The sequence below is a fragment of the Streptomyces sp. CNS606 genome (assembly GCF_000426325.1).
Genome location: NZ_AUFD01000017.1, coordinates 57672 through 114988 on the forward strand (window position 1 = coordinate 57672; position 57317 = coordinate 114988).

General features: G+C 73.8%; 50 protein-coding genes (2 of these 50 cut by a window edge). 18 read left to right on the plus strand and 32 right to left on the minus strand.

Annotation, left to right across the window (positions count from 1 at the left end; all coding sequences use genetic code 11):
- A protein-coding gene (locus K304_RS28930; RefSeq protein ID WP_037790363.1) for a protein kinase domain-containing protein crosses the window boundary here: on the plus strand, window positions 1–1810 show its 3' portion. 113 nt of this gene lie to the left of the window's left edge; the window shows 1810 of its 1923 coding nt (coding positions 114–1923); the start codon falls outside the window, past its left edge; it ends in the stop codon at window positions 1808–1810.
- 35 nt (window positions 1811–1845) lie between these two features.
- Here the strand turns inward: K304_RS28930 and K304_RS33360 are convergent, their stop codons facing one another.
- The gene (locus K304_RS33360) at window positions 1846–2523 is read right to left on the minus strand and encodes a class F sortase (RefSeq protein WP_051308428.1); all 678 of its coding nucleotides are present in this window, start codon (window positions 2521–2523) and stop codon (window positions 1846–1848) included.
- Window positions 2524–2527: 4 nt separating this feature from the next.
- Window positions 2528–3094: a hypothetical protein gene (locus K304_RS0113725; RefSeq protein WP_027764210.1), complete on the minus strand. Its 567-nt coding sequence runs from the start codon at window positions 3092–3094 to the stop codon at window positions 2528–2530.
- 287 nt (window positions 3095–3381) lie between these two features.
- Between K304_RS0113725 and K304_RS34020 the strand changes: the two genes are divergently transcribed.
- The gene (locus K304_RS34020; RefSeq protein ID WP_027764211.1) at window positions 3382–3774 is read left to right on the plus strand and encodes a GNAT family N-acetyltransferase; all 393 of its coding nucleotides are present in this window, start codon (window positions 3382–3384) and stop codon (window positions 3772–3774) included.
- A 21-nt stretch (window positions 3775–3795) separates the two neighbouring features.
- Here K304_RS34020 and K304_RS0113735 read toward each other — a convergent pair whose 3' ends face one another.
- Both K304_RS0113735 and K304_RS28940 read right to left on the minus strand, forming a co-directional pair.
- Window positions 3796–5454 carry an ABC transporter permease gene (locus tag K304_RS0113735; RefSeq protein WP_486591655.1) on the minus strand — a complete coding sequence of 553 codons (1659 nt, stop codon included), beginning with the start codon at window positions 5452–5454 and terminating at the stop codon, window positions 3796–3798.
- On the minus strand, window positions 5451–6395 hold the full coding sequence (locus K304_RS28940; RefSeq protein ID WP_051308429.1) for an ABC transporter ATP-binding protein: 945 nt from the start codon (window positions 6393–6395) through the stop codon (window positions 5451–5453). The genes K304_RS0113735 and K304_RS28940 overlap by 4 nt, the downstream gene beginning before the upstream one ends.
- A gap of 92 nt (window positions 6396–6487) precedes the next feature.
- Between K304_RS28940 and K304_RS0113745 the strand changes: the two genes are divergently transcribed.
- Window positions 6488–6976: a MarR family transcriptional regulator gene (locus K304_RS0113745; RefSeq protein WP_051308430.1), complete on the plus strand. Its 489-nt coding sequence runs from the start codon at window positions 6488–6490 to the stop codon at window positions 6974–6976.
- Between the two features lie 60 nt (window positions 6977–7036).
- Here the strand turns inward: K304_RS0113745 and K304_RS32930 are convergent, their stop codons facing one another.
- Window positions 7037–8476, minus strand: a complete 1440-nt coding sequence (locus K304_RS32930; protein WP_158687342.1) for a transcriptional regulator — start codon at window positions 8474–8476, stop codon at window positions 7037–7039.
- A 190-nt stretch (window positions 8477–8666) separates the two neighbouring features.
- On the opposite strand from K304_RS32930, the gene K304_RS0113755 reads away from it, so the two are divergent.
- The gene (locus tag K304_RS0113755) at window positions 8667–9329 is read left to right on the plus strand and encodes a hypothetical protein (protein WP_027764214.1); all 663 of its coding nucleotides are present in this window, start codon (window positions 8667–8669) and stop codon (window positions 9327–9329) included.
- 112 nt (window positions 9330–9441) lie between these two features.
- Here K304_RS0113755 and K304_RS28950 read toward each other — a convergent pair whose 3' ends face one another.
- A complete protein-coding gene (locus K304_RS28950; RefSeq protein ID WP_078529057.1) occupies window positions 9442–10632 on the minus strand; it encodes a hypothetical protein in 1191 nt (396 codons plus the stop codon).
- A gap of 247 nt (window positions 10633–10879) precedes the next feature.
- Between K304_RS28950 and K304_RS0113765 the strand changes: the two genes are divergently transcribed.
- The 6 genes from K304_RS0113765 to K304_RS28955 all read left to right on the plus strand — a co-directional run bounded on the left by K304_RS0113765 (window position 10880) and on the right by K304_RS28955 (window position 14771).
- On the plus strand, window positions 10880–12163 hold the full coding sequence (locus K304_RS0113765) for an adenylosuccinate synthase (protein ID WP_027764215.1): 1284 nt from the start codon (window positions 10880–10882) through the stop codon (window positions 12161–12163).
- Between the two features lie 244 nt (window positions 12164–12407).
- Complete coding sequence (locus K304_RS0113770; RefSeq protein WP_027764216.1) at window positions 12408–12599, plus strand: DUF6381 family protein; 192 nt, start codon at window positions 12408–12410, stop codon at window positions 12597–12599.
- A 367-nt stretch (window positions 12600–12966) separates the two neighbouring features.
- A complete protein-coding gene (locus K304_RS0113775; protein ID WP_027764217.1) occupies window positions 12967–13827 on the plus strand; it encodes a Scr1 family TA system antitoxin-like transcriptional regulator in 861 nt (286 codons plus the stop codon).
- A gap of 13 nt (window positions 13828–13840) precedes the next feature.
- Window positions 13841–14020: a DUF397 domain-containing protein gene (locus K304_RS0113780; protein WP_027764218.1), complete on the plus strand. Its 180-nt coding sequence runs from the start codon at window positions 13841–13843 to the stop codon at window positions 14018–14020.
- A 167-nt stretch (window positions 14021–14187) separates the two neighbouring features.
- A complete protein-coding gene (locus tag K304_RS0113785; protein ID WP_158687343.1) occupies window positions 14188–14496 on the plus strand; it encodes a hypothetical protein in 309 nt (102 codons plus the stop codon).
- Window positions 14496–14771 carry a hypothetical protein gene (locus K304_RS28955; protein WP_051308432.1) on the plus strand — a complete coding sequence of 92 codons (276 nt, stop codon included), beginning with the start codon at window positions 14496–14498 and terminating at the stop codon, window positions 14769–14771. Before K304_RS0113785 ends, K304_RS28955 begins: the two co-directional genes overlap by 1 nt.
- Here K304_RS28955 and K304_RS0113795 read toward each other — a convergent pair.
- The 13 genes from K304_RS0113795 to K304_RS33620 form a co-directional block, all read right to left on the minus strand.
- Entirely contained in the window at window positions 14758–15195 is a 438-nt protein-coding gene (locus K304_RS0113795) for a hypothetical protein (RefSeq protein ID WP_027764220.1), read from the minus strand. The two genes, K304_RS28955 and K304_RS0113795, sit on opposite strands and share 14 nt — an antisense overlap.
- A gap of 56 nt (window positions 15196–15251) precedes the next feature.
- The gene (locus tag K304_RS0113800; protein ID WP_027764221.1) at window positions 15252–16214 is read right to left on the minus strand and encodes a D-2-hydroxyacid dehydrogenase family protein; all 963 of its coding nucleotides are present in this window, start codon (window positions 16212–16214) and stop codon (window positions 15252–15254) included.
- 178 nt (window positions 16215–16392) lie between these two features.
- On the minus strand, window positions 16393–17130 hold the full coding sequence (locus tag K304_RS0113805; RefSeq protein ID WP_037790366.1) for an alpha/beta hydrolase: 738 nt from the start codon (window positions 17128–17130) through the stop codon (window positions 16393–16395).
- Entirely contained in the window at window positions 17127–18383 is a 1257-nt protein-coding gene (kynU, locus tag K304_RS0113810; RefSeq protein ID WP_027764223.1) for a kynureninase, read from the minus strand. The genes K304_RS0113805 and kynU overlap by 4 nt, the downstream gene beginning before the upstream one ends.
- Entirely contained in the window at window positions 18376–19266 is an 891-nt protein-coding gene (locus K304_RS0113815) for a tryptophan 2,3-dioxygenase family protein (protein ID WP_027764224.1), read from the minus strand. The genes kynU and K304_RS0113815 overlap by 8 nt, the downstream gene beginning before the upstream one ends.
- Window positions 19267–19516: 250 nt before the next feature.
- Window positions 19517–19930 carry a DUF3151 domain-containing protein gene (locus tag K304_RS0113820; RefSeq protein ID WP_027764225.1) on the minus strand — a complete coding sequence of 138 codons (414 nt, stop codon included), beginning with the start codon at window positions 19928–19930 and terminating at the stop codon, window positions 19517–19519.
- Between the two features lie 120 nt (window positions 19931–20050).
- Window positions 20051–21073 carry a class II fructose-bisphosphate aldolase gene (fbaA, locus tag K304_RS0113825; protein WP_027764226.1) on the minus strand — a complete coding sequence of 341 codons (1023 nt, stop codon included), beginning with the start codon at window positions 21071–21073 and terminating at the stop codon, window positions 20051–20053.
- Between the two features lie 249 nt (window positions 21074–21322).
- Entirely contained in the window at window positions 21323–21862 is a 540-nt protein-coding gene (pyrE, locus tag K304_RS0113830; RefSeq protein WP_027764227.1) for an orotate phosphoribosyltransferase, read from the minus strand.
- 39 nt (window positions 21863–21901) lie between these two features.
- On the minus strand, window positions 21902–22738 hold the full coding sequence (locus K304_RS0113835) for an aldose epimerase family protein (protein ID WP_027764228.1): 837 nt from the start codon (window positions 22736–22738) through the stop codon (window positions 21902–21904).
- A gap of 117 nt (window positions 22739–22855) precedes the next feature.
- Window positions 22856–23818 carry a hypothetical protein gene (locus tag K304_RS0113840; protein WP_027764229.1) on the minus strand — a complete coding sequence of 321 codons (963 nt, stop codon included), beginning with the start codon at window positions 23816–23818 and terminating at the stop codon, window positions 22856–22858.
- 148 nt (window positions 23819–23966) lie between these two features.
- Window positions 23967–25622 carry a polyamine aminopropyltransferase gene (locus tag K304_RS0113845; protein WP_027764230.1) on the minus strand — a complete coding sequence of 552 codons (1656 nt, stop codon included), beginning with the start codon at window positions 25620–25622 and terminating at the stop codon, window positions 23967–23969.
- Window positions 25623–25738: 116 nt separating this feature from the next.
- The gene (locus K304_RS28960) at window positions 25739–26344 is read right to left on the minus strand and encodes a DUF2617 family protein (RefSeq protein WP_078529059.1); all 606 of its coding nucleotides are present in this window, start codon (window positions 26342–26344) and stop codon (window positions 25739–25741) included.
- A 319-nt stretch (window positions 26345–26663) separates the two neighbouring features.
- Entirely contained in the window at window positions 26664–26897 is a 234-nt protein-coding gene (locus K304_RS33620; protein WP_051308433.1) for a hypothetical protein, read from the minus strand.
- Between the two features lie 169 nt (window positions 26898–27066).
- Between K304_RS33620 and K304_RS0113860 the strand changes: the two genes are divergently transcribed.
- The 4 genes from K304_RS0113860 to K304_RS0113875 all read left to right on the plus strand — a co-directional run bounded on the left by K304_RS0113860 (window position 27067) and on the right by K304_RS0113875 (window position 33751).
- On the plus strand, window positions 27067–28263 hold the full coding sequence (locus K304_RS0113860; RefSeq protein WP_027764232.1) for a pyridoxal phosphate-dependent aminotransferase: 1197 nt from the start codon (window positions 27067–27069) through the stop codon (window positions 28261–28263).
- Between the two features lie 550 nt (window positions 28264–28813).
- Complete coding sequence (locus tag K304_RS0113865) at window positions 28814–30412, plus strand: M4 family metallopeptidase (RefSeq protein ID WP_027764233.1); 1599 nt, start codon at window positions 28814–28816, stop codon at window positions 30410–30412.
- A 105-nt stretch (window positions 30413–30517) separates the two neighbouring features.
- The gene (locus tag K304_RS0113870; protein ID WP_027764234.1) at window positions 30518–31462 is read left to right on the plus strand and encodes a M28 family metallopeptidase; all 945 of its coding nucleotides are present in this window, start codon (window positions 30518–30520) and stop codon (window positions 31460–31462) included.
- A 198-nt stretch (window positions 31463–31660) separates the two neighbouring features.
- Window positions 31661–33751, plus strand: a complete 2091-nt coding sequence (locus K304_RS0113875; RefSeq protein ID WP_027764235.1) for a SpoIIE family protein phosphatase — start codon at window positions 31661–31663, stop codon at window positions 33749–33751.
- 23 nt (window positions 33752–33774) lie between these two features.
- On the opposite strand, the gene K304_RS0113880 is transcribed toward K304_RS0113875, so the two are convergent.
- From K304_RS0113880 to clpB, 3 genes are all read right to left on the minus strand, one after another.
- Window positions 33775–35868: an SGNH hydrolase domain-containing protein gene (locus K304_RS0113880; protein WP_051308434.1), complete on the minus strand. Its 2094-nt coding sequence runs from the start codon at window positions 35866–35868 to the stop codon at window positions 33775–33777.
- Between the two features lie 250 nt (window positions 35869–36118).
- Window positions 36119–36658, minus strand: a complete 540-nt coding sequence (locus K304_RS0113885; RefSeq protein ID WP_027764237.1) for a type III secretion system chaperone family protein — start codon at window positions 36656–36658, stop codon at window positions 36119–36121.
- Window positions 36659–36868: 210 nt separating this feature from the next.
- Complete coding sequence (gene clpB, locus K304_RS0113890) at window positions 36869–39484, minus strand: ATP-dependent chaperone ClpB (RefSeq protein ID WP_027764238.1); 2616 nt, start codon at window positions 39482–39484, stop codon at window positions 36869–36871.
- A gap of 168 nt (window positions 39485–39652) precedes the next feature.
- On the opposite strand from clpB, the gene K304_RS0113895 reads away from it, so the two are divergent.
- From K304_RS0113895 to K304_RS0113905, 3 genes are all read left to right on the plus strand, one after another.
- Complete coding sequence (locus tag K304_RS0113895) at window positions 39653–40048, plus strand: TIGR03618 family F420-dependent PPOX class oxidoreductase (RefSeq protein ID WP_027764239.1); 396 nt, start codon at window positions 39653–39655, stop codon at window positions 40046–40048.
- A gap of 474 nt (window positions 40049–40522) precedes the next feature.
- Complete coding sequence (locus K304_RS0113900) at window positions 40523–41590, plus strand: zinc metalloprotease (protein WP_051308442.1); 1068 nt, start codon at window positions 40523–40525, stop codon at window positions 41588–41590.
- A gap of 367 nt (window positions 41591–41957) precedes the next feature.
- Window positions 41958–42935, plus strand: coding sequence for a helix-turn-helix transcriptional regulator (locus K304_RS0113905; protein ID WP_037790409.1), 978 nt, complete (start codon window positions 41958–41960; stop codon window positions 42933–42935).
- A 60-nt stretch (window positions 42936–42995) separates the two neighbouring features.
- Here the strand turns inward: K304_RS0113905 and K304_RS0113910 are convergent, their stop codons facing one another.
- The gene (locus K304_RS0113910) at window positions 42996–43277 is read right to left on the minus strand and encodes a hypothetical protein (RefSeq protein WP_051308435.1); all 282 of its coding nucleotides are present in this window, start codon (window positions 43275–43277) and stop codon (window positions 42996–42998) included.
- A complete protein-coding gene (locus tag K304_RS0113915; protein WP_078529061.1) occupies window positions 43274–44647 on the minus strand; it encodes an amidohydrolase in 1374 nt (457 codons plus the stop codon). The genes K304_RS0113910 and K304_RS0113915 overlap by 4 nt, the downstream gene beginning before the upstream one ends.
- 194 nt (window positions 44648–44841) lie before the next feature.
- On the opposite strand from K304_RS0113915, the gene K304_RS0113920 reads away from it, so the two are divergent.
- Window positions 44842–45018 carry a thiazolylpeptide-type bacteriocin gene (locus tag K304_RS0113920; protein WP_023529351.1) on the plus strand — a complete coding sequence of 59 codons (177 nt, stop codon included), beginning with the start codon at window positions 44842–44844 and terminating at the stop codon, window positions 45016–45018.
- Between the two features lie 168 nt (window positions 45019–45186).
- Here K304_RS0113920 and K304_RS0113925 read toward each other — a convergent pair whose 3' ends face one another.
- The 8 genes from K304_RS0113925 to K304_RS0113960 all read right to left on the minus strand — a co-directional run.
- Complete coding sequence (locus K304_RS0113925) at window positions 45187–47235, minus strand: TOMM precursor leader peptide-binding protein (protein ID WP_027764244.1); 2049 nt, start codon at window positions 47233–47235, stop codon at window positions 45187–45189.
- On the minus strand, window positions 47232–47987 hold the full coding sequence (locus K304_RS0113930; RefSeq protein WP_027764245.1) for an ABC transporter permease: 756 nt from the start codon (window positions 47985–47987) through the stop codon (window positions 47232–47234). Before K304_RS0113930 ends, K304_RS0113925 begins: the two co-directional genes overlap by 4 nt.
- 62 nt (window positions 47988–48049) lie before the next feature.
- On the minus strand, window positions 48050–48931 hold the full coding sequence (locus tag K304_RS0113935; protein ID WP_037790413.1) for an ABC transporter ATP-binding protein: 882 nt from the start codon (window positions 48929–48931) through the stop codon (window positions 48050–48052).
- A 113-nt stretch (window positions 48932–49044) separates the two neighbouring features.
- Complete coding sequence (locus K304_RS28965) at window positions 49045–50094, minus strand: M50 family metallopeptidase (protein WP_051308443.1); 1050 nt, start codon at window positions 50092–50094, stop codon at window positions 49045–49047.
- A gap of 116 nt (window positions 50095–50210) precedes the next feature.
- Entirely contained in the window at window positions 50211–51320 is a 1110-nt protein-coding gene (locus K304_RS0113945; protein ID WP_486591656.1) for a lantibiotic dehydratase C-terminal domain-containing protein, read from the minus strand.
- Window positions 51317–54109 (minus strand): lantibiotic dehydratase, encoded by a 2793-nt coding sequence (locus tag K304_RS0113950; RefSeq protein ID WP_078529065.1) that lies wholly within the window; start codon window positions 54107–54109, stop codon window positions 51317–51319. Before K304_RS0113950 ends, K304_RS0113945 begins: the two co-directional genes overlap by 4 nt.
- A 7-nt stretch (window positions 54110–54116) precedes the next feature.
- Window positions 54117–55763 carry a nitroreductase family protein gene (locus K304_RS0113955; RefSeq protein WP_027764248.1) on the minus strand — a complete coding sequence of 549 codons (1647 nt, stop codon included), beginning with the start codon at window positions 55761–55763 and terminating at the stop codon, window positions 54117–54119.
- A gap of 56 nt (window positions 55764–55819) precedes the next feature.
- Window positions 55820–57317: the 3' portion of a TOMM precursor leader peptide-binding protein gene (locus K304_RS0113960; RefSeq protein WP_078529079.1), read on the minus strand. It continues 518 nt past the right edge of the window; only the last 1498 of its 2016 coding nucleotides appear in the window; its start codon lies beyond the right edge, outside the window; the stop codon is at window positions 55820–55822.

The following is a 57317-nucleotide window of genomic DNA, read 5'->3' on the forward strand; positions in this document are numbered from 1 at the left end:
GACGGTGGCGGTGAAGGCCGTCAAGGCGGAACTCGCCCGGCAGCCGGACTTCCGCCGCCGCTTCGCCCTGGAGATCGCCGCCGCCCGGCGGGTCGGCGGCGAGTGGACCGCGCCGGTGCTGGACGCCGACACCGAGGCCGCCGAGCCCTGGGTCGCCACCGGCTACATCGCCGGTCCCTCCCTCGCCCAGGTGGTGGACCACGACTACGGCCCGCTCCCCGAGCCGTCCGCCCTCGCGCTGGCCTCCGGCCTGATCCGGGCGCTGACCGCCATCCACGCCGCCGGCCTGGTGCACCGCGACCTCAAACCGTCCAACGTCCTCATCACCTTCGACGGCCCGCGCGTCATCGACTTCGGCATCGCCCGCGCCGTCGACGCCGCGCTCCAGTCCTCCGACGGTCTCACCAGCACCGGCGCGGTGATCGGCTCTCCCGGGTTCATGTCCCCGGAGCAGGTGCGCGGCACGCCCGTCACGGCCGCCTGCGACGTGTTCTGCCTCGGTGCGGTACTGGCGTACGCGGCGACCGGCCGGATGCCGTTCGGTACCGCCGATTCCGGCATCCACGCACTGATGTTCCGCATCGCCGAGGAGGAGGCGGACCTCACCGGCATCGAGGGCCGCCTGCGCGACCTTGTCACGGCCTGCCTGGCCAAGGACCCGGCGCAGCGCCCCAGCCTCGAGACGCTGGCCGGCTGGGCGGGCGACGAACTCTCCGGCACCTGGCTGCCGGGCGAGGTCCTCGCCCAGCTCGGGCGTCACGCCGTGCAGTTGCTGGACAGCGAGGACCCGGAGGCGGCTGCGGCGGTCCGCGCCCCGGCGTCGTCCGCGGGAACGGCGACGGGCGCGGGTGCGGGTGCGGGCGCCGGTACGGGCACTCCGCCCCCGGGCACCCCGCCACCGGGCCCCTACCGGCCGGGTCCGTCCGCCTACGGCGTGCCGGGCACGCCGCCCGGGCCGGCCGCATCGGCGACGCCGGGACCGTACGGCTACCCGCAGCCCCGGCCGTGGAGCCCCGGGCCGACGCCCCCTCCCGGCCCGCACCACACCGGCTACCGCACCACCTCCCCGTACGGTCCGGGACCGGTCGGGCCCGGACCCCGGCCCGCGGCCGGGCAGCAGCGCGCCGGCGCGGCGCCGCCCGGACCTCCGCGCTCCCCGCGCGGCCTGGCCACGGCCACCTGGAGCCTGCTCGCCGCCGTGCTGGCCTGGACGGTGTTCGACCTGCTGTTCAACTTCGCCGCCTACGGCACCTTCAGCGACTACGCCGACTCCTGGGAGCCGACCCTCGTCCCCGACTACGACAGCCTCAAGGCGTGGTCCGTCACGCTGGACGTCCTCGCGTTCCTCGTCGCCCTCCCGCTGATCACCCTGTGGCTGATGTGGTTCTGGCGGGTGCGGCTGAACGCCGAGGCGTTCCGCCCCGGCGGCATGCGGTACGGCCCCGGCATGGCGATCGGCGGCTGGTTCCTCCCCGTCGCCAACCTGTGGATCCCCAAGCAGATCGCCGACGACATCTGGTCCGCCGGCGCTCCGCCCACGCCGGGCCGGCCCGCCTGGAACGGCGCCGCGCCGCGCCGTACGGGGCTGCTCAACGGCTGGTGGACGATGTGGCTGACCAGCTCCCTCATCGGCTCCCTGCTCGGCTGGCAGGAGTGGCACGACGCGAGCACCGCGCTGGAGGCGCGCGGCTGGCTGGTCTGGGGCATCGTCACCGACCTGCTGCTGGTGCCCGCGACGATCCTCGCCATCCTCGTCGTCCTCCGCCTCACCCGCGCGCAGGAGACCCGTATGTCCCGCACGCACCGCTGACCCCGCCGCCACGCCACGCCGGCCGGGCGGCGTGCTCAGCGGGCGTGGGCGAACGCGACGACGCTCGTGTCGTCGACGACGGGTTCCGTCCAGGCGCCGCCGACCGCGACCAGGCGGAGCAGCCCACCGGAGTCCTCGGGCACGTCGGCGAGTGCGCCCGGCGGCCCGGCCGCCCCGTACCGCTGCACGGCGTGCACCTCGTACCGCACCGTCCGGTCGTCCGCCCGCAGCACCCTGATCTGCGCGCCCGCGCGCAACCCGCCGAGGCCGGCGAACGCCGCCGGACCGGTCTCGGAGTCGAGGTGCCCGACCAGCACGGCCGCGCCCTTCTCACCGGGCGCCGGAAGTCCAGCCGCCCAGGCCACCTGCATCGGGTCGTCGGGCGGTGCGACCGGGATGCCGTCCCCGGCGCGCGCCTCGACCGGCACGATCCTCGCGTCCACGCCGGTCCCGCGGACGGCGACCCGTACGGGCGCCGCACGCGCCGGACGTCCTGACACCTCCCCGCCCCCGGTGTCCGCCACAGGCGCCCGGTCGCCGCCCGCCCGGCCGGACTCCGCGGCGCCGGCGTCCGCAGCCAGGACCGCGGCGTTCGCCGCGGGCAGTCCGGGAACGAACCGGCACGTCACCACGGTGAAGACCACGGCCGCGACCACCGAGACCACCTCGAGGCGGCGGCTGCGCGAGGACAGCCGCTCGTACCGGGTCGTCACCGGTTCACCGCCGCCCCGCGCGGGCCCGGCGCCGGGACGCGGCCCGGCGGGCGGTGAGCAGGTAACCCGCGAGCGCCGCCCCGGCCAGCCCGCCGCCGAAGGCGAGGGCGACGCCGTCGACCTGGTTCGCCTCCTCCCCGCTCCCCCCACGGGCCAGGTGGCGGTGCGAGCGCCCCTCGGACGTGACGAAGGTGGTGGTCAGCGACTCGGCGGCGCTGCAGTTCGCGGTGACGACGTACGAACGGCCGGGCGGCAGACCCGACTTCACCCGGGCCTCGGCGACGAGACCGCCCCCGTCGGCAGCGGGCCGCAACGCCGACGCGTCCGCGAACGCCGTGGAGAACACGCCTCCGTGGTCCACGTCCCCGTCGCACCGCGCCCGGACGGTCACCGTGCTGCCGGGGTCGCCGGCCGCCGGTGTGAGCGTGACCGCGTCCCGGGGACGGCTGGTGTCCGGCGTTCCGGGGGCTCCGCCCCCTTCGCTCGCGGCGGCGGGCGGCACGGCGAGCGCGACGACCGCGGCGCATGCCGCGACCGCTGCGGCGAGGTGGGGACGGGCGCGCGGAGTCATACGGCCATCCGACCAGCACGGCAGACCCGCTGCACCCGGTGCGCGCCTCTTCGGGTGCCCCCCACGGGGGTGAGCCTGCACGGGCCACCCGTACGTGCGTCCGATCGCGGCCACGGACGGAGCGGGGACCGGAGAATTCGGTTGCCGCGTCGGCGCTGCGGTCGCATGCTTCGGGGCGTGCCGCCCCCGGACGCCTCCACCGAACCCACCGTCACCCGCCCGCACCGCGGGGAGCGGACGCCGGCTCGCGCGGACCGACGGTCGGCACCGGAGGCGTGGAGGTGCCGGTGACGACGTTCGCGTGGCGGGGCGGGTTCGACGACGGCGCGCTCCGCGCCCTGCACGCCGAGGGCTTCGGGGGGCCTCCCGGCGCCACCGCATGGGGTGCCCGCGTGCGGCGGCACAGTCTGGGCTGGGTCTGCGCGTGGGAGGGCGACACGCTGGTCGGTTTCGTCAACGTCGCCTGGGACGGCGGGACTCACGCCTTCCTGCTGGACACGGTGGTGGCCGCGCACCGCCGTTCCCGGGGTGTCGGCGCGGAGTTGGTCGCGACGGCGGCGCGGGGTGCCCGCGCCGCCGGGTGCCGGTGGCTGCACGTCGACTTCGAGGAGCACCTGCGGGGGTTCTACCTCGAGACCTGCGGCTTCCGGCCGACGGCCGCAGGTCTCGTCGCGCTGTAGCGGCTGCTGCGTGAGCCGCCGCTACTTCGTCTCCAGGTCCCGTCGGCGGAATCCGGCGATCCCGAAGGCGACCAGGGCCGCCGCCACCGCCGTGAGCCCGGCCGCCGCTCCCCAGTCCATGCTCTCCGCCGGCACCCGCGGCACGTGGCCGAAGGGTGACAACTCGGCGAGCCAGCCGGGGAGGTCCAGGATCGGGCCCAGGTAGCCGACCACGAACGCGTACACCGGCACGATCCACACTGCGGCCGTGGCGCGCGGCGCCCAGCCGAAGAGGGCGACGCCGACCCCGGCGGTGACCCAGAGCGCGGGCGCGTAGGCCAGTGCCGCGCCCAGCAGGTCCGGCACCACGTCCGCGTCGCCCGTGCTCGCGGCCCCCAGCAGGCCGAAGCCCAGCCCGGCGGCCAGCAGCACGACGACACCTCCCGCGGTCGCCACCGCGACGTGGCTGCCGACCCAGCGTGCCCGGGACAGGCCGGTGGCCAGCAGGGGTTCGGCACGCCCGGCGGTCTCCTCGGCACGCGGCCGCAGCGCCGCCATCACCCCGTGCACGGAGGCGACGACCGCCACCACGATCATCACCGTCGCGGCGAACGACTCGGCGAGCGAGGCGTCGCCGACCTGCCGCACGACCTCCCTCAGCTCGGCGAGGTCCTCGATCATCTCCTCGGCCTGGCCGAGGATCGAGCCGTACATGGCGCCGAGGACGAACAGGCCCGCCGCGAAGCCGTACAGCAGCCCGCGCTGCTGCCGCAGCGCGAACCCGACGGGACGCGTCAACAGGCCGGACGCGGAGCCGCGGCCGGTCCGCGCGGCCCGGAGCCCGGCGCCGAGGTCGCGCCGGGTGCTGAGCACGTATCCGGCGGCGGCCGCACCGGCGGCGAGCAGCAGGCAGAGCAGCAGCGGCCACCAGCGGTCGTCGACGAAGACGTAGGTGCGCTGCGCCCATCCGATCGGCGACAGCCACGACAGCGCGCCGCCGCCCACGTCGCCGGCGGCCCGCAGCGCGTACGCGGCGCCGATGGCGGCCAGGGCCATCCCGGAGGCGCCCCGGGAGTGCTGCGTGACCTGCACCGTCACCGCGGCGACGCCGGCGAAGACGATGCCGACGGCCGCGTGTGCCGCCCCGTACAGCAGGGAGCCGTGCCACCCGACGCCCTCGGCGCCGCTCGCGCCCAGGCCCGCCGCGAGCAGGCCGCCGAGCGCCAGGGAGGCCAGCGCCGCGGTGCCGAGAGCCGCCGTCAGGTGCGCGTGCCGTCCCACGACGGCCGCCCGCACCAGCTCGGCGCGGCCGGTCTCCTCCTCCGTCCGGGTGTGCCGTGCGACGGTGAGCACGGTCATCAGCCCGACCAGCACGGCCACGAAGCCGAGCATCTGATGGCCCATCATCGCGCCGAGACCGTAGTCGTCCAGGTAGTGCCCGGGGCCGCTCATCGCCAGCCCTGCCGGGCTTCCCAGCGTCTTCGCGATGGCCGTGCGGTCCGCGGCGGTCGAGTAGGTCTGCTCGAAGCTCGACAGCGAGGCGAGCGTTCCGGCGGTCAGCGCCCCGATCCAGACGGGCAGGCGTACGCGGTCGCGCCGCAGGGCGAACCGGAGCAGCACGCCCGTGCCGGCCAGCGCGCCTCCGCGCGCGTCCGTTCCGGTCGCGGAGCCGGCGGCCGTCCGCTCCACGGTGGCGGTCACGAGCCCACCCCGCTCCGGAGCGCGCCGGCCTCCTCGCCGTCCGCCACGTCGCCGTAGTGGCGGAGCATCAGCTCCTCCAGCGTGGGCGGGTGGCTGGTCAGCGAGCGGATACCGCACTCGGTGAGCCGCCGGATCGCCGCGTCCAGTTGTGCGCCGTCCACGGCGAAGCGCACCCGCCCGTCGTCGCGCCGCACGTCGTGCACGCCCGTCAGCTCCTCCAGTCCGGTCGCCGGGCGCTCCGTCTCCGCCTCGACTGTGGTCCGGGTGAGGTGGCGCATCTCCTGGAGCGTGCCGGACTGCACGACCTTCCCGAGCCGCACGATGCTCACCCGGTCGCAGAGCTTCTCCACCTGGGCCAGGATGTGGCTGGAGAGCAGCACGGTCCGGCCGGCCGCCTTCGCCTGGGTGACGACGTCCTGGAACACGACCTCCATGAGCGGGTCGAGGCCGGCCGTGGGCTCGTCGAGCAGCAGCAGTTCCGCGTCCGAGGCGAGCGCCGCGACGATCGCGACCTTCTGCCGGTTGCCCTTCGAGTAGGTCCGGCCCTTCTTCGTCGGGTCGAGGTCGAAGCGTTCGAGGAGTTCGTCGCGCCTCCCCTTGTTGACGCCGTCTCCTCCGCGCAGGCGTGCGAGGAGGTCGATGGCCTCACCGCCGGTGAGGTTGGGCCACAGCTCGACGTCGCCGGGCACGTACGCGAGCCGCCGGTGCAGCGGGACGGCGTCGTGCCACGGGTCGAGTCCCAGTACGCGTGCGTGCCCCCCGTCGGCCCGCAGCAGGCCGAGCAGGACCCGGATCGTCGTCGACTTCCCCGCGCCGTTCGGGCCGAGGAAGCCGTGCACCTCCCCCACGTCGACGTGCAGGTCGAGGTCGTCGAGCGCCCGTGTCCGGCCGAACGTCTTCACGAGGCCCGACACGGAGAGGGCTTCCCTTGCCTTGGTCATACACACGAAGCTACATTACGTTCAGAAATTTATGAAGATTCAGAGCAGCTAGGATTCGGAGAAGAGATCACCGCACAGGGGAGAACGCCAGGGTGAGTGCCGACGACTACGCGACGCGCCTGTCGCCCTTCGTCGAACGTTTCGCGGCCGACCTGACGGAGGCCGGCATGCAGCGCATGGCGGCCCGGGTGTTCGCGTGCCTGCTCGCGTCCGACGAGGGCGCCCTCAGCTCGGCCGAACTCGCCGACCGGCTCCAGGTCAGCCCCGCGGCCGTGTCCGGCGCGGTGCGCTACCTGGCCGGCGTGCACATGGTCAGCCGCGAACGGGCCCCCGGCTCCCGGCGGGAGCTCTACCGCGTCCAGGAGGACGTCTGGTGGGAGACGTTCACCAACCGCGACGTCCTGCTCTCCCGCTGGTCGACCACCGTCCGCGCCGGTGCCGAGGCCATCGGCCCCGACACCCCGGCGGGCCGCCGCCTCGAGGAGACCGGCGAGTTCTTCGCCTTCCTCAGGGACGAACTCTCCGGCCTGATGGCCCGCTGGCGGGAGCTGCGCGCAGAGCGGGCACGTTCCGACGACTGACCCCGGACGGGCGGCCGAACCCCGCCGCGACGGGGCGGGGGGAGCGGAGGGGGCGCGGACTCACGCACCCGCCCCCTGCCACCCGCCGGCGCCCCAGTCGTAGCCGTACGCCTCGCCGTCACCGCCCCCGCTCGTACGGAACGGGCGGCCGCCGTCGTCGATCCGCAGCGTCCCCGTGCGGTCGCCGCTGCTCCAGCGCACCTCCAGGTACCAGTCGCAGTCGTACCGCTCCGTCCGCGCCTCGACCCGCAGCACCAGCGGCTCGCCGGCCGTCACCTGGTACGGCAGGCGCGTCGCCGGGAGATGCGTCCCGTCCTCGCCGTCGTACCCGTCCTGCGGACGGGCCACCGGCCGGGCCGCGTCCAGGCCCACCGTGAAAGCGGCCGGAGTCAGCGCCCCGCCGCACCCGTTGCTCATCCCGTACGCCGGCCAGTCCAGCGGCGCGCGCCGGTCCGCCACCCGCACGTACACGCCCTCGACCACCACAGGCTCCGCACCGGCCGCCCGTACGGTCGCCTCCACCACCGTGTCGCCGCCGTGCACGGCGCCCACCGCCGAGGCCCAGCCGCGCGCGTCCTGCTCCACGGGCGGCTCCGGCACCTGTGACGGCGCGCGGTCCACGAGATAGGTGTGGTCGCAGCCGTGCCGCCACACGTGGGACCCGGCGGTCCAGGTCAGCGGCGACCCGGTGACGTCCCGCCCCCGGCCCTCGCCGCCCCGCTTCTTCCCGGGGGTGTCCTTCTCCGGTCCGGCCTGACCGGCGGCCGCGGAGGGTGCCCCCGAGGGGGTGCGCTCCCGCCCCGGGGCGGTGGGCGACGCGGTCGCCGCGGGGCCGGCAGTCCGCCGCGCGCCGTCCGGACCGGCGACAGAGGTGGGGTCTGCTCCGCGCCCCTCCGGGCCGGAGGCCACGAAGGCGGACACGGCCACCGTCACGACGAGGGCGACCAGGGCGGCCACGGCCACCGGCCACAGCCGGCGGCGGGCGGCGACGCTCCGCCATCCGCCGCCCGGCCGGTCGTCCGCCACTCCGGCGGCCCGCTCCCCTCGGTCCCCGTCCCCGTCCACCGCCACCGGGACGGCGGGTGCCGCCGGGCCGGTGGAGGGCGCCGTGTCCGCGGGCGACGGCGCGTCCTCGCCGGGCGGCGGCGGGTCCTCGGCGGGCGGCGGCCCTCCGGCATCGGCCGCCGGCCCGCCGTGCGTCGCGGGCTCGGCCGCCCGCGCGTCGCCCGGCGGGTCGCCGTCCCGTCGGGCGCGGCTCGCGTCGGCCCGCACCCAGCGCCGGTGCAGTGCGAGCAGTTCCTCCGGCGTCGCGCCGCAAAAGCGCGCGAGCCGCTCCACCGGCGCGTAGTCCAGCGGCACCGCCTGGCCGCTGCAGTAGCGGTGCAGCGTCGACGTGCTCAGGTGGGCCCGCTGGGCGAGCTGCCCGTAGCTGCGTCCCGAACGGTCCTTCAGCTGCCGCAGGCAAGCGGCGAACTCCTCCGTGTCCCGCGCTGCACCCATCCCGGCCGGCTCCCCTCCGTCGTCCCGTCCCGCCGGTTCCCGTCCCGGGAAGCGTTCCAGGGCCACTCCGTTTCCCCATGTCAGCGTACGCGCGGACGTCCCGGCGTCCCGGATTCCCCGCGAGCTGTTGCCCCCATGTGACACGCCGGGCAACGCTCCTGGTGAACCGTCAAACGGAGGGACACCCACCATGCACATCCACCGCCGCGCTCTGCGCACCGCAGCTCTCACGGCCGCCGTCGTCACCACCACGATCGGCCTGGTCGCCGTGGGCTCCGCCCAGGCGGCGCCGGAGGGCGCGCCCGCCGACGCGTCCCGCCGGGCGGCCGCCGCGCCGGCGTTCCTCGCGCCGGACGAACTCCCCGCGCACCCGTCCTCCGCGTGGTACGCGGAGGAGCCGGCCGCCGGCCTGCCGGAGTTCCCGGTGTTCTGCCTGGAGGACGCGCTGCCCGCCGAAGGAGCGTCGCACCGGCAGTTCTGGACCGAGTTCGACACCTCCGCCGTGCAGGTCAGCGTGCGGACGGCCACTCTGAAGAGCGCTCGGGCACTCGCCGCGGAGGCCGAGGAGTCGGTACGGGCCTGCGCGGCGGCGTACGAGGAGCAGTACCCGGGCGCGGAGGCCGAGCTGGTCGACTACGGGCGCGTCGACGTGCAGGAGGGCGCCCACGTCTACGGCGTGGACACCGCCGACCCGGACGGCACCGGCACCAGCGACGCCCACCTCTTCGGCATCGGGCGCGACGGCCGCACCGTGACCGTCGTGGACTGGGGCCAGATGGGGAACCTCTCGCACGCCCCGGTCGACGACTTCCGCACGACGACCCGTACGGCCGTGGAGAAGCTGCGGAGCTGACGCTCCGCCCGGGAGCCACGGTGCCGGTGCCGGAAGGGGGAACCCGGCACCGGCACCGTGACGTCCCCGGGCCCGGGCGTCCTCAGACGTCCCCGGGCCTCCTCAGTCGTCCTCAGGCGTCGCCGTGCTCGTCGTCGCCCGCCGCCGGCCCCGGCAGGGTGAGCCACCAGGCCGAGTCCATGGCCGTCCAGGTGCGGGCCCGGACGGGTCCGCCGACCAGCGCGTCCGCGCGGTAGCGGAAGTCGGGTCCGGAGACGGTGACCGTGCGGGCGCGGGCGTAGAGCGGTTCGGAGGTGGCCCGGCGGCGCACCGCGACCGTCGCCAGTCCGCCGCCCCCGGGAGCCAGCCACACCCCCACGACCGGGCGGTCCAGGTCGGCGAGCGTCGCTCCGTCGGCCTCCACGCGCAGCCGCAGCGGCGGTCCGTGCCCGCCGGCCGGCCCCCCGGCGGCGCCCGCCAGCGCCCCGAGCAGCGGCAGCGGCCGCGCGAGCGTCCGTACCAGCGAACGCCCGACGCGGAGCAGCGGCTCCCGCGCCTCGGCGTGACCGCCGCGCTGCCCGGGCCCGGCCGCGGCGGAAGCGGAACCGTGCCGGGGCACCGCCCAGGCCCCCGGGCCGTCCGCGCCCCCGCGCGCACCGGTGCCACGCGCCCCGCCGTCGGCCCCCGGCTCTCCCGGAACCGCCCCTCCGCACGCCGCGCCTCCACCGGGCGGCGCCTCGCGGGCAGGCGGGCGCGGCTCCGGCACCCGGTCGCCCTGGGCCGCCGGCTCGCCCGGGCCCGCCCCGTCCACCGCGGGCGGGCCCGCTCCCGGACCGCAGGAACCGCCCCCGCCGTCCGCGCCGCGCGCACCGCCCGCACTCCCGGCACGCGCGGGCACACGAAGCGCCCCCAGCACCACTCCGCCGCTGTCGTCGACCAGCAGGTCCCGGGCACGGTCCGTGCCGTTCAGCGCCACCCGCGAGGCGGCGACGGCGTCGCCGGGCACTCCGAGGGCCCGGGCCAGCACGGTGACGTCCGGCGGGCCGACCGGCACCATCGCCAGCGCGCACGCCGACAGCTCCCGCTCCCGGTGCAGCAACCGCACGGTGCGCAGCAGGGCACGGTCGTCGCCGACCACCACCGGCCGCCGGCTGCCGCGCCGGGCGAGCGCCCGTTCCACCTCCGCCGCGCACTCGGGCACGCACACCTTCGCCCCTCCCGCGCCGGCGCCCGCGCAGAGGACGTCCCTCGCGATCCGTACGGACTCCCCGTCCGTCGCCCGGGCGACGGGGTCGATGACGACCAGCAGGTCTGGAGCCGACACGTCGTTCCTCTCTCCAGGTTTCGTCGGGCGCTCGCAGCCCGCGAGCCCGCGCGGCCGGGCGCACGCCCCGGCCGAGTGCCACGGGCGTTCGCACCCCGGCAACCGGTTCCGGTAATCTCTCGGTGCAAGAGCCCCTGTCGCTGTTGCGCCAGGGGCTTCATCAATCCGGGGCAGGCCCGTCACGGCTCTCGCGAGGCGAAAGCGCCACGCACGTGGGACATGCCCCGCCCGGAAGGGGTGTACGCCTGTGCCCGCACTTGTGCTGCTCGGTGCTCAGTGGGGTGACGAGGGCAAGGGGAAGGCCACCGACCTGCTCGGCGGGTCGGTCGACTACGTGGTGCGCTACCAGGGCGGCAACAACGCCGGCCACACGGTCGTCGTCGGCGACCAGAAATACGCGCTGCACCTGCTCCCCTCCGGCATCCTGTCCCCGGAGTGCACCCCGGTCATCGGCAACGGCGTCGTCATCGACCCGGCGGTCCTGCTCTCCGAGCTGAGCGGGCTGAACGAGCGTGGCGTCGACACGTCCAAGCTGCTCATCAGCGGGAACGCGCACCTGATCACGCCGTATCACACGACGCTCGACAAGGTGACGGAACGTTTCCTGGGCAAGCGGAAGATCGGCACCACCGGCCGCGGCATCGGCCCGACGTACGCCGACAAGATCAACCGTGTCGGCATCCGCGTGCAGGACCTCTTCGACGAGTCGATCCTCACGCAGAAGGTCGAGGCCGCCCTGGACTTCAAGAACCAGGTGATGGCCAAGCTCTACAACCGGCGCGCGATCGTCACCGAGCAGGTCGTCGAGGAGCTCCTCGGCTACGCCGACCAGCTGCGCGGCTTCGTCGCGGACACCACGCTGATCCTCAACGACGCCGTCGACGAGGGGAAGGTCGTCCTCTTCGAGGGCGGCCAGGGCACCCTGCTGGACGTCGACCACGGCACGTACCCGTTCGTGACCTCGTCCAACCCGACGGCCGGCGGCGCCTGCACCGGCGCGGGCATCGGCCCGACGAAGATCAACCGGGTCATCGGCATCCTCAAGGCGTACACCACGCGCGTCGGAGCCGGCCCGTTCCCGACCGAGCTGTTCGACGCGGACGGCGAGGCGCTGCGCACCATCGGCGGCGAGCGCGGCGTGACCACCGGCCGCGACCGGCGCTGCGGGTGGTTCGACGCGGTCATCGCCCGCTACGCGACCCGCGTCAACGGCCTCACCGACTTCTTCCTCACCAAGCTCGACGTGCTCACCGGCTGGGAGCAGATCCCGGTCTGCGTCGCCTACGAGATCGACGGCGAGCGCGTCACGGAGCTTCCGTACAGCCAGACCGACTTCCACCACGCGAAGCCGGTGTACGAGTACCTGCCGGGCTGGTCGGAGGACATCACCAAGGCCAAGACCTTCGCCGACCTGCCGAAGAACGCGCAGGGCTACGTACGCGCGCTCGAGGAGATGTCCGGTGCGCCGATCTCCGCGATCGGCGTCGGGCCCGGCCGCGACGAGACCATCCAGATCAACTCCTTCATCTGACCGCCGTACGGTATGACGGCCTGATCAGCCGATCGTCCGGCGGTGAGCGGGCCGGCGCCCGAGCGGCCCGGCCCGGCGCGTTCGGCCGACGGGGCACCCACGCACACACCTGCCCGTGGGCGTCCCGTCGGCCGTTCGTCGTCTCCGCCCCGGGCGGCACTCCCGGCGCGGGGATGACGCATGGGCACCGTGTCTGTTTCGATGGGGATTGCACGGTTTCTTTCCCGTAGTCCAGGGAGCGGTCATGACGGCCATGGAAGAGTCGCGGCGCCGGGTCCAGCAGATGCGCGCGCAGGTGCGGGACCTGACGAAGGCCGCCGCCGGTACGGACGACCCCGAGCAGCGCGCCCGCCTGGAGGAGAAAGCCCGACGGATGGAGAGCCGCTGCGAGCAGGAGAGCGGCATGGCCGGCGGCGACATCTACCCGCCCATGTGACCGCCCCGCCTCTGCGGACACTCCACGCAGGTGAACGCCCCGCGACACCTCGCCCTCCGCACGGCCTCACGCGGCGGGGCGGGCGTCACCGCCTCGGTCGCTCACGGAGAAGAAGCGACGAACCACCCCTCGTCAGCGGCACTCCCCAACAAGGTCCGATCCCCACGTCTCCCCAGGCGTGACCGGTCTCCGACGCCGTCCCACGTCACGGATCGGACCGAACGGTCGAGCGCCTTGATGCGCCCTTGCACCCCCGCCCCCGATGCACGTCGATGGCCGCACCGCACGCAGAGTCACCGACAGTGCCGGTGACAGGACGGCGCCGGTTAGCCTGTGGGGTCGTGAAGGGCTTGGGAAGGGCGGGTCGATGGCCGTGCGGAAGCCTCCGACGGAGCGTCAGCGTCGCCTCGGAGCGGAGTTGCGCAAGATGCGCGAACACGCGGGGTTGTCCCTGACGGATGCGGCCGCGTTGCACGGCACCGACCGCACCACGGTCAGCAACGTGGAGTCCGGCCGCTTCGGGGTGAGCCCGGACCGGGTTCGCGTCTGGTCCGCCAACTACTCCTGCCACGAGAGTGCCTACATCGACGCCCTTGCCCAGATCGCTCGCGAAAGGCGGTCGCCCTCTGCGGAGTGGTGGGACGAGTACCGCCACAGTCTTGTGGCACCGGTCCTGGACCTCGCCGAGTTGGAGCACCACGCGACCTCCCTGCGGATGGCCCAGATCACCCACATGCCCGGGTTGCTCCAGCACGAGGACTACGCTCGCGCCGTCTTCCAGGAGGCTGTGCCGACGCTGACGCCGGACGACTTCGAACGGAAGCTCGCGTTCAGAGGCAGGCGCCGATGCGTGTTGGACCGGCCCGAGGCGCCGGAGTGCACCTTCATCATCCACGAGACCGCGTTGTGCATGCGCTTCGGCGGTGCGTCGGTGATGAGGCGCCAACTGGACCACCTACTGGAGCAGTCCGAACGCCTCAACGTGCGTGTGCACGTGCTTCCCTTCGCCGCCGGCGGGTTCCCCGCTGCGGCGAGTTCGACGCTCTACGCCTGCGGACCGGTCGAGCAGCTGGACACGGTGCAGACGGACACCCCCGTCGGCTCCGTATTCCTGCACGCGCAGACGCACTTGGCGAACTACCGTGCGGTGCTGGAGCGGATGGAGGAACGTTCGCTCGATCCGGATGCCTCACGACGCTTCGTGCGTGAGGTGGCACAGCGACTCTGAGGGTGTGGCAGCGATGGAACCGCAGTGGCGCAAGTCGTCCTTCTCTGAGCAGCCCGACGGGGCGTGCATCGAGATAGCCGCAGTGGACGGCGAAGTTCTGGTGCGCGAGAGCGACGAACCCGGCGAGGTGCTCCGCACCTCGGCAACGGTGCTGCGAGCCCTTCTCACACATGCCCGAAGGGTTGAGCACTGACCCGAACGGGCGAATCTCATACAACGCGTTGTATGTGAAAGCGCGTTGGCGCTACGGTCTCACTCGTGGCTCCGGAGCGCGTTCACCACGTCACCCGGAGCAAGAAGGTGCCCCGGCGACGTGTGCGCGTCCCGGGGCGTGGCCAACGCTTGTAGAGGAGCGTCAGCGTGACCAAGCCTATCCGGCATGCCCTGTTGCGGGCACTCACCGGCCTGGTGGCGGTGCTCGTGCCCGCCACCGGGTGCCGCCGCAGGACGGCGACGTGCGACACGGCGGCCCCGGCCGCATCGCGGCCCTCGCCGCGCGCCGCGGACGGCTGGTGGCCGATCGTGGACCACCCCGGGCGCGTCCTCAGCCGACCGTGGCTGCTGACCCCCGAACAGCGGGAGCGGATCACCGCACTGGCACTCGCCCTCGACGGGCAGGGCGTCGGCTCCCCGGCGAGCGGGGCCTCGTGGGCGGGGGTGGCCGCCTGATGGGCTCGCTCCCGCGCGGACTGCGCGTCCACCGCGTTCCCGGCAAGCCGCTGCGGCGGGAGGAGGACGGGCGGTACGCGCTGCACCTCTGGCTGCAGCAGGACGGCCGGTTCGACGGCGACCTCGCCCTCCGCATGTCCCCGGCGGAGGCGGAACTGCTGCACGCGCAGCTCTGCTTCGCCCTCGCCGACGCCCCCGTGACGACCCGTCCGGCCGACACCCCGCACTGCCGCCGGGTCGGCGGCAGTCGTCCGGAGCCGGTCAGCCGGCCGTAGCGGGCTCTCCCGAGTGGGGCCGCGACGTCGTCGCGGTCCCACCGAGACGGTGGAAGCCCGCCATGCGGGGCGAGATGACGACGGGGAAGGAGTCGCCGTCGGGGGTCGTGAGCGCTGCCACGATGTCGGGGTCCGGTGCGCCGAACACCTCGAAGTGCTCGACGGTGCAGTGCTCCATCACCCCGCGGATGTACGGGTCCGACAACCGCCAGTGGGTGCGGATGGCGTCGGAGTCGCGGTAGAGCTGGAAGCTGTGGGCCAGCATCCGTTCCTCATCGACGAAGACGTCCACCATGAGCTGGGGTCCGTGCTCCTCGGTGAAGGCCACCGCCTGCGCGATGGCGCCCCGGAAGCCGTCGAGATGGCCGTCGGTGATGCGCAAGGTGTTGCGGAAGAGGACGGCGCTGCTGTCTGTGAGCGTCATACGCCGAGTGTCGAACGTGAACCTTTGTTGAAGTCAACCGCCTTCGCGGAGGCTGTTCAGCGGCCCAGCAGACGGATCGGCGCACCGTCGAGGTAGGCGGCGACGTCCTCGACGGCCTCGCCGTAGTAGCGGGTGTAGTTGGCGTGGGTGACGTAGCCGAGATGGGGCGTGGCAAGGAGGCGCGGGGCCGTGCGCAGGGGGTGGTCGGCCGGGAGGGGTTCGACGTCGAAGACGTCCAGGCCCGCGCCGGCGATGCGGCCCTCGCGGAGGGCGGCGAGCAGGGCGTCCTGGTCGACGATGTCGGCCCGTGAGGTGTTGACCAGGTAGGCGGAGGGACGCATCAGGCCCAGCTCGGGTGCACCGATCAGGCCGCGGGTGCGGTCGCTCAGCTTGAGGTGGACGGTGACGAAGTCGCTGCCGGCGAGGAGTTCCTCCTTGGACGCGGCGAGCCGCACCCCGGCCTGGTCCGTTCGGTCCGCGGTGAGGTTCCGGCTCCACGCCGCGACCTCCATGCCGAAGGCGAGGGCGACCTGGGCGACGCGGGTGCCGATCCTGCCGAGGCCGAGGATGCCGAGGTGGCGGCCCTCCAGGTCGGCGCCGACGGTGCTCTGCCAGGGACCGCCCTCGCGCAGCGCGGTGCTTTCCGGGACCAGACCCCGGGCCAGGCCGAGCAGCAGCGCCCAGGTGAGTTCCAGAGGCGGAGCGGAGGAGCTGGCCGTGCCGCAGACGGTGACGCCGTGCGCCTCGGCGGCGGCGTAGTCGATGGACGCGTTCCGCATGCCGGAGGCGACGAGCAGCTTGAGGCGTGGGAGCGCGGCGAGGACGGAGGCCGGGAACGGCACGCGTTCGCGCAGGGTGACGACGATGTCGAAGTCGGCGAGGGCGGCGACGAGTGCCGCCTCGTCCGCGTGGTGTTCGCGGAAGGCGACGACCTCCACCCGGTCGGCGACCGGTGACCAGTCGGCGACCGTCGTTCCCACGCCCTGGTAGTCGTCCAGCAACGCGCAGCGCAGCTTCATCCCGGTGAACCCTCCCGCAGCGGAACGGCGCGCCCTCGGGCGAGCGCCCGCCGACAGCATGCCACTCCCCACCGAGATCGAGCCGAGTGGCGGCTGGGCGGCGCCGCGGCCCGTTCGGCCCGCCGCGGACGGGCCCACGATCCCCGCGGGTGGCGTGGCGCCGAGCGGGGCCCGGAGGTCAGCGCAGGGCGTCGAGGAGGACGTGGAAGGCGGGGGTGCCGGGGGTGAGGGGGGCGAAGTGGCCGGTGGCGGGGAGGAGGTGGAGGCGGGCGCCCCAGTCGGCCGCGTAGCGGCGGGAGAGCTCGACGGGGACGTCGGGGTCGGCGGTGCCGTGCAGGATCTCCACCGGGACGCGGGGAAAGAGGCGCATCGGGTCGGCCTCCGGCAGCCGCGCCGCGACGTGCTCCTCGCCGCCCAGGAACTCCGCGACGGCGCCCTCGCTCAGGCCGAGGGCGTGGGCGCGGGCCAGGTCGGCGACCGGCGCGACGGCCAGCACGCGGGCGGCCGCCGCGCGGTCCCGCTTCCACGCCGCCCACAGCGCGAGCTGGCCGCCTGCGGAGTGGCCGAGCAGGACGTGCGGGGGTGCGCCGAGGGCGCCCAGCGCGGCGTCCACGTCGTCGGCCGTGCGCGGCCAGCCGCCGTCGCCGCCGACCCGGCGGTACTCCACCAGGTCGACGGTCCAGCCGTGCGCGGCCAGCGCCCCTGCGAACGGCGTGAGGTGGGAGCGGTCGTACGCCTCGCGCCAGTAGCCGCCGTGCAGCACGGTGACGCGAGGGCCGTCGGGCGGGCCGTACTGGTCGATCACCTGCGAGGGGTGGTCGCCGTAGCGCAGGGTGCGGTCGGGGGCGGCCGGGGGCAGGCCGCTCAGCGCGGCCCACTCCCGGTCGGCCTGCCCGTCGCCGGGGGCGTCGCTCAACCCGGGCCGCCCGGCGTCGTGGTCTCGGCCAGCACCTCTGCGAGCACGCGCGCGGCGCGCTCGGCGTCGGCGAACGAGGTGTAGAGCGGCGTGAAGCCGAAGCGCAGCACGTCGGGGCGGCGGTAGTCGCCGACGACACCGCGCGCGATCAGCTCCGCCATCACCCCGCCCGCGTCCGGGCAGCGCAGCGCGACCTGGCTGCCGCGCCGTTCGTGCGCGGCCGGGGTGATGGCGTGCACCCGCCCGTCCGGTACGTACGCCCCGACGCAGCGGACGAAGAAGTCCGTCAGGGCGAGGGACTTCGCACGCACCTCCGCGATCTCGACGCCGTCCCAGACCTTCAGCGACTCCTCGAGCGCGAGCAGCGACAGGATGTCGGGCGTGCCGACGCGGCCGCGCACCGCGCCCTCGCCCGCCGCGTAGACCGACGCCATGGCGAACGGGTCGACGTGCGAGTTCCAGCCCGGCAGCGGCGAGTCGAAGCGCTCGGCCAGGTCGGCGCGCACGTACAGGAACGCGGGCGCGCCGGGGCCGCCGTTGAGGTACTTGTAGGTGCAGCCGACGGCGAAGTCGACGCCGTGCGCGTCCAGGTCGACGGGGAGCGCGCCCGCGGTGTGGCACACGTCCCACACCACGCGCGCGCCGGCCCGGTGGGCCGCCCGGGTCGTGCCGGACAGGTCGGCGAGTTCGCCGGTGCGGTAGTCGACGTGGTTGACCAGCATCACGGCCGTGTACGGGCCGGCCTCGGCGGCCATCTCGCCCGCCGGGACCGGACGCACGGTGCAGCCCGTCATGCGGGCCGCGGACTCGGCGATGTAGCCGTCCGTGGGGAAGGTGGAGGCGTCCACCAGGACCTCGGTGCGGCCCGGGGCGTCCTCCTGCGCGATGCGGACGGCGCCGACGACGGCCTTGAACACGTTGACGCTGGTGGAGTCGGACACCACGACCTGGCCGGGGGCGGCGCCGACGATCGGGGCGATGCGGTCGCCGATCCGCTCGGGGGCCTCCCACCAGCCGGACTCGGTCCAGGAGCGGATGCGCATCTCGCCCCACTCCCGCCGGACCACGTCGGCGACCCGGTCGGGCACCCCGGCGGGCAGCGCGCCCAGCGAGTTGCCGTCCAGGTAGACGGTGTCGTCGAGGACGAACTCGGCGCGCTTGGCGGCGAGACGGTCCCCGGCGTCGAGGGCGGCGGCCTCCTCGGCGAGGCCGCCGCGGCGGGCTGCGCCCGCGACGGTGGTGTTCTCAGACATGGCTGCGGGCCGTCCAGAGCTCGGGGAACACGTTCTTGGTGGCGCGCTTCTCGAGCCAGGCGACGCCGGCGGAGCCTCCGGTGCCGACCTTCGAGCCCATGGCGCGGCGGGTGGCGACCAGGTGGTCGTTGCGCCAGCGCCAGACCAGTTCGGCGACCTCGGTCAGCGCCTCGCCGAGCCGGACCAGCTCGGGATCGCCGTCGCCCCCCGCCGTGTAGACGCCGGCCCACGCGGCCTCGACGGCCGGGTCGGGCTCGTACTTCCGCGACACGTCCCGCTCCAGCACCTGCGCGGGCACGTCCTGGCCGTGCCGGGACAGGTAGTGCAGCACCTCGTCGTAGAGGCTGGGCTGCTGCAGGGCCTTCTCCAGCTCGGCGTGCACGCGCGGGGCGCCGCGGTGCGGCACCAGCATGGACGCGGACTTCTCACCGAGCAGGAACTCCAGCCGCCGGTACATGGCGGACTGGAAGCCGCTGCCCTCGCCGAGGGCGGAGCGGTAGGCGTTGAACTGTGCGGGGGTGAGGTGCGCTATCGGCTCCCAGGACGCGTTCAGCGACTGCAGCTCGTAGGTCGAACGCTTCAGCGCGGCCAGCGCGCCGTTCAGGTCGTCCTCGCGCAGCGACCGCGCGGCGGTCTCCCACTCGTGGACGATCAGCGTGAACCACAGCTCCATGACCTGCGTGGTGACCAGGAAGGCCATCTCGCCCGGATCGTCGGAGAGCGGGTGCTGGAGGTGGGTGAGCACGTCCGCCTGTACGTAGTCCTCGTACGGGGTGGTGCCGTGGAAGTCCAGCTCGGGGGCCTGTACCTCGTCGGTCTGCGACTCGGGCGCGGGTGCGTCCGGGGACGGCTGACCGGCGGGAACGCCGGTTTCGTGGGACATCTGGTGTCTCCGTGGATCGTGGCGTCCGGGTAGCGGTCCGCTCCTTCCGTTCGGCGATGGAGCTCCGGTCCCCTCGGGCCGTGCGATCCGTGCACGGCCCACACAGCATCATCGCGAGCATGCCCGGCCGGGACAAGTCCGGGCCGGGCCCATGCCGCGAGACGGTGCTCACCCGGCCATCCGGGCAGGCCCCGCGCGCCGTGCGGCGCCGTGCGTCACGCCGAGCGCGACGCCGTCACGACGCCGTGCGCTACGACAGCGTGGACGCCGCGGTCGGCGAGCTCTCCTTGAGGAAGGTGCTGCAGCGCTCGTACTCCTCCAGCTCGCCGATGGCCTGGGCCGCCCGGGCGAGTGCGTGCAGCGCGCGCAGGAAGCCGCGGTTCGGCTCGTGCTCGAACGGCACCGGGCCGTGGCCCTTCCAGCCGTTGCGGCGCAGGGCGTCCAGGCCCCGGTGATAGCCGGTGCGGGCGTAGGCGTACGACTCGACGACCCGTCCCGCGGTGTAGGCGTCGTCGGCGAGCTGCGCCCAGGCCAGCGAGGACGTGGGGTGCTTCGCGGCCACGTCGGCGGGCGCCGTGCCGGAGGCGAGCAGCTCCCGCGGCTCGGGGTCGTCGGGCAGGTGGGTCGGGGGCGGGCCCCCGAGCAGGTTCTCGTGAACGGTCATGTCTCCAGTCTGCACGCCCGGTCCGGCCACCCACCGCACAGGGCCCGGCACCGTGCGGTGCCGGGCCCTGCGGGGAGCCGGGTTGCGCGCGCCGTGCGCGTCAGCGTCCGGGCGTACGGGTCACTTCAGGCGGGTGCCGGTCGAGCGCAGGGCGCCGCAGGCCTGCTGCACGCGCGCGGCCATGCTCTTCTCGGCGGCCTTGCCCCAGCTGCGGGGGTCGTAGACCTTCTTGTTGCCGACCTCGCCGTCGATCTTGAGCACGCCGTCGTAGTTGCGGAACATGTGGTCCGCGACCGGGCGGGTGAAGGCGTACTGGGTGTCGGTGTCCAGGTTCATCTTGACCACGCCGTTCTCCAGCGCGGTGGCGATCTCCTCGTCGGTGGAGCCGGAACCGCCGTGAAAGACGAAGTCGAACGGGTTCTGCGTGCCGAACTTCGCGGCGACTCCGTCCTGCAGGTCGCGCAGCAGCTCGGGACGGAGCACGACGTTGCCCGGCTTGTAGACGCCGTGCACGTTGCCGAACGACGCGGCCAGCAGGTAGCGGCCCTTCTCCCCCAGGCCGAGGGCCTCGGCGGTGCGGAGGGCGTCGTCGACGGTGGTGTACAGCTCGTCGTTGATCTCATGGGTGACGCCGTCCTCCTCGCCGCCGGTCGGGGTGATCTCGACCTCGAGGATGATCTTGGCGGCGGCGGTGGCGGCGAGCAGCTCCTGGCCGATCTCCAGGTTGTCCTTGAGGTTCTCGGCGGAGCCGTCCCACATGTGGGACTGGAAGAGCGGGTTCTGGCCTGCGGCCACGCGCTCCTTGGAGATCTCGACCAGCGGGCGGACGTAGCCGTCCAGCTTGTCCTTGGGGCAGTGGTCGGTGTGCAGGGCGACGTTCACCGGGTACTTCTTCGCGACGATGTGCGCGAACTCGGCGAGCGCCACCGCACCCGTGACCATGTCCTTGTCGTACTGGCCGCCCAGGAACTCCGCACCGCCGGTGGAGATCTGGATGATGCCGTCGCTCTCCGCCTCGGCGAAGCCGCGCAGCGCGGCGTGCAGCGTCTGCGTAGAGGTGACGTTGATGGCCGGGTAGGCGAACCTGCCTGCCTTCGCCCGGTCGAGCATCTCGTTGTAGACCTCGGGGGTTGCGATGGGCATCTGTCCGCTCCTTGTGAAGTACGTGGTGCGTGGCCGTACGGCTCCGGGGTCGGGGTCCCGGACCGGGCTCGGCTGAGGGAGGCGACGTCATCGTCGCCCCCCATCCTTCCAGACGGGCCCCGAACCTCCAGACCCCCTCACCCGGGGGCCCCGCCCGCCGGCCGGGCGACACAGTCGCGCAGGACCCCGGCGGAGACGGTCACGCAACGTAGTTTCACGTGAAACATCGACCGGCCGTCCGCGTGAACGTCAGGCGAGTTCCAGGTCGTTCAGGTCGTACGCATACACGTACGGCAGGCCGGCGTCGTCGATCGCGGCAGCGGCGGAGCGTTCCACGATGGTCGCCACCGCGACCACCTCGGCGCCGGCCTCGCGCGCGGCCTCGACGGCGGTGAGCGGGGAACCCCCGGTGGTGGAGGTGTCCTCCACGATCAGCACGCGCCGACCGGCGACGTCCGGGCCCTCGATGCGGCGCTGGAGGCCGTGCGCCTTGCCGGCCTTCCGCACGACGAACGCGTCCAGGTGACGGCCGCGGGCGGCCGCCGCGTGCAGCATGGCGGCCGCGACGGGGTCGGCGCCCAGCGTCAGGCCGCCCACGGCGTCGTAGTCGAGGTGGGCGGTGGCGTCGAGCATGACCTGCCCCACGAGCGGGGCCGCCTCGCCGTCCAGGGTGATCCGGCGCAGGTCGACGTAGAAGTCGGCCTCGATCCCGGAGGAGAGGGTCACCTTGCCGTGCACCACGGCCTTGGTCTTGATCTGTTCCAGCAGCGCGGCACGCGTCTCGTCCATGCGCCCGAGCCTATGCGAGCGCCCCCTGATCGGGTCGGGTCAGGTCAGGTGGCGCCAGGTCCAGGTGGTGGCGATCTCCAGCGGCTCGATCGGCGTGACGAAACGCGGCAGCGAGTTGAGCCCGTTCGGCGGGCCGGACTGCGGCTCCACACATACGGCAGCCGGCTGCTCGTCGTAGAGCACCACCCACTCGGCGCGGCTGGAGACGTTCAGCTCCAGCTCCTCCGGCCAGGTCAGGGTGACGTCCACGCCCTGCGGCATGCCGAAGCAGTCGTCCCACGGCCCGGGCTGCGGCTCGATACGACGGCCGGTGGGCAGGTGGTCCGCGCCGCGCTCCTCCTGCCACTCCGGCGCGAAGCGGATCTGCGCCTCCGCTCCGCCCTCGCGCAGCGTGCGGCGGAACCACGGGTGCCAGCCGGCCTGTGCCGGGAACGCGTTGCCGTAGGTCTCCACGCCCAGGGTGAGCGTGATGCCGCCGCCGTCCTCCGCCAGCTCGACCAGCTGGGTCACCACGCCGTCCCAGGGCCACGGATCGGTCAGTCCGACGGTGAACGCGGCGGAGCGCTCGTCGGCACGCACGGTGCGCCAGGGCAGACGCCGGACCGTGCCGTGCATCGCGTGCGGACCGCCGAGCCCGTCGCGGACGTCCTGTTCGGACGGCACCGGTAGCTGGTGCAGCTCCCCGCCGTTGCGGAAGCGCCCGTGGTCGGTGCGACCGCACCAGGGAGCCATGACGAACGTCCCGTGGCCGGGGCCCTGGACGAGCAGTTCGGTGCCGCCCGCGACGAGTGACGCCAGGCGGCAGCCGTTCTCCGGTTCGACGGTGACCGCGGTGTCGCCGGAGCGGAGCGTGACGGGGGTGGCGGAGTTGGTCATGCGACGACCCTAAGGGGGACGCCGACGGTGAGGTGCGCGGCCGCGCCCGGGTGTTGACGGGCCGTCGCACGGCCGCCCGCACGGCATGGACGGCGGCGGCCCGCGCGCGGCGCCCGGTCAGCGGCGGCGACGCAGCGCGCGGGTCAGCACGACGGCACCGGCGAGGACGGCGGCCGCGGCGGGCGCCGCCCAGCGCAGCGCGTCGGACGCGGCGCCGGTCTGGGGCGAGGGCACCGGCGCATAGCGGCCGCGCGGCGGAGCGTGGTCCACCTCTTCGGCGCTCCGCCCGATCATGGTGCGCCGGGCGTGCGCGGCCTCCGCTGTCGCGGCGTCCTCGTCGACCGACTCCTCCTCGAACGGTTCCTCGTCGTCGATCTCGTCGCCCGTCGGGTCCAGGGACGAGGTCGGGACGTCGGCGTCGAAGACGCCGCCGGAGGGCTTCTCCTCCTCACGCCGGGCCGGCGGCTCGCCGGTCTCCGGGCCGGGGATGCCGGGGATGACGCGCTCGTTGTCGTCGGGTGCGCCGAGCCCGGCGGGCCGGCCGGCGCCGCTCCCGGCCTCGGCCTCCTCGGGTGCCTCGGCCCCCTCGGCTTCCGGTGCGTCGGCACCGGACGGAGGGCCGGAGACGCCGGAGACGCCGTCCGCGCGCAGGCTCTCCTCCAGCGCGGAGCAGAAACGGTCCAGCAGCCGTCGTCCGGCGCCGGCCGTCGTCTTCTGCTCGTGCTCGAAGAGGCGGCCCTCCCCCGTCACCGTGCCGGAACAGGTGAGGCGGGTGCCCTCGCCGTCCTCGGCGGCGTGCGGCACCAGTTTCAGCGCGAGCTTGACCGTGCCGCTGCCACGGGCCTCCGTGCCCGAACCCTCGACGGTGAAGCCGTCGCCCTGCGGGATCAGCGTGAGACTGCCCCGGTAGGTGATGGTGGAGCCCCCGATGCGGACGCGCAGGCGGCCCTCCACCGCGTCGCCGCCGCCCGCAGCGGCGTCGACGTGGAGTCCGGGGACGCAGCGTGCCACGCGCTCACGCTCGGCGAGCGCCGCACGTACCGAGCCGACGGAAAACGGAACGTACACCTCGTGCTCCATACGCCGGAGCCTACCCACCAGGACCGGATCGATGGACGTCCCCGGCAGCATTCCTCCGCGCGTCGTCACGCACCCCGGCGCCCGCCATCCCCCGGGGGCACCGGCGCGCCCCCTCCCGCCACACCCGTCCGACGGCGGCGACGCGTGCTCACTCGTCGTAGCGCGGGTGCATCAGCGTGGAGGAGGGCAGCCCGGCCATGCGCTGGGCCCTCGCACGGCTCACCGCGGAGGACAGCGAGCGTCCGGTCAGCGCGCTGAGCGCGGGCCGCTCCGGTGGCGGCGCCGTCCGCACGGCGGGCGGCGTGTTCCCGGGCGCAGCGAGTACAAATCCCCACTGGTCCGAGACGCGCCCGGGCGCTCCGTCTCCGTCGCCGGGAAACGGGAGAGCCGGACGGGCGGAGGCCGTGGCGTGCCCGGAGACCCGCCCGCCCACGGCATACGGCGTGGTGGCCAGGCCCGCCGCCCGCAGCGTCGCCTCGACCGTCCAGAAATCGCGGGGACTCAGGTCCGGCGGTCCGGCGTGCACGGCGAGGCGGCCCGTCGGTGCGAGGGCACGGGCCAGCAGGCCGTAGAACTCCTGGGAGTAGAGCCGGGCCGCGTCCGGCCCCTGCGGGCCGGGCAGGTCGGAGACGATCACGTCGTACGGTCGCGCGCCCGGATCGCGGGCCCGCAGACGGTGGAAGGCGTCGGCGGCGACCACCCGCACGCGGGGGTCGGCGAAGGCGCGGCCGTTCATCCGGGCCAGCACCGGATCGGTGCGGGCCAGGTCCACCACTCCCGGCTCCTGCGCCAGGACCGTGACCGACCGGACCTGGCGGTAGCCGAGGATCTCCCGCAGCGCCAGGCCGTCGCCGCCGCCGAGCAGCAGCACCCGGCCGCGCGGACCGGAGGCGAACGCCGGGTGCACCAGCGCCTCGTGGTAGCGCTCCTCGTCGGCCGAGGAGACCCGCAGCCGGCCGTCGACGAAGAACCGCAGCAGGTGCTCGCCGCCGCTGCGGCGGCTGCCGGGCAGCGGCTGCCCGGTGAGCACGAGCTGCCGGCCGTCCGCGTCGACGGAGACCCGGACGTCCGCGCCGTAGAGCGCCTGCCGGGCGGCGTGCTCGAAGGGGGAGACGAGCTGGGCGGCGAGGGCGAGCAGCGCGCACACCGCGCCGTTGACGACCAGCAGGCCGCAGCGGGCACGGCGGCCCAGGTCGTGCCGGAAGAGCCAGAGCACCACCACGCCGCCGGCCACCGCGTTGACCACCCCGGTGAGCAGTGCGCCGGTCAGCTGTCCGAAGAACGGCAGCAGGAGGAAGGGAAAGGCGAGCCCGCCAACGAGCGCGCCCACGTAGTCCGCGGCGAACAGGTCGGCGACGGCGCCGCCAGGGTCCTGGCGCCGGATGCGCTGGATCAGGGTCATCAGCAGCGGCATCTCGGCGCCGATCAGCACGCCGATGGCGACGGCGAGGGCCACCAGCATGGCCCGGGGGGCACCGAACCAGGCGAAGCTCGCGTGCAGCGCCATCGCGGAGCCGCCGCCGACCAGCGCCAGCAGGCCCTCCACCAGACCGAAGCCGACGGCCGCGCGGCAGCGGAGCCGTTTGGCCAGCAGCGAGCCGACGCCCATGGCGAAGACCATCACGGCCAGCACCACCGACGCCTGGGTCACCGGGTCCCCGATGAGGGAGGCGGCCAGCGCGACGAGTTCGAGCTCGTAGACGAGCCCGCAGGCCGCGCAGACGAAGACGCAGACCAGCACGACCGCCCGGCCGACGGCGGCCGGTACGGGCAGCCGTGCGGACGGGACGGGCTGGTCGATCATGACACGCACGCTACGTGACGGAATATGCCCCGCCTGTCACCCACAAGCGTGACCGGGGCGTGCGCAAACGTGCGCGCTACCCCGTTCACGCCGGGCGGGCGCGGGCGCGAGCCCCGTCAGAGCAGCGCTCCCTCCCGGCCTGCCCCGCCGGACGACCGACGGCCGTCCCCGCGGGTGTTCCGGTCCGCGCGCCGTTCCGGGGCCCCGCCGGGCTGCAGAGCGCCGAGCGCCACCCGGGTGCGGGTCGAGACGAGCCTGCCCTCCTGGGGGTAGGAGTGCCAGGTGCGCCAGTGCACCTGATCCTCGTGCCGCTGCACCAGCAGCGCGGTGAAGGCGTGCGGGCTGCCCGGATAGGTGCCCGCGAGTCCGTGCGGGTGTTCCGCGACGAGCGCGATCAGCTCCTGCGCCCTGCCGACGAACGAGCCGGTCGACAGGGTCTCCACGCGGGAGGCGAACTCGTAGTCCCACTCGCCGAGTTGCCTGGAGACGCCCAGCGGCAGCGGTGCGGTGCTGCCGGGCATGCAGGCGACGGTCTCGGAGCAGGAGCCGCGACCGTCCTCGATGATGACCTGGTGCGACGCGCCCAGCAGCCGCAACTGCACGTGCGCGTCGGCGAGTTCGAGATCCAGCGTGGCCAGCGCGGGAAGCGGTTCACGATCGAGCGCCCACGCGAGGTCGCCGGCGCGGGTATCGCTGTACGCGGTCTTGAGAGTGGTGAGCATGGGTCGGCTCCGCAAGACGCAGTGGGTGGTGGTGGAGGGGGGTGTGCCTTCACCGAATCACGGAACTCGCCGTACCTACAGCGTTTTTGCCCTTCCGTGGCCGGTTTCCATCCGCGTGGGGGCGGGAGCGCTCACCTGTTCAATCCTCAAGGACACCGCGCGGTCACGGTGCCCTCACGCGCATGTCACCGAGCGGCCTCCCGCCGCGGACGCGTCCGGTCCCGGCCGGGCGTCCGGACGGACCGTCCCGGCCGGGACCGGACGGACGGCCCGGGCCCCGGCCTCTCCTCCGCACCGGAGCGGGCGGCCTCCGCCGGCTTCAGCAGCCTCCGCCGCCGTCGCCACCACCGCCGCCACCGCCGTCGCCGCCGTCGCCGCCGCCTCCTCCGTCGAAGAAGCCCCCGCCGTCGCCGCCGCCCGGGCCGACCCAGGCGCCGCTGCCCCAGGTGCTCCGTGTGCGCCGCTTCGGGCGGGACTTCCCTGCCGTGCTCGCCAGCACGGCGATGATCGCCGCGATCACGGCGAGCACGACGATGCCTATGACGATGCTCATGAGATCCCCCGTTCTTGCTGTACTGTCCGGCGTCGCCGGCCCCCTGTACCGGCGACGCCTTGCTTGGCAGAGGTATCGCCGCCACCGGCCCCGCTCACACCGGAGTTGAGGAAGACCAGAGCTTCCCGGTGGTACGACGAGCTTGAGGATGCGGGGGGTGTACCCGAGGATGGCGCCCATGACCGCTGACCGACGCCCGCTGCTCAACCGCCGCCTCGCCGAGTTCGGGACCACGATCTTCGCCGAGATGTCGGCCCTCGCCGTGCGCACCGGCGCGATCAACCTGGGCCAGGGCTTCCCGGACGCCGACGGCCCGGAGGAGGTGCGCGAGGCCGCCGTACGGGCACTGCGGGACGGCCGCGGCAACCAGTACCCGCCGGGGCCGGGCGTACCGGAGCTCCGGCAGGCGGTCGCCGCCCATCAGGAACGGTTCTACGGCCACCTGGGCGTCACCTGCGACCCGGACCGCGAGGTGCTGGTCACCGCCGGGGCCACCGAGGCGATCGCGGCCTCGCTGCTGGGCCTGGTCGAGCCCGGCGACGAGGTGATCGCGCTGGAGCCCTACTACGACTCGTACGCGGCGAGCATCGCGATGGCCGGCGGCACGCGGGTGCCGGTCACCCTGCGCCCCGGAGAGGACGGCGCCTACCACCTCGACCTGGACGAGCTGCGCGACGCCGTCACCGACCGCACCCGGCTGCTGCTGCTCAACAGCCCGCACAACCCCACCGGCACCGTGCTCCGCCGCGAGGAGCTGGCCGCGATCGCCGAACTCTGCCGCGAACGCGACCTGCTCGCCGTCACCGACGAGGTGTACGAGCATCTGGTCTTCGACGGCGAGCACCTGCCGCTGGCCTCCTTCCCCGGCATGCGGGACCGCACGGTCACCATCTCCTCGGCGGGCAAGACGTTCTCCTTCACCGGCTGGAAGGTCGGCTGGGTCACCGGGTCCGCGGAGCTGGTCACGGCGGTGCGTTCGGCGAAGCAGTACCTCACGTTCGTCTCCGCCGGGCCGTTCCAGTACGCGGTGGCCGAGGCGCTGGCACTGCCGGACGCGTACTTCACCGCGCTCCGCGAGGACCTGCGGGAGAAGCGCGACCTGCTGTCGCAGGGGCTGGCCGAAGCGGGCTTCGGCGTCTTCCGGCCGGCCGGCACGTACTTCGTGACCGCGGACATCCGTCCGCTGGGCGCGGAGAGCGGACTCGACTTCTGCCTCGGTCTGCCCGAACGCTGCGGCGTGGTCGCGGTACCCACCCAGGTCTTCTACGACCACCAGGCCGCGGGGGCGCCCTACGTCCGCTTCGCTTTCTGCAAGCGGCACGACGTGCTCGCCGAGGCGGCCCGGCGGCTCAAGGGCGCGGGCTGAGGCGTCTTCCCCCGGACGGCGAGACCATGCCCCGGGAGCCCGGCGCAAGGGGTTTCCCCATGCCGCAGAGCAGCGGATAGGGCGGCATTCCGGACGGTTTCCCGGAACGCGGACGACACCCGGCAGGGCGGTAGTTGAAGATTTTCCCGTCGTGGCAATCGCAACGGGATGTGCGCTCGGCGAGCGAGTCGAAGGCCGTGCGGCCCGCGCCGCACGTGCTCTTCGGTAACGGACTTTCGGCCGAGACCGAAGAACGCACACCGATTCTTCACGTTCTCCGGAAGAAAAACCCCTGCTCGCCGGGCAGTTGTCCGGCGGCGTCGTGACATGCGCTCTGACGTGGGGATCTCGCCATGGGTCCACATCATCTCTCCGGATAGCGGACGCGCCGAACGCCTGCAAACGAAAAGGCCATTGCTGGCGCACCGGTGACATGAACCCGACTCTCGTGGCAGGGTGCCGTTCTACGTCACTCGTTCGAGTGATGTGCAACCGATTCTGCCCGGGAGTTCACCTCGTCTCCCGGTCCCCACGCAGAAGGAGTTACCGGGTGAGACTCACCACGAAGAAGCACCGGATATCCGCCCTCGCCGCCACCGCGGCGCTGGTCGCCGCGGGCGTGACCGCCGGCACCGCCGGAGCGGCCCCCGACAAGGACGGCTTCGACAAGGGCGCCATGCCCGTCTCGCTGTCGCCGTCGGACCGCACCGAGCTGGTCAAGTCGGCCGACACCGACGCCGCCAAGGCGCGGACCGCTCGGGTCCTCGGCCTCGGCGAGAAGCAGGGGCTGGAGGTGAAGGACGTGGTGAAGAACCGCGACGGCTCCACGCACACCCGCTACGCCCGCACCTTCGACGGCCTGCCCGTCCTCGGCGGCGACCTGGTCGTGCACCGCAACGCGACCGGCGAGAAGACCGGCGTCACCAAGGCCGTCGAGGCCGAGATCAAGGTGGCCTCCACCGACGCGCCGAAGTCCCAGAAGCCGTCGCTGTCCGCCGCGCAGGCGGACGCAAAGGGCAGCAAGGCGCCGCGCAAGGTGATCTGGGCCGCGGACGGCAAGCCGACGCTGGCCTGGGAGAAGGTCCTCGGGGGCAAGCAGAAGGACGGCACCCCGAACGAGCTGCACGTCGTCACCGACGCGAAGACCGGCGAGAAGCTGTACGAGTGGCAGGCCGTGCACAACGGCACCGGCAGCAGCATGTACGCCGGCGAGGTCGAGATCGGGACCGAGGGTTCCGGCGGGTCGTTCACCATGACCGACTCCGCGCGCGGCGGCCACGAGACGCAGGACGCCGACAACGGCAACCAGGTCTTCACCGACACCGACGACACCTGGGGCGACGGCACTCCCGCCGACCCGCAGACCGCGGCCGTCGACGCCCACTACGGTGCGGCGCTGACCTGGGACTACTACAAGAACGTGCACGGCCGGGACGGCATCCGCGGCGACGGCGAGGGTGCCACCAGCCGCGTCCACTACGGCGAGGCCTACCAGAACGCCTTCTGGCAGGACTCCTGCTTCTGCATGACCTACGGCGACGGCGCGAACAACGAGCACCCGCTCACGTCGATCGACGTGGCGGCGCACGAGATGACGCACGGCGTCACCTCCGCCACCGCCGGCCTGGTCTACCAGGGCGAGTCGGGCGGCCTGAACGAGGCCACCTCCGACATCTTCGCCGCGGCCGTGGAGTTCCACGCGCAGAACCCGGACGACCCGGGCGACTACCACGTCGGCGAGAAGATCGACATCCGTGGCGACGGCTCCCCGCTGCGCTACATGGCGCAGCCGAGCAAGGACGGCAGCTCCCTGGACTACTGGTCCGAGGACGCCGCGAACGTCGACGTCCACTACAGCTCGGGCATCGGCAACCACTTCTTCTACCTGCTGGCCGAGGGCAGCGGCGAGAAGACGATCAACGGTGTCACCTACAACAGCCCGACGCACGACGACTCCACCGTCGAAGGCATCGGCATCGACAAGGCGGCGGCCATCTGGTTCAAGGCGCTGACCGAGGAGATGACCTCCACCACGGACTACGCCGACGCCCGCCGGGCGACGGTCGCCGCGGCCACCGCCCTCTACGGCGCGGGCAGCACCGAGGTGTCCACGGTCGAGGCCGCCTGGACCGGAGTCAACGTCAACTAAGCGGCGACGCCGCACTCGCAACTCCCCACACATGCAGACCGGTTCGCCGCCCGCCGGGGCCCACCCTCCGGCGGGCGGCTTCCCCACACCACACCGGAGCACCGCATGATCCGCACCCTCACGCGCAGAAGCGTCATGGCCGTGACCACGTGCACGGCCCTCGGCGCGACCCTCCTCACCTTCACCCAGGCCCAGGCGGAGCCCGCAGCCGCCGCGGCCCCCGACATCCCCGTCGGCGCCGTCGTCCAGGACCTGAAGGACCTGCAGCAGATCTCCGACGACAACGGCGGCAACCGGGCCCACGGACAGCCCGGCCACAAGGCGTCCGTCGACTACGTCAGGGCCAAGCTGGACGCCGCCGGGTTCGAGACCTCCCTGCAGGAGTTCACGCACGCCGGCGCGACCGGCTACAACCTGATCGCCGACTGGCCCGGCGGCGACCCGAACCAGGTGCTGATGGCCGGCGCCCACATCGACTCGGTGAGCGACGGGTCGGGCATCAGCGACAACGGTTCGGGCAGCGCCGGCGTCCTCGAGGTCGCCCTCGCCGTGGCCGAGGCCGACCTGAAGCCCACCAAGCACCTGCGTTTCGCCTGGTGGGGCGCCGAGGAGGTCGGCCTGGTGGGCTCCCGGCACTACGTGGACAGTCTGGCCGCCGGCCAGGCGGAGACGATCGACGGCTACCTCAACGCCGACATGATCGCCTCCCCCAACCCCGGCTACTTCGTCTACGACTCCGACCCGGCGCTGGAGAAGGTCTTCACCGACTGGTTCTCCGCGAAGAGCATCCCCACCGAGGCGTCGACCGAGACGAACGGGCGCAGCGACCACGCGTCGTTCCAGAACGCCGGCATACCCGTCGGCGGCCTCTTCACCGGAGCGGGCGCGACGAAGACCCAGGAACAGGCCGACCAGTGGGGCGGCACGGCGGGCGAGTCCTTCGACCCGTGCTACCACGCCTCCTGCGACGACCTGACGAACATCAGCGAGGAGGCGCTCGACCGCAACGCCGACGCCCTCGCCCACGCCGTGTGGGAGCTGAGCGGCTGACCGTCCGCCACCGCGCGTCACCGTGCCGGAGCCCGGCCGCCGATCCCGGCGGCCGGGCTCCGCCGCGTCCGGGCCGGGGCCTCACGGGAAGCTGCGGCGCCCGGCGAGGCGAGAGACGATGAGAGGACCGCGGTCCCTCCCCCGGTGTCCGCCGCACGGCCGGCACCCGCGGGGTCCCTCCGGAGGGAGCAGCCGTACATGGTCACCGACGGGTCCCGCACCGGGGTCGGCGAGGAGGACCGGCCCTCTTTCGGCCCCTCGCCGCCCGGCGGACTGATGGACGTTCTGGCCGTCGCCGCCGTGGTGATCGACGCCTCCGGACGCATCGTGCTGTGGAGCCCGCAGGCCGAGGAGCTGATGGGCTACCGCGCGTCGGAGGTGCTCGGGCGCCCGGCGGTGCGAACGCTGGTCCCACCGGAGTACCGCGATCGTGCGCTGAAGCTCTTCGCCGAGGTCATGGCCGAAAGCAGCGGTGCGTGGGCCGGCGTGTTCCCGGTCCGCCACCGGGACGGCGGAGTGCGCCTGCTGGAGTTCCGCAACATGCGGCTCACGGACGACCGCGGCGACCCCTACGCGCTGGGACTGGCGACCGACCAGGGCACCGTGCGCCAGGTGGAGCGCGAGGTCGCGCTGTCCACCCGCGTGGTCGCCCAGTCCCCGATCGGTGTCGCGGTCTTCGACACCCGGTTGCGCACCGTCAGCGTCAACCCCGCGCTGGGCGACATCGCCGGCCTCCCGCCGCACGCCCGCCTCGACCGCAGCGTCCGGCACATCCTGCCGTTCGTCGACCCCGGCACGGCCGAGTCGGTGATGCGGGACGTGCTGCGGACGGGGACGCCGCTGCGCGACCAGGCCGTCCTGGGCCGCCCGGCGGGCGACCCGGACCACGAGCACGCCTGGAACCTCTCCTACTTCCGTCTCGAGTCGGCCGGCGGCGACGTGCTGGGGCTCACCGTCGCGCTGCGCGACATCACCCAGCAGCACGAGGCGGCGACCGAAGCGGCCCGCGCCCGGGAACGGCTGACCACGATCGCGGACGCCACCGCGCGGATCGGCACCACCCTGGACCTGGAGCAGACCGCCCGCGAACTCGCCGACGCGGTCGTGCCCCGCCTCGCGGACCTGGCCGCCGTCGACATCCTCGAGGACGTCCTGGAGCACCGCGGCGGGCCCGGGGAGACGTCCGGCCCGCCGGTGTTCCGGGCACTCGCGCTGGCCGAGGCGGACCCGACAGAGGCCGCCCGCGCCGCCGACCCGGTCGGCGAAGCCGCCCGCTACGGCACCGACCGGCTGGTCGCCCGGTGCGTCGCCACCGGCGCCCCGGTCCGCGTGCCCCGGGTGCGCCCCTCCGACCTGGCCCTCATCGCCCGCGACGCCGAGTCGGCGCGGCTCCTCGACCGCGCCGGGCTGCACTCCTACCTGGCCGTCCCGCTCATCGCCCGCGGCACGGTGCTCGGCGCGCTCGACCTCAAGCGCATCGGCAACCCGGAGCCCTTCGACGAGGACGACGTCGTGCTGGCCCGCGAACTGGCCGGCCGGGCGGCGATCTCCATCGACAACGCGCGCTGGTACCAGCGGGAGCGGGCCACCGCGCTCACACTCCAGCGCTCCCTGCTGCCGCAGCTCCCCGAGCCGCAGCCCGGCCTGGAGATCGCCTACCGTTACCAGCCCGCCGGGGCCGCCAGCGAAGTCGGCGGGGACTGGTTCGACGTCATCCCGCTGGCGGGCGGCAGAACGGCGCTGGTGGTCGGCGACGTGATGGGCAGCGGAATCACCGCCGCCGCGACCATGGGACAGGTGCGGACGACCATCCGCGCGCTCGCCCACCTCCACCTGGAGCCGGACGGCATCCTGCGCAGCGTCGACCGCAGCAGCACCGGCCTGGAGCAGTCGATCGCCACCTGCCTGTACGCCGTGTACGACCCCGCCACCGGCGAGTGCCGGCTCGCCTCGGCCGGGCACCTGCCGCCGGTACTGGCCCGCCCCGGGCGGCCCGCGCAGCTCCTCGACCTGCCCACCGGCGCCCCGCTCGGCGTGGGCACCGTCCCCTTCCACAGCACCGCCGTCCGGCTGCGCCCGGACGACGAACTGGTCCTCTACACCGACGGCCTGGTGGAGGTTCGCGGCCAGGACATCGACGAACGGCTGGCCCTGCTGCGGGAACTCCTCACGCCCGGAGCCGGGCTCCAGGAGACCTGCGACCGGCTGCTGCGTGCGCTGCGGCACCCCGACCACCACGACGACATCGCCCTCCTCATCGCCCGCATCACCCGCATCACCGGCCGCTGAACGGGGTCGGCGGCCCCGCCCGTTCAGCGGACCGAGGGAAGCTCGCCGTCCAGCCAGTCGGCCATCGTCTCCATGTAGGTCGCCGTCAGGTGCGCGCCGTTGCGGTAGACGAGTGCGTCGCCGATCACCGCGGGGCAGGCACCGTCCCGGCACAACGCCTCGCCCGGGTCGACCAGCCGTGCACCCGAGACGTCCCCTGCCGCCCGGCGGTTGACCGGCGTGAAGTCCAGTCCGGTGCGTTCCGGCACGACGCACTGCGAGAGATCCTCCAGGTGTGCGGAGACACAGGCGGGCACGTCTTCGGGCGGATGCGGATTGTCCGCGACCACGACGGTCCGCGCTCCCGCGCGCTGCAGGCGCTCCAGGGTGTCGGCGTAGGCCGTCCGGACGCGGCGGGCGCTGTCCTCGGCCCCCAGCCGGTCGCCGTCGGCGACGGCGCGCACCGTGGCCAGGTTTCCGGTCACCACCAGGGCGGGTTTCTCGTCCCGCTCGATGCGCTCCAGCGTCCGCTCGCGCCATTCCGCGCACTCGGTGTACTCCCGCTTGAGCCGGGGGTTCCAGGTCGGGAGGTCCGCCGGCGTGCAACCGGACTTGGTGAGCACGACGAGCCGCCACTTCCGCTTCTGGGCGACGCGTTCCAGGGCCGGGGCGTACTGCATGGCGTGGGAGTCGCCGTAGAGCACGACGGTCGTGCCGGCCGTGGTGTCGCCGTAGACGCACGCGGGGGACCGGGTGTCGCGCTGGGCGACGAGGCAGCCGTCCCGGTGCGCCCGGCCCTTGTCGTCGGCGGCCTTCTCCGGCAGCGGGCGCAAGGCGTCCGCGGTGTGCTGCAGCGGCTCACCGCCCAGCAACGACCGGGCACCGGTGACCTCGTGCGGCTCCGCCTCCGGCACCCGCGGCACGCTGTTCCAGGAGAGCGCCGCGGCGAGGACGGCGAGCGCCGTGCACCCGCCGCCCAGGGCCAGGCTGCGGCCGTTCGGCGCGAACGCGCGGGCGCGGCGGAAATACTCCTCCACCAGGCGGTGGCTCAGTGCGGCGGGGATCAGCGAGAGCACCACCACGAGCAGGAGGATCGAGGTGGGCAGACCGGAGAAGAAGGCGGTGGCGAAGACGATGGCCGGCCAGTGCCAGAGGTACCAGGAGTAGGAGACCCGGCCGAGGTAGCGGACCGGCGGGAGTTCCAGTACCCGGGCGACGGGGTGGGGCCCCACGGTGCCGGCGGCGATGAGGGCGACGGTGCCCAGCACCGGGAGCAGCACGGGCACCCCGGGGAACGGCGTCGTGTCGTCGTAGACGGTGACGGAGGTGAGGACGGCGGCGAGTCCGCCGCAGCCCAGCACCGCGGGCGCCCAGCGAGGGAGTGCACGCAGACGCGCGGCCGGCACCAGGGCGAGCAGTCCCCCGGCCGCCAGTTCCCATCCCCGGGTGAGCGTGGAGAAGTAGGCCACGCCCGCCTCGGTGGTCGTCAGCACGACGGAGTAGGCGAAGGAGGCGGCGGCGACGGAGCCCAGGCCGAGTGCCAGACGGACCCGGGGTGCGCGTCGGCGGCTGCCGAGACCGCAGGCGAGCAGCAGAAGCGGCCAGACGAGATAGAACTGCTCCTCCACGGAGAGGGACCAGAAGTGCTGGACGGGGCTCGCGGCGGTGCCCACCGCGGAGTAGTCGACCGCCTCTGCCGCCTGCTGCCAGTTGACCGCGTAGAGCGCCGAGGCGATGACGTCCTCGAAGACCTGCTGGCGCTCGACCGGCGAGAAGAGGAGCCATGCCGCCGCGGCCGCCGTGAGCAGCACCAGGCAGGCCAGCGGAAGCAGGCGCCGCATGCGACGGGCGTAGAACCGCGTCAGGGCGATGCTGCCGGTCTGCTGGAGTTCCCGGAGCAGCAGCCCGGTGATCAGATACCCCGAGACGACGAAGAACACGTCGACGCCGACGTAGCCCCCGGCGAACGTGGTCGCTCCCGCGTGGTAGGCCAGGACCACGCACACGGCCAGCGCCCGCAGCCCCTCCACGTCGCCGCGGAACCTCTGCTCGCGGGGCGGCGCGCTCTCGCGTGTCCCCGGCGGGCGTTCCGCCACCGTCGTTCCGACCGGACCCGTCGTGCCTTCTGGCCGCTGCATGCCTGCCCATCTTCCGTCTCGTCGCGTCCGTCCTCCTCGGATCACGAGCCGGGCCAGGGTAGGTCACGGAAAGGTCACGGCGCCATGGGTGGTGCCCCGCACCGCCGTGCGGAAGCGAACTTCCGCACACCGGAGGGCATCCGGTCGGCCGCCGCACTGCGGGGACACCTCGGATCGCACGGACGCGGACGGGCCCGGGCGGGGTGCCGGGGGCACCTCGTCCGGGCCCGTGGGCGCCGTGCGTCCGAGGTCAGGAGTCGGAGGCGGAGTCCTCGCCGTCGGGGCCGGAGCCGGCGTCCTTCTCCAGCCCGAGCTGCTCCACCATCCACTTGTCGAACTCGATCGAGGCGCGCACCCAGCTGACGACGCTGGAGACGAAGTGCTCCAGGGACACGCCGGTGCCGATCAGCATCTGCGCCTCGCCGATGAGGCGGACGGTGCCGTCGTCGTGGGTGTGGCTGTAGACCTTGGGCCACAGGGTGCGGCGGTTCCAGTCGTCGATCGACTCGAGGACGGCGCCCTTCTCCTCGATCTTGTGCGGCCGGTCGTAGAACGTGCGCACCGAGAAGACCTGCTGCTCCGCCTCGCCGCGGAACATGAAGTACGTGCGGAACTCCTCCCACGGAGCGGCGAGGTCGCCCTCGTCATCGACGACGTACTTCAGCTCCATCTGGTCGAGGAGCTGCTTGACCAGATCCTGGTCGGGGACGACGGGTCCGGTGGGACCGGTCTCCTGCTGGTCGGGCTGCTGGCCCCCGAAGTTAGGAATCGAGGACGGGTCGATGCTCACCGTGGATTTCCCTTCGTATGGATACGGCCATCCTCCCCCATGACGGGCCGGGAGACGCAAACCGCGGGCCGCGACGGGTGCCGCCCGTCGGGTGGTCCCGACGGGCCCGGAGGCGGGCGGCACCCGTGCGGCGGGTACCACGGCCGGCGCGGGGCAGTCCCCGCACCGGCCGGGTATCGGGCCGGGGCACGGGTGGTCAGTCGCGGGCGGTCAGTCGCGGGCGGGCGCGACCAAGAGGCCGTCCCCGCCGTCGACGCGGTCCACGCGCACGGTCCCGCCGTCCCGTACCTCTCCGGCCAGGATCTCCCGGGCGAGCTGGTCGCCGATCGCCGTCTGCACCAGGCGGCGCAGCGGCCGGGCGCCGTACGCCGGATCGTTCCCCTCCTCGGCCAGCCAGGCCAGCGCCGCGGGGGTGACGTCCAGCAGCAGCCGCCGGTCGGCGAGCCGCCGCTGGAGGGCGCCGATCTGCAGCTCGGCGATCCGGGCCAGTTCCGCCCCGTCGAGCGCGGAGAAGACGACCACGTCGTCCAGCCGGTTCAGGAACTCGGGCCGGAACGCGGACCGCACCGCGGCCATCACCTTCTCCCGCCGCTCCTCGGGCTTCTCCAGGCTGTCGGTCAGATGCTGGCTGCCGAGGTTGGAGGTGAGGATGAGGAGGGTGTTGCGGAAGTCGACCGTCCGGCCCTGCCCGTCGGTGAGCCGGCCGTCGTCGAGGACCTGGAGCAGGATGTCGAACGCCTCGTGGTGCGCCTTCTCGACCTCGTCCAGCAGCACCACGCTGTACGGCCGCCGCCGCACCGCCTCGGTGAGCTGGCCGCCCTCCTCGTATCCGACGTAGCCGGGCGGGGCGCCGACCAGCCGCGCCACCGCGTGCTTCTCGCTGTACTCGCTCATGTCGATGCGGACCATCGCCCGCTCGTCGTCGAAGAGGAAGTCGGCCAGCGCCTTGGCCAGCTCGGTCTTGCCGACGCCGGTCGGGCCGAGGAAGAGGAAGGAGCCGGTGGGCCGGTCGGGGTCGGCCACCCCGGCGCGGCTGCGCCGCACGGCGTCGGAGACCGCGCGCACCGCCTCGGCCTGGCCGATCAGGCGGCGGCCCAGCTCGTCCTCCATGCGCAGCAGCTTCTGCGTCTCGCCCTCCAGCAGCCGGCCGGCCGGGATGCCCGTCCAGGAGGCGACGACGTCCGCGATGTCGTCCGGGCCGACCTCCTCCTTGACCATCAGCTCCCTGGGCGCGGCCGCGGCCTGCTTGTCGGCGACCTCCTCCGCCTCGCTGGCCTCCTCCAGCTCGCGCTCCAGCGCCGGGATCTCGCCGTACAGCAGCTGGGAGGCGGCCTCGAAGTCGCCGTCGCGCTGCGCACGCTCGGCGCGGCCGCGCGCCTCGTCCAGGCGTTCCTTCAGCTCGCCGACCCGGTTGAGGCCCTGCTTCTCCTTCTCCCAGCGGGCGGTCAGGCCGCGCAGCTCCTCCTCCTTGTCGGCGAGCTCGCGGCGCAGGCGCTCCAGGCGCTGCACGGAGCCGGGGTCGGTCTCGTTGGCGAGCGCGAGCTCCTCCATCCGCAGCCGGTCCACGGCGCGCTGGAGCTCGTCGATCTCCACCGGGGAGGAGTCGATCTCCATCCGCAGCCGGGAGGCGGCCTCGTCGACGAGGTCGATGGCCTTGTCGGGGAGGAAGCGGGAGGTGATGTAGCGGTCGGAGAGGGTGGCGGCGGCGACCAGCGCGCCGTCCGCGATCTGCACCTTGTGGTGCGCCTCGTAGCGGCCCTTGAGCCCCCGCAGGATCGCGATGGAGTCCTCGACGGTGGGCTCGGCGACCAGCACCTGCTGGAAGCGGCGCTCCAGCGCGGCGTCCTTCTCGATCCGCTCGCGGTACTCGTCCAGGGTGGTGGCGCCGACCATCCGCAGTTCGCCGCGGGCCAGCATCGGCTTGAGCATGTTGCCCGCGTCCATGGCGGAGTCGCCGCCCGCGCCGGCGCCGACGACGGTGTGCAGCTCGTCGATGAAGGTGATGATCTGCCCGTCGCTGGACTTGATCTCGCCGAGCACGGTCTTCAGCCGCTCCTCGAACTCGCCGCGGTATTTCGCGCCGGCCAGCATGGCGCCGATGTCGAGGGCGACGAGGCGCTTGTTCCGCAGCGACTCCGGGACGTCGCCCTTCACGATGCGCTGGGCCAGCCCCTCCACGACGGCGGTCTTGCCGACGCCGGGCTCGCCGATCAGCACCGGGTTGTTCTTGGTGCGGCGGGAGAGCACCTGCACGACACGGCGGATCTCCTGGTCGCGGCCGATGACCGGGTCGAGCCGGCCCTCGCGCGCGGCTGCGGTGAAGTCGGTGCCGAACTTCTCCAGCGCCTTGTACGTGCCCTCGGGGTCGGGGGTGGTGACCCGGCGGCCGCCGCGGACCTCCTCGAACGCCGCCAGCAGCTTCTTGTCGGTGGCGCCCTGCTCCGCGAGCAGCTCACCGGTACGCCCGCCGCGGGCGGCGATGCCGATCAGCAGGTGCTCGGTGGAGATGAAAGCGTCGCCGAGCTCCTTGGCCCGCTGCCCGGCGTCGGCGATCACGGCGAGCAGCGCGCGGTCGGCCTGCGGGCGGGAGACGGTGGAGCCCTGGACGCGCGGCAGCGCGGCGAGCTCCCGCTCGGCGCCGGCCCGCAGCGCGGCCTGGTCCGCCTCGACCGCGGCGAGCAGGTCCTGGATGTTCTCGTTGTCCTCGCCCTCGATGAGGGCGAGGAGCAGATGGGCCGGGGTGATGTCGGGGTGCCCGTCGGTGACGGCCCGGTCGTTGGCCGCGCTGATGGCGTCCCGGCTCCTGTTGGTCAGCTCGGCGTCCACGCTCGTCTCTGCCTCCTTCTTCCGCGACATCCCATGGCTTGCACGGTCCACGGTACAACAAGTTGAGTCTGTTCCACTCAACTATATCGGCAGCAGTCCGCGCAGTGCTCGCGAGGGCGCCCGCGAGCCGCCCCCACCACCGTGAAGCCCCGCGCTACGGTCGGGGGCATGGCCCTCCAGGACGACCCGGCGTTTCTCGCCTTCTGGCGCGAACGCCACTACTCCACTCTCACCACCTTCCGCCCCGACGGCACGCCGCACGTGGTCCCGGTGAGCGTGACGTACGACCCCGGCACGCGCACGGCCCGGGTGGTCGCGCGCGGGACGAGCCGGAAGGTGCGCAACGTGCGGGCGGCCGGGGCGGGGGGCAGCAGGGTGGCGCTGTGCCAGGTGGACCGCCGGCGGTGGGCCACCCTGGAGGGCCGGGCGGTGGTCCGCACCGAGCCCTCGCTGATCGCCGACGCCGAGGAGCGGTACGAGGCGCGCTACGGCAGGCGCCCGAAGCCCAACCCGGAGCGGGTGCTGATCGAGGTCGCCGTCGACCGCACCATGAGCCGCCTCTGAGGCACGCCGCCCCCCTCGGCAACGCGGGACACGTCCACCCCCACACGCCCCGGACATCGCGCACATCCCGGGCGCCCCCGGCACCCCGCACGCCCCAGCCGTCGGCGCACCCCTGCGCGCCGCACCTCCCCCGGCGTCCGGTACCCGGCGCATTCCTTTCCGGTAAGCGACGAGGCAAGATGCTTTCCGGCCAGATTTCGATGACCCTTCCTGACCCTTGACGCGGGACGGCCCACGCCGGCACGCCGGACGCACATCCGTACGAATCCGCGCACATGCCGCAGTGTTCTGCGTCACACGGCGGTCGTGTGGGCCCACCGGCGCGAGTTGTCCAGACCTCTCACACCCACCGATGGCGACGCCGTGTCGAATCTTTGGGCCGGATCGAGCCTGGCTGACTTTCGCCACTCAGCCATAGCGTGCGCCGCGGATGCGAGGAGATCCCTCGCGCCGGTGTCTCGGGAGGAGCGCACCTTGCGCCGATTCAGACGAATATCCCCATCCGCCCGTAACCGCCTCATCGGTATCGCCGCAGTGGCCGGAACACTCGCCCTCGTGCCCGTCTCCGCCCCCACGGGAGCCGCCGCCGACGCCGCCCGCTCCACGACCGCCGCATCGGTCGACGCGGAGTGCCGCACCGCAGAGGGCCACGGAAACTCCGAGCCCAGCCAGGCCGAGGGTCACGGCAACGCCCCCGCCGCCGCCCGCGTGGCCCGCCCGGACGGCCACGACCACGCCGCCCACGAGCCCAACGCGGTGAGCGCGAAGAAGGCCGCCGCGATGGAGCGGGCCCTGGACAAGAAGCTCGACCGGATGCGCGCCGACGGTCTGCTCGCGCAGAAGAAGGGCAAGAACGGCCAGCTCGCCCCCGTCACCATCCCGGTCTACTTCCACGTCGTCCACGACGGCGCGACCGGCAAGCTGACCGCCGGCGACATCGGCGCCCAGATGGACGTCCTCAACGACGCCTTCGGCGGCGTCGGCTCGGGCAACACCGCGTCGCCCTACAGCTTCGAGCTGGTCGACACGACCTACACGGACAACGCCAACTGGTACAACGGCCTCCAGCCGGACAGCGCGGCCGAGGCCAACATGAAGTCCAGCCTCCGCCAGGGCGGCGCGAACGCGCTGAACTTCTACACCGCCAACCTGGGCGGCGGCCTGCTCGGCTGGGCCACCTTCCCGACCTCGTACCAGAGCGACCCGGAGATGGACGGCGTCGTCGTCCTCGACGCGTCGCTGCCGGGCGGCTCGGCCACCAACTACGACGAGGGCGACACCGGCACGCACGAGGTCGGCCACTGGATGGGCCTGTACCACACCTTCCAGGGCGGCTGCGGCGGCCAGGGCGACTACGTCTCGGACACCGCGGCCGAGGCCAGCCCCGCGTTCGAGTGCCCGACGGGCCGCGACACCTGCAGCGGCGGGGGCGCCGACCCGATCCACAACTTCATGGACTACACGTACGACTCCTGCATGACCCTGTTCACCCAGGGCCAGGTGGACCGCATGAACGAGTTCTGGACGGCCTACCGCGCCTGACCGCCGTGCGCGAGGGCCGCATACCCTCCGCCGGCCGCCGCGGGCCCGCACCGGTCACGGTGCGGGCCCGCCGCCGCGCGGACGGGACTGTTGAATCTGCGACAACTTCATTGTCCATCCGGCAACTTGAGCACCACGCGTGGCCCTACGAACCGGTACCGCCACGCAGAGCGAGGACATCGATCACGGTTCGTCCACAGGTTCCACTTCTGTTGCCTCCTCGCACTGCACCTGTGGCTGTTCACGGCATACGCTGGCCTCGACCCGCCCGGCGCTCTGCTCGCGCGCCGTGGTGCTCGCCCGACCAACGAGCCACACCACCGGTTCGCCATCCGAGCAGCAGGGGGCCGACTTGGGTACCAACATGATGTCAGTCTTCGGCATCTCCGCGGAGGAAGAAGAGATCTACCGGCACTTCCTCCGCCATCCCGGCACCCCCGCGGACGACCTCCACGTGAAGATGCACATCGACGCGCCCGTCGCGAAGCGGGCGCTCGAACGTCTCCGGGAGTTCGGCCTGGTGCGCGACAGCGGCGAGCGCCACGCGTACACCCCGACCAATCCCGACATCGCCATGGCCCGGCTGATGGACCGCCGCCTGCACGAACTCCACGAGGAGATCATGCGGGTGACACAGTCACGCTACGTCATCGATGCTCTACGCGCGGAGATGGGGTCGCGTACGCCCGCCCCGCAGGGAGTGGAGCAGCTCACCGACCTGGCGCAGATCCGCAGCCGCATCGACGACCTGGCGTTCTTCGCCCGCGAGGAGATCCTCTCGGTCGAGCCCTACACCGAACTCACCCCGGCCAACATCGACCACGCCCGGCCGCTGGACATGCGGTGCCTCAGACGCGGGGTGCGCATCCGGAACGTCGTGCTGCGCAAGGCGACCACCCACCCGCCGACCGTCGCCTACCTGCGGGAGCTGGCGCACAAGGGCGCCCAGATCCGCGTCGCCGACGACGCCTCCGAACGCATCCTGGTCTACGACCGCCGGGTCGCCCTGGTGCCCGTCGACCCCGGCGACACCTCGCGCGGGGCACTGCTGGCCCACGAGAGCGGCCTGGTGTGCAACATCATCGCGCTCTTCGAGAAGATCTGGGACCAGGCAGAGGACCTGCTCACCGCGATCAGCGAGCCGGACGGCACACCGACGCTCTCGGAGATGGAGCGCCGGGTGCTCGCCTCGATGGTGTCGGTCGGCAAGGACGAGGCGGGCGCGCGGGAGCTGGGGATCTCCGTACGCACCTACCGCCGGCATGTGGCCGACCTGATGCGGGTGCTGGGCGCGGCGAGCCGCGCCCAGGCGGCGCTGCTGGCCCGCGAACACGGCTGGGTCTGATCCCGGGCCCGCCGAGGCGGGCCCGGTCCTCCACGGGGGCGCGCGGCCGCGCGCCCCGGGTCAGGTCTCGGCGAACCAGCCGCGCATGGCCGGGTCCGCCATCACCTCCTCCACCTCGCTGCGGACGGCGTCACAGCCGTCGGTGCTGCCCAGCATCACGTGCAGCACCACACGGTCCCGTTCGACCTCCGGCAGGCAACTCCAGTGGGGCGGCAGCAGTCCCAGCAGCCGGACGACCGTGGTCTCGCCGCCGGGGGCACAGGGCTCCCGGCGCACCACCACGACGTCCATGTAGGCGCAGCTGAGGACCGTACTGCTGTCGGCCCTGGTCACACTCGTCATCGGCACGTTTCCCCCTCCGGAACGTCCAGAATCGCTTCGGCGCCGTCGCACATCGCCGCGATGCCCGTGGGCAGCGCGACACGCACGTCCGGCGCGAACTCCGGTGCGTGATTGGCCGGAACGCCGCGCGCTTCGCCACGCATGCCGTACGCACCGCCGGCATGCGCTCGCGCGGCGGCCCGCCATGTGCGGGCCCCGGTCACCCCCAGCATCCAGTACGCGGTCCGCACTCCGGCAGCACCGTGTACGTCCGCGCCCGCGGCCCCGAACCAGGCGAAGTCCTCGGCCGCGGTTCCAGCCTGCCACGGGAGTACCCGCTCCGTCCCCAACAGACGCGCATGGCCGCCCCGCAGGGCGGTCGTGAGGTCCGCGTCGGGTTGCAGGACGGGTGAACGCGCGGCGACGGCGAACTCGGGTTCGGCCTCGCAGCCGCCCGCAACGCACTCCCCCCGCACGATCCGTTCGACGGCCGCCTCCATCCGCGCCAGCGCACCCGGGGAGAAGGCGCGCAGGCCGACGGAGAGTTCGGCCGACTCGGGAACGACGTTGGCCCGTTCGCCCGCGTGCAGCGCGCCGACGGTCAGCACGGCCTGCTCGGCGGGCGCGGTCTCCCGCGACACCACGGTCTGCAGGCGCAGTACGGCCGCGGCGGCGGTGACCACCGGGTCGACGGTCAGCTGCGGCGCGCCCCCGTGCCCGCCGCGGCCGTGGATGCGGACGTCCAGCGCGGTGCTGCCCGCCAGCACCGGTCCGTCGCCGTGGGCGACCGTGCCCGCAGGCAGCGGCGCGGTGTGCTGGGCGAGCACGGCGTCGGGGACGCCGAAGCGCGCGTAGAGACCGTCCTCCAGCATGGCCCGGGCGCCGTCCAGGGTCTCCTCGGCCGGCTGGCCGACGACGAGCACGGTGCCGCGCCAGCGCTCCCGGCGGGCGGCGAGCATCGCCACGGCACCGTACAGCGCCGCGAGATGCAGGTCGTGGCCGCAGGCGTGCATCACTCCGGGCACCGAACTGGCGTAGGCGAGGCCGGTGTTCTCGGCGACGGGGAGCGCGTCCAGCTCGGCGCGCAGCAGCACGGTGGGGCCGGGCGGGCGGGCGTCCTCGTCCCCGTTCCCGTCACCGGAAGGTGCGGACGTCAGCACGCCGACGACGCCGTGGCCGCCCACACCCCGCGTCACCGTGCAGCCCGCGCGCTCCAGGGCGTCGGCGAACCGGGCCGCGGTGCGCGCCTCCGCACCGGACAGCTCGGGATGGGCGTGGAGGTCCAGGTACAGCTCCAGGGCGGCGCGCAGGACGTCGGAGGGCACGGCCGGACCGCGCGGGCCGGGGCCCGGGTCCGCGCCCGCCGGGTCCGCGACCGCCGCCGTGGCCATCAGCGCCTCCTTCGGGTACGCGTTCCGAGCGTGCTGCACGCGTGGCGCATATGCCGAGCAGTCCGCTGACACCGGTTGTCAGCGGTGTGACAGCGGAAGTCGTGCGGATCTGCCAGTGACGCCGGGTCCAATGGTTCCGACGCCGGGGCGCGCAGCCGGAACAGCCGGCCGCCGGCGCGACTTGAGGAGACACCATGGCTGAGAAGACGCAGCTCGCCACGCTCGCCGACGAGATCCTGGAGCTCGAGTCGGAGACCTTCGAGATCTCGGACTACTCCGACGCGGCCGAGGTCGTCCTGGCCGGTTCCACCTCCTGCTCGTCGACCTCGACCTGCTCCAGCACCACCAGCACCACCTCCTGCAGCGCCTGATCCGGTTCCCACCGGACTCGGGTATCTCAGGTACCCCAGCGGCCCGTTCCCGTACCGCCGTCTCCGGCGCGGGAACGGGCCGCTGCCGTGTGCGGCGGCGACGGGGAACGGGGCCTGCGGGCCGCTCTGCTGACGTTGCGGGTGCGGCACGGGAACTCCCCTCGGGGGTTACGGGAACGGGTGCGGTACGCGTTTGACGTCGGCTGCCGGAAGGTCGTCGGCCCGTCTGCCCGCCTGTCTGAGCCCGGTGAGCAGCCGGGGCGTCCGCAGCACCCGCTGCCGGTTCCAGCCGAAGTCGAGCGGCAGCAGTCCGGGAACGGTCGCGCAGACCGTGTGCAGGCCCATCCGCCGCTGCTCGGGCGCCGTCTGGTCCACCGCGATGACGTCGTGGCCGGCGCCGGCCAGCGCGTCGACGAGCAGGCGCAGGTCGTCGACGAGGTCGCCGGTGCGCGGCCGCTCGCGGTGCCAGTCCGCGAACAGCTCCGGGATGCCGCCGCGTCCGGCCGGTTCCAGGAACTCCCGCGAGTGGTGCGCCATACCCGGCAGACCGTGCAGCTGGGCGTGGTCCTTGAGGTGCAGGACGCGGCCGAAGTCGGCCGCCATCGCCTCCAGTTCCGCCTGCCGCTCGGTGACCTGGTACGGCAGGTGCGGGATGTAGGTGAGCACCTCGGAGAGCGCGGACTCGACGGCGTCCTCCGGGTCGAACCCGGCGGCCGCGCCGAAGGACAGCGTGCCCGGGCCGCCGTCCCGGCGCACCGCGAGCCCGGTGACCACGGGGACCGGCAGGTCCATGCGCGTGTCGTAGGCCCGCACGTCGTAGCCGTGCATGCCGGCCCGGTCCAGCAGCGACCGCACGGTGCGGCCGGTGCAGGAGCCGAGGTCGATCTCGGTGAGCGGGGTGCGGGTGTGCCAGGCCAGCAGGAACGCATCCCGCTCGATCAGCTCCAGCAGCGCGAACAGCATCGCCTCCACCGCACTGCCGCCGGTGGCGCAGCCGTTGGAGCACTCGAAGACGAAGTTGTCCGCCGCCACACCCGCGCTGTAGTGCACCAGCCGGGCCGGCACCAGGATCGGCCGGTCGTCGCGCAGCGAGTGGCCCCACAGCCAGGGGATCGCCCGGGCCGGGTCGAAGGGGCTGACCATGGGGTCGGTGGCGTAGGTCTCCGGGGCGTAGAAGCCGCACGCGGCGGGGTCCAGCACCGGCTCCCCGGCCGACCGGAGGGCGTCGAGGGAGGCGACGACGGGCTGTTCGGGACGACGGCGGTGGGTGCCGGCGTAGCGTTCCAGACCCTCCAGGTAGGTGAGCAGCCGGCTGGTGGTGTAGCGGCTGGCCTGACCGCTGAAGGTCACGTCGTTGAGCCCGGCGTAGCCGCGTACGAAGACGCTGCCCGCGACGGGGGCGGTGGTGGTCGAGGCCGGGTTGATCCAGGTGCCCGAGCCGAGGGCGCCGCAGACCGGGTTGGCCAGGGCGTCGCCGGGCAGGGGGAACGACTCCAGCGGCCGGACGCGGTAGCCGTCCGGGTCCGGCTTGGGCGCCGGGCCGAGCGGTATCCGGCCCGCCTCGGGGGTGTCCGGCACACGCTGCACGCAGTGCGGGCACAGCGGTTCGGGGAGCATCGGGAAGGTGGCCAGCGCGAGCGTGGCCAGGTCGACGCGGGTCACCCGCGGCAGCCCATCGGCGCCGGGGGACGCCGGTACGGCCCGGGGCGGCCGCAGCGCGGCCACCGGACCGGCCGCGGCCGGGTCCGACTCGTGCACCGGGCCGAACGCCGACGACCAGGCGGCACGTACGGCGTCCACCGCGAACGGAGTGAGCAGCGGCCAGTCCTCGGCGCCCTGCAGGGGCTGCCGGCCCTCCAGGGCCTCGCGTTCGGAGCGGCTGCGCAGCCGCTGCCAGCGCATGCCGAGGCACCGCCCGCAGCCGGTGGCCTCCGCCTCGCCGCCCCACGGTCCGATGAGCACGGCGCGGGCGGTCAGGTGCACGGTGGCGTGCGGCCGCACCGCGGCGTACGGGTCTCCGGCGGCGTCGCCGAGCACGTCCGCCGCGCCGAGCGGCACCACCAGCGGCTGCGGTCCGGCGTCGGCGGCGCAGGCGGGGAACTGCACGTAGCGGGGGTCGAGTTCGCGCTGCAGGTGGGCGCGCGCGGACTCCAGCGCGCGCGGCCCCGGGGAGGCGGCGGCGTCCGCGGGCGGCGGCACGGTGGGCGTCGTCGTCATGCGCGGTCGCTCCAGCGGAAGGTGCGCAGCGCGACCAGTCCGAAGAGGACGGTGAAGCCGGTGAGTCCGGCGCAGGCCAGCGCGACGTCTGCGGTGCTGCCGTCACCGAGCAGCGCGACGGACACGCCCTCGTTGAACCAGCGCAGCGGGAGGACGTGGGAGCCGGTCTGGATCCACTCCGGCATGGCGTCGATGGGGAAGAACGCGCCGGAAAGGAACGCCATCGGCACCATGATGCAGTTGGCGATCGCGGCGACGGCCTCCGGCGTCTTCCCGTACGTGCCGACGATGACGCCGAGCGCGAGGAACGCGGTCACGCCGAGGATCAGCATCGGGATCATCAGCAGCACCGACCCGTCGACCTCCAGGCCGAACGCGGGAAGCATCGCGACGCCGACGAACAGCACGGTCTGCGCCACGCCGACGGCGAGCGCCAGCACGTAGCGCGAGGCGAGCACGGTGGGCAGGCGGGTGGGCGTCATGCGGATGAGACGCAGCAGGTCGTCGCGCCGCCACTGCATGAGGACGAAGCCGATCCAGAACACGGCGGAGTTGGCGACGCCCCAGGAGAGCACGCCGGGAGCGATGTAGCTGATGTAGGGCTTGCCGCTCTGGTCGACGTCCTGGCCGGAGAAGATCAGGCCGAAGACGACGAGGAAGAGCAGCGGGAAGGCGAAGGAGAAGAAGAGGGTGGTCTTGTCGCGCGTGTAGGCCCGGTAGCCGGCCGTGGTCAGCGCCGCGTACGCACTCATGGGCGTTGCTCCGTGTCGGGAAGGGATGGGCGTGGGGGGTGTGTCGCCGTGGTGGGGTGCGGTCAGCGGTCGCCGGTCGCGGTGAGTTGCAGGTAGACGTCCTCCAGGCTGGCGGTGCGGGTGCGGACGCCCTGGAGCCCGGCGACCGCCTCGACGGCGCTGAGCAGGGGGCCGGCTTCGGTGGTCTCCAGTACCACCACGTCGCCGTCGACCTGCACGTCGAGCACGCCGGGCAGTTCGCGGGCGCGGGCCTCGGTGAGCCGGTCGGCGGGCACGAGCAGGCGGGTGTTGCCGCTGCCGGCGGCGACCAGCCGGGCGGGCGTGTCCAGTGCGGTGATGCGGCCGTTCACGATGATCGCGACGCGGTCGCACAGCGTCTCGGCCTCGTCGAGGTGGTGGGTGGTGTAGACGATCGTGCGCCCCTCGCCCTTGAGGTCGCGCAGCACCTGCCACAGGTCGCGGCGGGCCTGCGGGTCGAGGGCGGCGGTGGGCTCGTCGAGGAAGATCAGCTCCGGGTCGTGCACCAGCGCCGAGGCGATGGCCAGCCGCTGCCGCTGGCCGCCGGACAGGCCCTCCACCTGGGTGTCGCCCTGTTCGGTGAGGCCGACCATGGCGAGGGTGCGTTCGGCGGCGTCGCGGGCGACGCCGTACAGCGCGGCGACGGTCCGCAGGTGCTCGCGCGCGGTGAGGCGGACGAAGAAGGCCGACGCCTGGGTCTGCAGGCCGATGCGGGGCAGCAGCGCCAGATTGCGGGGCCAGGGCGACGTGCCGAGGACGCCGACGGTGCCGGAGTCGGCCTGCCGCAGCCCTTCCATGATCTCCACCAGCGTGGTCTTCCCCGCGCCGTTGGGGCCGAGCAGTCCGAGGAACTCGCCGCGGCGGACGGTGAGGGAGACGCCGTCGACGGCGCGGGTGTCGCCGTAGCGCTTGTGCACGTCGGTCAGTTCGACGGCGGGCTCCGGGCCGGTGCCTGCGGCGGCGGCCGTGCCGGGCCCGGTGTCCGCGGCGGCGGCCGTGCCGGGGGGTGGCGTGGGGGTGGTGGACACGTGGTTCTCCTTCAGGGGTGGAACAGCGAGGCGACGAGCAGGGCGGCGAGGACCGCCAGCCCGGCGACCACGGCGGTGGAGCCGAGCCCGTAGGCGGTGTAGACGGCACGGGCACGGCGCGGGTACCGCTTCGCCGCGGGGTCGCGGCGCAGGGCGAGGCGCAGGTAGTCGCGGCTGGAGGCGGCCAGGGCGGTGGCGCCGGCGGCCTGGCTCACCACCTTGTAGCCGTCCAGCGGCGGCAACGGGAGCAGCATGGCCAGCGCCTGGACGGTGCCGATCAGCAGCAGCCCGGCCAGCCCGTCGTGGGTGGCGTCGTCGACGGGGACGAACAGCCAGAGCGCGCAGAACGGCAGCAGGAACAGCAGGTTCGCCACCGCCCCGGCGACCGCGGTGAAGATCCGGTCCCGGCGGCGGGGCAGGAAGAGGTAGTTCTCCACGCTGCAGTACATGATCGGGAACGGTTTCCAGCGCAGCCCGATCTCCCCGACGGTGCCGCCGAAGCGCACGGCGACCACGCCGTGCGCCAGTTCGTGCAGGGCCGTGGACAGCCACATCAGCAGCGCGGCGCCGGTGATGAGCACCGGGTTCGCGAACGTGGCGGCGGTCCCTTCGAGCACCTCGTCCGCGCGGAGCACCAGCGTCGTCTCCATGGCGAGCACGGCGACGAGCAGCGGCAGCAGGCAGAGGGGGTGCAGCAGGAAGCCGACCGCGCGGTGCAGCCTACGGGCGGTGGCGTCGGCGTCGGCGACCATGCGCAGCGTGCCGGTGGACGGCTTCGCCTCCTCCTCCGGCGGGTCGGCGGCGGGGCCGCCCACGAGCAGGCCGCGGCTGCCGAGCAGGGTGAGCAGCTGGGTCCAGTTGCCGTCTCCGAGCCGCCGCCCGAACGCCTCCGCGTACCCGCGCCCCAGCTCGGCCAGGGTGCGGGTGCCGTCCATCCGGGAGAGCAGGTGGTGCTCCCGCGGGCCGAGTTCGAACGACCGGCCGTCTTCGGTGTTCTTCACCAGGTGGACGAAGCGGGCGCCGCGCAGCACGGCGTCGCCGAGCAGCACCCCGGGCCGCAGCTGCGGGCGGTACTCCGCGGCGGCTCCCTGCCGCGCGGCGCCCGGCCGCGGGTGCGGGTGCGGGCCCGGCGCCGCCTCCGGCGCCGGGCCGCCCCCGGTCCGCTCGGCGGGCGCGGTCACGTCGCGCCTCCGGGGCCGTCCTCCCGCAGCACGCGGTGCAGCACGTGGGAGAGGTAGGCCTCGTCCCGGATGGTCACGTGCAGCCGGTTGTTCGTCATGTGCATGTACGGGGAGAGGAGGACCTTCAGGGCACCGTCCGGGTCGGTGATGCGCTTCTCGCGGGCTCCCTTGTCGAAGCCGAAGACCAGTGCGCCGTCGGCCGCCAGTTCCCGCACCCGGTCACGCAGTTCGCGGCAGTGTGCGGCCCAGCCGGCGAGGAAGTCGGGCAGCTTCTCGTCCTCCCCGGCGGCGAGCGCCGAACGGATCGCGCCGAACATGCGGGACAACGACGGCGCCGTGGCCGCGTAGTTGTTCTCGTACTCCTTGTCCCCGATGAATCCCGTGCCGGGGAACGCCTTGTGCCAGAAGTGGTAGTAGTCGCCCAGGAAGTCCGCCAGGTCCTCCTCGTCGGGCAGGAAACAGGCGGCCATCACCATCATCAGCTGCGCCGACGTGCCCAGCAGCACGGTGCGCAGGTGCAGGTTCTTGGTGCGGAAGGCGTCCAGGACCAGTTCGCTGGAGTACCGGAAGTGCCACTCGGCCAGCTCGATCCCGGCCGGGCCGCCGTACTTGGCGTACTCCGGGGCGTACGGCATGGCGTGCCGCGAGTTGTTGGGCCGCAGGTTCATCCGGCCCTCGTCGTCGGTGTACGGGCTGCGTTCGGCGTCCGGGAACTCGATGTCGAACAGCGCGTTGTAGAACTCGTTGAGGAAACCGGTGTCCACCTCGTACAGCGCCGGGCGCTCGGCGAGGAAGGTGTCGATCGCCTCCTCGGTGCGGCGCCGCACCTCCGGCTCCGCCTCGGGCGAGGACGGCCGCACCCGCAGCCGCACGTGCGGGCCCTCCAGCCAGTAGTTGATGAAGAACCAGTTGGCGAGCAGCCCGTCGGCGTCCAGTTCCCGCACCAGCGGGCGGACGCACTGGAGCAGGAGCGGGCGGGGGTTGGCGGCGTAGAAGACGTGGGTGGCCTGCCAGGCTCCCCGCTGCTCCCCGCCGGACGCGGCCCTCGCGGCGGCGTCCGTACCGGCGGGGGCTGCGGTGCCGGAGGCGGTCACTTCGGCGTTCACGTGCGGGTCCTTCCCTCGGGGGCGGGCGCGGTCTCCAGGGCCATCTCGGCGACGTGCCGGCCGCGTCCGGAGACGGTGTGCAGGTCGTCCTCGTCGGGCAGCGCCTCGCGGAACACCACGCGCGCCTCCGCCGTGCGCAGCAGCGCCTCGAAGGCGGTCAGCGAGAGGTGGCTGTCGAAGTCGACGTACTGCGGCTTGGCGCTGGTCGCGCCGCGCCCGCCGCCGTCCGAGACGGTGGCGAACACCCGGTCGGGCAGGCGGTGCCGGCGGCGCCAGCGGTGCCAGCCGAGGTACCAGTCGGCGTCGGCGTCGCCGGGTCCGCGCAGCGGCAGCGCCGAGGCGGGCGCGCTCCAGCTGCGCCGGCTGAGCACCACGCTGCCGTGCCGCACGCGCGGGCGCGTGGTCACCCCCTCGTCCGGCTCGCCCGGCGGGACGCCGCCCCAGACGTCGAGGCGGGTCATGGAGGTCGGGGAGAGCAGCAGCAGGGTGCGCGGGATCTCCGGGAGCGCCAGCGGGACCAGGTAGCCGAGGTAGACGGGGATCACCTCGCGGTCCAGGCGGGTGGAGCGCAGGACCAGCCGGTCGGCGTCGGCGTCGTGGACGATGTACAGGTCGTCCAGGTGCAGCCGGTACTCCTCGGGCACGCCGCCGGTCTCGCCGGGGCACACGACCTCGTAGTCCAGCAGCCGGTCGTGCAGGTTGAGGTTGCTGGTCACCGGGCCGCCGGTGATCTCGGCGAAGACCGCGCCGTCGGGCGCGAGCCGCCGGGTCTCCTCGCGCAGCCGGTCCGCGAGCCCGTCGAAGCAGTGCGTGAAGCGGCTGAACGGGAACGACAGGCCGCCGTAGGAACGGTTGAGGACGACGAGCGGGTCGCCGGACCGCTCGGCGAGCTGCACGTGGTGGCTGAGCGGCGCGAACGCCGGGGCCACGCCGTCCAGTCCGCCGGCGACGGCGTCGAGGAGGCCGGCGCCGATCTCCACCTCGGCGACGCCCGAACCGGCCGCTGACGCGCCGCTGCGCTCCCACAGGTCGCGCATGCCGTCGAAGAAGGTCTGCCGGGCGGTGTCGAGCGCCTTGATGCGGGGCAGCCCGAGCCAGTTCTCCTCCGGCACGTACCGGCCTTCGGCGTCGAACGTGCTGCGCTTGGCGGTGAAGGAGATGTACTGGTCGAAGAAGTCCTCGTGGAAGTCGTGGACCAGCTTGAGCAGGTCGTCGCACCGCCCGCCCTGGCCGAAGCGGGCGGTGAAGAAGCCCTGGAACGTCAGGCGTTGCGGCAGCGTCACGTCGAAGGCGGGCAGCGCGCGCTCCACCTCCCGCAGCGGCTCCCCGGTGATTCGGCTCCAGGCGGCCAGGTCGCAGCCGGACCGCGTGACGGGGGCGGCGTCCTCGTAGAGCACGGTCTGCGGGACGCGCGGCTCCCCGGCGCCGAGCCCGCGCTGGATCGCGGCCAGCGAGTCCCGCAGTTCGGCGAGCAGCGTCCGACGGCGCTCCGGAGCGGCCCCGGCGAACTCGTCGATGCGGGCGAGCGGTCCGGCCAGGTCGTCGGCGAGGCTGTCCGCCCAGTCGCGGTCCAGGTCGCGCAGGGAGGCCTGGAAGGCGCGCAGCGGGTCGGTGTCGTGCACGCCGATGCGCAGGCAGGGCACCTGGAGCATGCCCAGGTCGAGGAGGGCGGCCAGGTAGCGGTCCACGTCCTCGGCGGTGGCGTCCGGCTCCTCGTCCGCGAGCATGCCGCCGAGTTCGCCGTAGCGGATCTCCGGGCGGCGCTCGAAGAAGGCCAGCATCCTCTCCAGCGCGCCGCTGCGGCGGAGGAAGAACAGCCGGTCCTTGACGCTGTCGAAGGTGACGGCGGTGTCGTCGTCGCCGGTGGTCACCCAGCGGCGGACGTAGCGGACGCGGTCCTCGTCGTGGCCCCAGCCGGAGGCGAGCGTCACGGGCAGCCCGTCGCGGCGTTCGGGGTCGTCGAGCACGGTCTGCGCCACGCGGCCGAGGGCGACGACGTTGAGCCGGGTGTGGCTGGTCCACACGTCGTCCACCCGGATCTGCAGCGGGTCCGCCCCGTCCGCCGCGTCCCGGGGGCCGTCGGTGAACTCGCCCAGCGCGAGGCCGGTGAAGGTGGAGAACGGGCTGGTCTTGCAGGCGGTGCGGTAGAGGTAGGCGAGGAGGGAGCGCTCGATCTTCCGGTGGCGTTTCTCCGCGCCCTTGTCGCGGCTGCCGTCCGCGCGGACGGGCGGACCGGCGGCGTAGCCGTCGACCTGGGCGTCCAGGGAGGGCGAGGCGAGCAGCAGGCCTCCGGCCAGGCGGCGTTCGCCGGCCAGGGCCCGCAGTTCCGTGCGGGTGCGGTCGAGTTCACCGGCCAGCACCTCGGCGCCGTCCGCCGTACGGGCGGCCAGGTGGCGGCGGTCGGCCAGCCAGGCGGTCAGCTTCTCGGCCACGCGCGCGTCCAGTCCGGCGACGAGCGCGACGGCCGCCTCCGGGTCGTGCGGCAGGCGGTTGTTGAAGAGTTCGCGGCGCAGCTTCAGCAGCCGGCGCCGCACGCCGCCGTCGTCGCAGCCGCCCACCAGATCGTGCAGCAGGTCGCCGACGGCCTCCCCGGCCGCGCGGGACCGCGTCGAGGCGTCCAGCACCTCGTCGGCCCACTGGCGGCTCCCGGGGCAGCGCAACCGCTGCACGGTCTCCACGGGCAGGCCGGCGACCCGGAGCACGAACGGGCGGTGGAACAGCTCACCGGTCACGCCGGTCTCCTCCTGGTTCGGTTCCCGGGTCGCTTCCCGGGTCTGAGCGGTGGACATGCGGCCGTCACGCGATCTCGAAGTGGAAGGCGGCGGGTTCGGGCCGTTCGTGGCCGATCATCATGATCAGCAGCGGCGCCTCGTCGGTGCCGGCCAGGCCGAGTTCGTCGGTGTAGGAGATGTTGTCGAAACCGAGCGCCACTTCGCAGCCGAGGTCCAGCGCGGCGGCCGCGGTGTAGACGGCCTGGGAGACGGCGCCGACCGCGGCACCGACCAACCGGTAGCCGCGGTCGCCGACCGCGTCCAGCACGGCGTGCGTACGGACGGTGGGCACCAGCACGGCGCCGGCCTGCTCCAGGTTGTAGTTGGACAGGAAGTAGTTCTCCTGGAGGAAGGAGCCGGGCTTCCCCTCGCGCACCGGCCGCAGCCCGCCGGCCTCCGGGTCGTACAGGTAGCTGCCGGGCGCGACGTCCTCGACGTGGTTGACGAAGACGAAGGTGCGGGCCAGCCGGACCGGCGAACCGCCGCCGGTGCCACCGGAGTAGTCGCCGCCGAGGCGGCCCCCTGCGTCGGCCGCCGCGAGGGTGGCGGCGAGCTGGTCGGCGGTCACCGGACGCCGGGCGTCGAACCGGCCGAAGCTGCTGCGGCGGCGGCGCAGCGCGGTCCGCACGTCGACCCCGAGGGGGCGGGGCGCGGGCAGCGGCCGCAAAGGGGCGGAGGCGTCGGGGGCGTGCGCCGCCGCGGACTCCAGCGCGCCGGGCGCGGGTCGGTCCTCCGCGCGCCCCAGCGTGGCTTCGTGCATCGCGCGGACGTCGTCGAAGGCCAGCAGGCGACGGGACTTCTCGACGTCCCGGTGGCGTACGGCGGCCGGTGCCGGAGCGACGCGAGGCCGCCCCTGCGGCGCGGCAGCGGCGCCGGTGTCCGCGTCGGAGTCCTCGGTGCGCCGCCAGCGCAGCGGCACCACCGCGAACACGCCCTCCGCGTCGCCCTCGACGCCCAGCAGCCGCGCCAGCCGCTCCTCGTCGAACCACAGCAGCGGCTCCACCTCCAGGCCGCGGGCCCGCGCCCAGATGCGCCACGTCTGCACCAGCGCACCGAGGTCCATGGACACCACGTGGAAGCAGAAGTTGTTGTACTTGAACGCGTTCTGCCAGTACTTCACGCCCAGCACGAGGTAGTGGTCGGCGTCCGCGCCCGGGGCGCCGTCGCTGCCGAGCGCGGCGCGCACCTCGCCGGTCACGTCCCCGGTGAGCAGGCGGTGCATCGCGTGGTGCCGGGTGGAGTAGTAGTGCAGTCCGGGCGTCACCGGGCCGCTCGTGCCGGAGATCCAGTGGATGCTCACCGGGTACAGGCCGCCGCCGGAGGCGGAGCCGCGCGACCAGTTGGCCAGCGGGTAGAACGGCAGCGCGTTCAGGTCGGTGTTGGCCTGCACCGCCAGCCGCCGCCCGGTCAGCCCGTAGGAGTCCCGCAGCATGCCGGACAGCGCGTCCAGGTCGAACCCGCCGTCCGAACCGCCCGGTTGCCCCGCCGCCAGGCCCCGGTCGACGTGCGCGTCCGCCGGGTAGCCGCCGTCGGGCAGCGGCAGCCGGTCCACGCCGGGGTAGTGCTTGCCCTTGCGCGGGCCGTCCGCCCAGTCGGGCACGAAGTCCGCGGGGTCCATCGGGACCCGGCCACGATGGAGGATCGCGGTGGCGTAGTCATGGGCGAGACCCACGGGTGCTCCTTGCTGCTCGTGGTCGGGCCCTGCGGGGCGCCGAAGGGGTCGGACGGTCAGGGGAAGGGGTGCGGGGCGGGGTTGAGGTCGTCGGGCGTCAGGTCCTTCTCGCGCAGTCCGGCCTCGCGCAGCGCGGTGCGCAGCCGGGGCATGCCCAGCGCGCGCTGCCGGGTCCAGCCGAAGTCGATGGGCAGCAGTCCGGGCACCAGGACGCTGACCGTCCGCAGCCCGAGCCGCCGCTGCTCGGGCATGGTCTGGTCGACGACCACCACGTCGAAGCCCTCGGCGGTGACCGCCTTCACGCAGGTGAGGAGGTCCTCGCGCAGGTCGTCGGAGACGGCCGGCACCGACCCGTCGCCGTACAGGTCGGCCATGCTCCGCCGCGCCGGGCGCGGTGCGCCGGGGCGGCCGAGCAGGAAGTCGGCGTGCCGGCCCATCTCGGGGATGCCGTACGCGAGGGGGTGGTCGTGCAGCGCGGCGACGCGGTGGAAGTCCCCGGTCATGGCGCGCAGCCGTTCCTCCTCCCGCTCGGTGCGGCCCTGGAGGTTGACGGCGTCGGTGGCGATCTCGCAGAGCGCCGCCGCCAGCGCCGCCTCGGGGTCCAGCCCGGCGCCCGCACCGAAGCACATCCGGCCCAGGCCGCCGTCGTGGCGGAGCGCGACTCCGGTGACGACCGGCACGGGGAAGGTGATGCGGGTGTCGAAGAAGCGCGCCTCGTAGCCGTACATCTCCAGCCGGTCGACCATGTGCCGGGTCGCGGCGCTGCCGCTGGTCGCGGGGTCGATCTCGGGCAGAGCCGCACGCCCGTACCAGCTGAGGAGGAAGGCGTCCCGTTCGACGACCTCCATCAGCCCGAAGTAGACGGCCTCCTCCAGCGCGCCGCCGGAGGCGCAGCCGTTGGAGCTCTCCTGCACGAAGCGGTTCTCCAGCCCCGGCGCGTGGTAGTACGTCAGCACCTCGGGCACGAGCAGCGGGCGCTCGTCGCGCAGCGACCAGCCCCACACCCACGGCACCTCGCGGTCCGTGGTGAAGGGGGTGATGTGCGGGTTGGCGCGGTGGAAGTCCTCGGAGTAGAGCCCGCACACCCGCGGGTCGACAGCCGGGACCCCGCGGGCCCGCAGGCCGTCCAGCGAGTCGCGCACCGACGCCGTACGGGCCCGCGCGCGCATGCCCGCGTACCGCTCCAGCCCCTCCAGGACGCCGATGCGCATGCTGGTGCCGAAGCTGTCGTCGTGGCCGCCCCAGAAGGTCTCGCGCAGGTAGTCGCCCGAACGCATGGAGAAGCAGCCGATGGTGGCCGAGGTCGAGGTGGACGACACGTCGTGCACGATCGACGGGCCGAGCGAGCCGCACACCGGGTTGGCGTAGGGCTCGACGGGCAGCGCGTACTCCCCGATGCCGCGCACCCGGAACGAGCCGGGCGACTTCTTGGGCGCGGGCCGGAGCGCGAGCGTCGCCGCCTCGGCGGTGTCCGCCTCCGGACGGGCGCAGCGCGGGCACTCGGGGTCGGGCACCAGCGAATGGCGGCGCACGGTGAGGCTCTCCAGGTCCAGC

What these genes read in the sequence shown, in the direction of transcription:
- K304_RS28940 (WP_051308429.1), bottom strand. Translation starts at nt 6,395, where the DNA reads ATGACCAAGGCAAGGGAAGCCCTCTCCGTGTCGGGCCTCGTGAAGACG.
- K304_RS0113880 (WP_051308434.1), bottom strand. Translation starts at nt 35,868, where the DNA reads ATGCAGCGGCCAGAAGGCACGACGGGTCCGGTCGGAACGACGGTGGCG.
- pyrE (WP_027764227.1), bottom strand. Translation starts at nt 21,862, where the DNA reads ATGGACGAGACGCGTGCCGCGCTGCTGGAACAGATCAAGACCAAGGCC.
- K304_RS0113925 (WP_027764244.1), bottom strand. Translation starts at nt 47,235, where the DNA reads ATGACGACGACGCCCACCGTGCCGCCGCCCGCGGACGCCGCCGCCTCC.
- kynU (WP_027764223.1), bottom strand. Translation starts at nt 18,383, where the DNA reads ATGTCTGAGAACACCACCGTCGCGGGCGCAGCCCGCCGCGGCGGCCTC.
- K304_RS0113795 (WP_027764220.1), bottom strand. Translation starts at nt 15,195, where the DNA reads ATGACGCTCACAGACAGCAGCGCCGTCCTCTTCCGCAACACCTTGCGC.
- K304_RS0113860 (WP_027764232.1), top strand. Translation starts at nt 27,067, where the DNA reads ATGGCGCCCATGACCGCTGACCGACGCCCGCTGCTCAACCGCCGCCTC.
- K304_RS0113930 (WP_027764245.1), bottom strand. Translation starts at nt 47,987, where the DNA reads ATGAGTGCGTACGCGGCGCTGACCACGGCCGGCTACCGGGCCTACACG.
- K304_RS0113820 (WP_027764225.1), bottom strand. Translation starts at nt 19,930, where the DNA reads ATGACCGTTCACGAGAACCTGCTCGGGGGCCCGCCCCCGACCCACCTG.
- K304_RS0113815 (WP_027764224.1), bottom strand. Translation starts at nt 19,266, where the DNA reads ATGTCCCACGAAACCGGCGTTCCCGCCGGTCAGCCGTCCCCGGACGCA.
- K304_RS0113800 (WP_027764221.1), bottom strand. Translation starts at nt 16,214, where the DNA reads ATGAAGCTGCGCTGCGCGTTGCTGGACGACTACCAGGGCGTGGGAACG.
- K304_RS32930 (WP_158687342.1), bottom strand. Translation starts at nt 8,476, where the DNA reads ATGGGTGCAGCGCGGGACACGGAGGAGTTCGCCGCTTGCCTGCGGCAG.
- K304_RS0113725 (WP_027764210.1), bottom strand. Translation starts at nt 3,094, where the DNA reads ATGACTCCGCGCGCCCGTCCCCACCTCGCCGCAGCGGTCGCGGCATGC.
- fbaA (WP_027764226.1), bottom strand. Translation starts at nt 21,073, where the DNA reads ATGCCCATCGCAACCCCCGAGGTCTACAACGAGATGCTCGACCGGGCG.
- K304_RS28955 (WP_051308432.1), top strand. Translation starts at nt 14,496, where the DNA reads ATGGGCTCGCTCCCGCGCGGACTGCGCGTCCACCGCGTTCCCGGCAAG.
- K304_RS0113845 (WP_027764230.1), bottom strand. Translation starts at nt 25,622, where the DNA reads ATGATCGACCAGCCCGTCCCGTCCGCACGGCTGCCCGTACCGGCCGCC.
- K304_RS0113840 (WP_027764229.1), bottom strand. Translation starts at nt 23,818, where the DNA reads ATGGAGCACGAGGTGTACGTTCCGTTTTCCGTCGGCTCGGTACGTGCG.
- K304_RS0113835 (WP_027764228.1), bottom strand. Translation starts at nt 22,738, where the DNA reads ATGACCAACTCCGCCACCCCCGTCACGCTCCGCTCCGGCGACACCGCG.
- K304_RS33620 (WP_051308433.1), bottom strand. Translation starts at nt 26,897, where the DNA reads ATGAGCATCGTCATAGGCATCGTCGTGCTCGCCGTGATCGCGGCGATC.
- K304_RS28960 (WP_078529059.1), bottom strand. Translation starts at nt 26,344, where the DNA reads ATGCTCACCACTCTCAAGACCGCGTACAGCGATACCCGCGCCGGCGAC.
- K304_RS0113870 (WP_027764234.1), top strand. Translation starts at nt 30,518, where the DNA reads ATGATCCGCACCCTCACGCGCAGAAGCGTCATGGCCGTGACCACGTGC.
- K304_RS0113775 (WP_027764217.1), top strand. Translation starts at nt 12,967, where the DNA reads ATGGCCGTGCGGAAGCCTCCGACGGAGCGTCAGCGTCGCCTCGGAGCG.
- K304_RS0113770 (WP_027764216.1), top strand. Translation starts at nt 12,408, where the DNA reads ATGACGGCCATGGAAGAGTCGCGGCGCCGGGTCCAGCAGATGCGCGCG.
- K304_RS0113910 (WP_051308435.1), bottom strand. Translation starts at nt 43,277, where the DNA reads ATGACGAGTGTGACCAGGGCCGACAGCAGTACGGTCCTCAGCTGCGCC.
- K304_RS0113875 (WP_027764235.1), top strand. Translation starts at nt 31,661, where the DNA reads ATGGTCACCGACGGGTCCCGCACCGGGGTCGGCGAGGAGGACCGGCCC.
- K304_RS0113950 (WP_078529065.1), bottom strand. Translation starts at nt 54,109, where the DNA reads ATGTCCACCGCTCAGACCCGGGAAGCGACCCGGGAACCGAACCAGGAG.
- K304_RS0113920 (WP_023529351.1), top strand. Translation starts at nt 44,842, where the DNA reads ATGGCTGAGAAGACGCAGCTCGCCACGCTCGCCGACGAGATCCTGGAG.
- K304_RS0113755 (WP_027764214.1), top strand. Translation starts at nt 8,667, where the DNA reads ATGCACATCCACCGCCGCGCTCTGCGCACCGCAGCTCTCACGGCCGCC.
- K304_RS0113905 (WP_037790409.1), top strand. Translation starts at nt 41,958, where the DNA reads ATGTCAGTCTTCGGCATCTCCGCGGAGGAAGAAGAGATCTACCGGCAC.
- K304_RS0113895 (WP_027764239.1), top strand. Translation starts at nt 39,653, where the DNA reads ATGGCCCTCCAGGACGACCCGGCGTTTCTCGCCTTCTGGCGCGAACGC.
- K304_RS0113915 (WP_078529061.1), bottom strand. Translation starts at nt 44,647, where the DNA reads ATGGCCACGGCGGCGGTCGCGGACCCGGCGGGCGCGGACCCGGGCCCC.
- K304_RS0113780 (WP_027764218.1), top strand. Translation starts at nt 13,841, where the DNA reads ATGGAACCGCAGTGGCGCAAGTCGTCCTTCTCTGAGCAGCCCGACGGG.